Origin of the sequence: Arthrobacter crystallopoietes, from assembly GCF_017603825.1 — a bacterium.
Lineage (GTDB): Bacteria > Actinomycetota > Actinomycetes > Actinomycetales > Micrococcaceae > Crystallibacter > Crystallibacter crystallopoietes_B.
The window spans coordinates 2450244-2507914 of record NZ_CP072014.1 but is presented as its reverse complement, the minus strand read 5'-3'; the positions used below and the strand labels follow the sequence as shown (position 1 = coordinate 2507914).

The 57671-nt window shown below is 63.4% G+C and carries 50 protein-coding genes and 2 pseudogenes (2 of these 52 cut by a window edge); 35 read left to right on the top strand and 17 right to left on the bottom strand.

Annotated elements, in window-relative coordinates; all coding sequences use genetic code 11:
• From J5251_RS11605 to J5251_RS11545, 13 genes are all read left to right on the top strand, one after another.
• Positions 1-681, top strand: the 3' portion of a protein-coding gene (locus J5251_RS11605) for a TRAP transporter large permease (protein ID WP_208574072.1). Its footprint begins 600 nt before the window's first position; only the last 681 of its 1281 coding nucleotides appear in the window; its start codon lies off the left edge, out of view; its stop codon occupies positions 679-681.
• Positions 682-701: 20 nt separating this feature from the next.
• Positions 702-2030, top strand: a complete 1329-nt coding sequence (locus J5251_RS11600; protein ID WP_208574071.1) for an enolase C-terminal domain-like protein — start codon at positions 702-704, stop codon at positions 2028-2030.
• Positions 2027-3496, top strand: coding sequence for an aldehyde dehydrogenase (NADP(+)) (locus J5251_RS11595; RefSeq protein WP_208574070.1), 1470 nt, complete (start codon positions 2027-2029; stop codon positions 3494-3496). Before J5251_RS11600 ends, J5251_RS11595 begins: the two co-directional genes overlap by 4 nt.
• Before the next feature lies 1 nt (position 3497).
• Positions 3498-4694, top strand: a complete 1197-nt coding sequence (locus J5251_RS11590; protein WP_208574069.1) for a fumarylacetoacetate hydrolase family protein — start codon at positions 3498-3500, stop codon at positions 4692-4694.
• Positions 4691-5551, top strand: coding sequence for a fumarylacetoacetate hydrolase family protein (locus tag J5251_RS11585; RefSeq protein ID WP_208574068.1), 861 nt, complete (start codon positions 4691-4693; stop codon positions 5549-5551). Before J5251_RS11590 ends, J5251_RS11585 begins: the two co-directional genes overlap by 4 nt.
• 26 nt (positions 5552-5577) lie before the next feature.
• Complete coding sequence (locus tag J5251_RS11580) at positions 5578-6333, top strand: SDR family NAD(P)-dependent oxidoreductase (protein WP_139006203.1); 756 nt, start codon at positions 5578-5580, stop codon at positions 6331-6333.
• A 355-nt stretch (positions 6334-6688) separates the two neighbouring features.
• Positions 6689-8341 (top strand): sensor histidine kinase, encoded by a 1653-nt coding sequence (locus J5251_RS11575; RefSeq protein ID WP_208574067.1) that lies wholly within the window; start codon positions 6689-6691, stop codon positions 8339-8341.
• Positions 8342-8548: 207 nt separating this feature from the next.
• Entirely contained in the window at positions 8549-9190 is a 642-nt protein-coding gene (locus J5251_RS11570) for a hypothetical protein (protein ID WP_208574066.1), read from the top strand.
• Positions 9191-9430: 240 nt separating this feature from the next.
• Positions 9431-10489, top strand: coding sequence for an extracellular solute-binding protein (locus tag J5251_RS11565; protein WP_208574065.1), 1059 nt, complete (start codon positions 9431-9433; stop codon positions 10487-10489).
• A gap of 75 nt (positions 10490-10564) precedes the next feature.
• Positions 10565-11641, top strand: coding sequence for an ABC transporter ATP-binding protein (locus J5251_RS11560; RefSeq protein ID WP_208574064.1), 1077 nt, complete (start codon positions 10565-10567; stop codon positions 11639-11641).
• Positions 11638-13446, top strand: coding sequence for an ABC transporter permease (locus J5251_RS11555; RefSeq protein ID WP_208574063.1), 1809 nt, complete (start codon positions 11638-11640; stop codon positions 13444-13446). Before J5251_RS11560 ends, J5251_RS11555 begins: the two co-directional genes overlap by 4 nt.
• Entirely contained in the window at positions 13443-14357 is a 915-nt protein-coding gene (locus J5251_RS11550; protein ID WP_208574062.1) for a glycerophosphodiester phosphodiesterase family protein, read from the top strand. The genes J5251_RS11555 and J5251_RS11550 overlap by 4 nt, the downstream gene beginning before the upstream one ends.
• Positions 14302-15393 (top strand): LacI family DNA-binding transcriptional regulator, encoded by a 1092-nt coding sequence (locus J5251_RS11545; protein ID WP_208574061.1) that lies wholly within the window; start codon positions 14302-14304, stop codon positions 15391-15393. The genes J5251_RS11550 and J5251_RS11545 overlap by 56 nt, the downstream gene beginning before the upstream one ends.
• Positions 15394-15400: 7 nt before the next feature.
• Here the strand turns inward: J5251_RS11545 and J5251_RS11540 are convergent.
• Together J5251_RS11540 and J5251_RS11535 are read right to left on the bottom strand one after the other, a co-directional pair.
• A pseudogene (locus J5251_RS11540) lies at positions 15401-15841 on the bottom strand (DUF5677 domain-containing protein); the annotation flags it as partial.
• Between the two features lie 640 nt (positions 15842-16481).
• Positions 16482-17414 carry an Lrp/AsnC family transcriptional regulator gene (locus J5251_RS11535; RefSeq protein ID WP_208574059.1) on the bottom strand — a complete coding sequence of 311 codons (933 nt, stop codon included), beginning with the start codon at positions 17412-17414 and terminating at the stop codon, positions 16482-16484.
• Between the two features lie 235 nt (positions 17415-17649).
• Here J5251_RS11535 and J5251_RS11530 point away from each other — a divergent pair, with 235 nt between their 5' ends.
• From J5251_RS11530 to J5251_RS11500, 7 genes are read left to right on the top strand one after another with little or no spacing between them, the layout of a single operon-like run.
• A complete protein-coding gene (locus J5251_RS11530) occupies positions 17650-18498 on the top strand; it encodes a transporter substrate-binding domain-containing protein (protein WP_208574058.1) in 849 nt (282 codons plus the stop codon).
• A gap of 60 nt (positions 18499-18558) precedes the next feature.
• Positions 18559-19290 carry an amino acid ABC transporter permease gene (locus tag J5251_RS11525; protein WP_139006216.1) on the top strand — a complete coding sequence of 244 codons (732 nt, stop codon included), beginning with the start codon at positions 18559-18561 and terminating at the stop codon, positions 19288-19290.
• The gene (locus tag J5251_RS11520) at positions 19290-20093 is read left to right on the top strand and encodes an amino acid ABC transporter ATP-binding protein (RefSeq protein ID WP_279633591.1); all 804 of its coding nucleotides are present in this window, start codon (positions 19290-19292) and stop codon (positions 20091-20093) included. Before J5251_RS11525 ends, J5251_RS11520 begins: the two co-directional genes overlap by 1 nt.
• Positions 20083-21096, top strand: coding sequence for a C-terminal binding protein (locus tag J5251_RS11515; RefSeq protein ID WP_208574057.1), 1014 nt, complete (start codon positions 20083-20085; stop codon positions 21094-21096). The genes J5251_RS11520 and J5251_RS11515 overlap by 11 nt, the downstream gene beginning before the upstream one ends.
• Before the next feature lie 32 nt (positions 21097-21128).
• Positions 21129-22859 (top strand): amidohydrolase, encoded by a 1731-nt coding sequence (locus tag J5251_RS11510; RefSeq protein ID WP_208574056.1) that lies wholly within the window; start codon positions 21129-21131, stop codon positions 22857-22859.
• A 13-nt stretch (positions 22860-22872) separates the two neighbouring features.
• Entirely contained in the window at positions 22873-24516 is a 1644-nt protein-coding gene (locus tag J5251_RS11505) for a thiamine pyrophosphate-binding protein (RefSeq protein ID WP_244250638.1), read from the top strand.
• 23 nt (positions 24517-24539) lie between these two features.
• Entirely contained in the window at positions 24540-26153 is a 1614-nt protein-coding gene (locus J5251_RS11500; RefSeq protein ID WP_208574055.1) for an amidohydrolase, read from the top strand.
• Positions 26154-26235: 82 nt separating this feature from the next.
• Here the strand turns inward: J5251_RS11500 and J5251_RS11495 are convergent, their stop codons facing one another.
• The 3 genes from J5251_RS11495 to J5251_RS11485 are packed head-to-tail and all read right to left on the bottom strand — an operon-like array spanning position 26236 to position 29356.
• A complete protein-coding gene (locus J5251_RS11495) occupies positions 26236-27399 on the bottom strand; it encodes an amidohydrolase (RefSeq protein ID WP_208574054.1) in 1164 nt (387 codons plus the stop codon).
• Positions 27396-28631: a PLP-dependent aminotransferase family protein gene (locus tag J5251_RS11490; protein WP_208574053.1), complete on the bottom strand. Its 1236-nt coding sequence runs from the start codon at positions 28629-28631 to the stop codon at positions 27396-27398. The genes J5251_RS11495 and J5251_RS11490 overlap by 4 nt, the downstream gene beginning before the upstream one ends.
• A gap of 59 nt (positions 28632-28690) precedes the next feature.
• Positions 28691-29356, bottom strand: a complete 666-nt coding sequence (locus J5251_RS11485) for a TetR/AcrR family transcriptional regulator (protein WP_139006222.1) — start codon at positions 29354-29356, stop codon at positions 28691-28693.
• A 165-nt stretch (positions 29357-29521) separates the two neighbouring features.
• On the opposite strand from J5251_RS11485, the gene J5251_RS11480 reads away from it, so the two are divergent.
• The 3 genes from J5251_RS11480 to J5251_RS11470 are packed head-to-tail and all read left to right on the top strand — an operon-like array spanning position 29522 to position 32194.
• Complete coding sequence (locus tag J5251_RS11480; RefSeq protein WP_208574052.1) at positions 29522-30478, top strand: ABC transporter substrate-binding protein; 957 nt, start codon at positions 29522-29524, stop codon at positions 30476-30478.
• Positions 30479-30518: 40 nt separating this feature from the next.
• Positions 30519-31436 carry an amino acid ABC transporter permease gene (locus tag J5251_RS11475; RefSeq protein ID WP_139006224.1) on the top strand — a complete coding sequence of 306 codons (918 nt, stop codon included), beginning with the start codon at positions 30519-30521 and terminating at the stop codon, positions 31434-31436.
• A complete protein-coding gene (locus J5251_RS11470; RefSeq protein WP_208574051.1) occupies positions 31436-32194 on the top strand; it encodes an amino acid ABC transporter ATP-binding protein in 759 nt (252 codons plus the stop codon). The genes J5251_RS11475 and J5251_RS11470 overlap by 1 nt, the downstream gene beginning before the upstream one ends.
• Positions 32195-32292: 98 nt before the next feature.
• On the opposite strand, the gene J5251_RS11465 is transcribed toward J5251_RS11470, so the two are convergent.
• The 5 genes from J5251_RS11465 to J5251_RS11445 all read right to left on the bottom strand — a co-directional run bounded on the left by J5251_RS11465 (position 32293) and on the right by J5251_RS11445 (position 37085).
• Positions 32293-33405 carry a mandelate racemase/muconate lactonizing enzyme family protein gene (locus tag J5251_RS11465; protein ID WP_208574050.1) on the bottom strand — a complete coding sequence of 371 codons (1113 nt, stop codon included), beginning with the start codon at positions 33403-33405 and terminating at the stop codon, positions 32293-32295.
• A 66-nt stretch (positions 33406-33471) separates the two neighbouring features.
• Positions 33472-34251 carry an amino acid ABC transporter ATP-binding protein gene (locus J5251_RS11460; RefSeq protein ID WP_244250950.1) on the bottom strand — a complete coding sequence of 260 codons (780 nt, stop codon included), beginning with the start codon at positions 34249-34251 and terminating at the stop codon, positions 33472-33474.
• 22 nt (positions 34252-34273) lie between these two features.
• Positions 34274-35245: an amino acid ABC transporter permease gene (locus tag J5251_RS11455; RefSeq protein ID WP_244250637.1), complete on the bottom strand. Its 972-nt coding sequence runs from the start codon at positions 35243-35245 to the stop codon at positions 34274-34276.
• A gap of 5 nt (positions 35246-35250) precedes the next feature.
• Positions 35251-36192, bottom strand: coding sequence for an ABC transporter substrate-binding protein (locus J5251_RS11450; protein WP_208574047.1), 942 nt, complete (start codon positions 36190-36192; stop codon positions 35251-35253).
• Between the two features lie 26 nt (positions 36193-36218).
• Complete coding sequence (locus J5251_RS11445; RefSeq protein ID WP_208574046.1) at positions 36219-37085, bottom strand: hypothetical protein; 867 nt, start codon at positions 37083-37085, stop codon at positions 36219-36221.
• Between the two features lie 29 nt (positions 37086-37114).
• On the opposite strand from J5251_RS11445, the gene J5251_RS11440 reads away from it, so the two are divergent.
• Together J5251_RS11440 and J5251_RS11435 are read left to right on the top strand one after the other, a co-directional pair.
• Positions 37115-38788, top strand: coding sequence for a PucR family transcriptional regulator (locus J5251_RS11440; protein WP_208574045.1), 1674 nt, complete (start codon positions 37115-37117; stop codon positions 38786-38788).
• A gap of 47 nt (positions 38789-38835) precedes the next feature.
• Positions 38836-39042, top strand: coding sequence for a hypothetical protein (locus J5251_RS11435; protein WP_208574044.1), 207 nt, complete (start codon positions 38836-38838; stop codon positions 39040-39042).
• A gap of 434 nt (positions 39043-39476) precedes the next feature.
• Here the strand turns inward: J5251_RS11435 and J5251_RS11430 are convergent, their stop codons facing one another.
• Both J5251_RS11430 and J5251_RS11425 read right to left on the bottom strand, forming a co-directional pair.
• Positions 39477-40514, bottom strand: coding sequence for an alpha/beta fold hydrolase (locus J5251_RS11430; protein WP_208574043.1), 1038 nt, complete (start codon positions 40512-40514; stop codon positions 39477-39479).
• Between the two features lie 269 nt (positions 40515-40783).
• Complete coding sequence (locus J5251_RS11425) at positions 40784-42070, bottom strand: glycosyltransferase (protein ID WP_208574042.1); 1287 nt, start codon at positions 42068-42070, stop codon at positions 40784-40786.
• 782 nt (positions 42071-42852) lie between these two features.
• On the opposite strand from J5251_RS11425, the gene J5251_RS11420 reads away from it, so the two are divergent.
• Positions 42853-43356, top strand: coding sequence for a hypothetical protein (locus J5251_RS11420; protein WP_208574041.1), 504 nt, complete (start codon positions 42853-42855; stop codon positions 43354-43356).
• 191 nt (positions 43357-43547) lie between these two features.
• Here the strand turns inward: J5251_RS11420 and J5251_RS20670 are convergent.
• Positions 43548-43881: pseudogene (locus J5251_RS20670) on the bottom strand (hypothetical protein); the annotation flags it as partial.
• Positions 43882-43998: 117 nt separating this feature from the next.
• Here J5251_RS20670 and J5251_RS20665 point away from each other — a divergent pair.
• Together J5251_RS20665 and J5251_RS11410 are read left to right on the top strand one after the other, a co-directional pair.
• Positions 43999-44136, top strand: a complete 138-nt coding sequence (locus J5251_RS20665; RefSeq protein ID WP_208574040.1) for a PGPGW domain-containing protein — start codon at positions 43999-44001, stop codon at positions 44134-44136.
• A 59-nt stretch (positions 44137-44195) separates the two neighbouring features.
• Complete coding sequence (locus J5251_RS11410) at positions 44196-44345, top strand: hypothetical protein (protein WP_208574039.1); 150 nt, start codon at positions 44196-44198, stop codon at positions 44343-44345.
• Between the two features lie 134 nt (positions 44346-44479).
• On the opposite strand, the gene J5251_RS11405 is transcribed toward J5251_RS11410, so the two are convergent.
• Positions 44480-44677 carry a hypothetical protein gene (locus J5251_RS11405; RefSeq protein WP_139006232.1) on the bottom strand — a complete coding sequence of 66 codons (198 nt, stop codon included), beginning with the start codon at positions 44675-44677 and terminating at the stop codon, positions 44480-44482.
• A 293-nt stretch (positions 44678-44970) separates the two neighbouring features.
• A complete protein-coding gene (gene mfd / locus J5251_RS11400) occupies positions 44971-48543 on the bottom strand; it encodes a transcription-repair coupling factor (RefSeq protein WP_208574038.1) in 3573 nt (1190 codons plus the stop codon).
• A 493-nt stretch (positions 48544-49036) separates the two neighbouring features.
• On the opposite strand from mfd, the gene J5251_RS11395 reads away from it, so the two are divergent.
• Both J5251_RS11395 and J5251_RS11390 read left to right on the top strand, forming a co-directional pair.
• Entirely contained in the window at positions 49037-49447 is a 411-nt protein-coding gene (locus J5251_RS11395) for a hypothetical protein (RefSeq protein WP_139006234.1), read from the top strand.
• A gap of 32 nt (positions 49448-49479) precedes the next feature.
• Complete coding sequence (locus tag J5251_RS11390) at positions 49480-49926, top strand: DUF5956 family protein (protein WP_208574037.1); 447 nt, start codon at positions 49480-49482, stop codon at positions 49924-49926.
• A gap of 689 nt (positions 49927-50615) precedes the next feature.
• Here J5251_RS11390 and J5251_RS11385 read toward each other — a convergent pair.
• Complete coding sequence (locus J5251_RS11385) at positions 50616-50837, bottom strand: hypothetical protein (RefSeq protein WP_208574036.1); 222 nt, start codon at positions 50835-50837, stop codon at positions 50616-50618.
• Between the two features lie 427 nt (positions 50838-51264).
• On the opposite strand from J5251_RS11385, the gene J5251_RS11380 reads away from it, so the two are divergent.
• The 5 genes from J5251_RS11380 (at position 51265) to J5251_RS11360 (ending at position 57158) form a co-directional block, all read left to right on the top strand.
• Complete coding sequence (locus J5251_RS11380) at positions 51265-52275, top strand: NAD(P)-dependent alcohol dehydrogenase (protein ID WP_208574035.1); 1011 nt, start codon at positions 51265-51267, stop codon at positions 52273-52275.
• A gap of 62 nt (positions 52276-52337) precedes the next feature.
• The gene (locus tag J5251_RS11375; protein ID WP_205676835.1) at positions 52338-53426 is read left to right on the top strand and encodes an ABC transporter substrate-binding protein; all 1089 of its coding nucleotides are present in this window, start codon (positions 52338-52340) and stop codon (positions 53424-53426) included.
• Between the two features lie 17 nt (positions 53427-53443).
• Complete coding sequence (locus tag J5251_RS11370) at positions 53444-54400, top strand: ATP-binding cassette domain-containing protein (RefSeq protein ID WP_432264398.1); 957 nt, start codon at positions 53444-53446, stop codon at positions 54398-54400.
• The gene (locus J5251_RS11365; protein WP_208574034.1) at positions 54397-55653 is read left to right on the top strand and encodes a sugar ABC transporter permease; all 1257 of its coding nucleotides are present in this window, start codon (positions 54397-54399) and stop codon (positions 55651-55653) included. Before J5251_RS11370 ends, J5251_RS11365 begins: the two co-directional genes overlap by 4 nt.
• 20 nt (positions 55654-55673) lie before the next feature.
• A complete protein-coding gene (locus tag J5251_RS11360; RefSeq protein ID WP_208576143.1) occupies positions 55674-57158 on the top strand; it encodes an FGGY-family carbohydrate kinase in 1485 nt (494 codons plus the stop codon).
• Between the two features lie 56 nt (positions 57159-57214).
• Here the strand turns inward: J5251_RS11360 and J5251_RS11355 are convergent, their stop codons facing one another.
• Positions 57215-57671, bottom strand: partial view of a DUF808 domain-containing protein gene (locus J5251_RS11355; RefSeq protein ID WP_208574033.1) — the end only. The gene runs 572 nt beyond the window's last position; only the last 457 of its 1029 coding nucleotides appear in the window; its start codon lies off the right edge, out of view; its stop codon occupies positions 57215-57217.

The window sequence follows — 57671 nt, the reverse complement described above, 5'->3', positions numbered from 1 at the left end:
CTGCCCAAGGCTTCCTGGGGCGAACGCGGGCGTTCCCTGCTGGCAGCCCTTCCGGCCTTCGGCGCCGGCGTGGTCATCCTCGGCGGCATCCTCAGCGGAATCTTCACGCCTACGGAGGCCTCCGGAATCGGCGTCCTCTACATCTTCATCCTTGCCCTCATCTACGGATCGCTGACGTGGCGCAAGACTTATCGGATCCTCCTGGGCTCCGTCGAAACGTCGGGTTCGGTCCTCCTGATCGTCGCAGCGGCGGCGCTGTTCGGCTGGGTACTCGCCCGTGAACAGGCTCCCCAGCTCGCAGCGGACTTCATCCTGAACTTCACCAACCATCCGATTGTCTTCCTCATCCTCGTCAACCTACTGCTGCTGGTTATCGGCTGTGTCTTGGAGCCAACGGCCGCCATCCTGATCCTGGTACCGGTGCTTGGACCGGTCGCCGAGACCTTCGGCCTTAGCCCCATCCATTTCGGCGTCGTCGTGATCTTCAACCTGCTGATCGGTCTGCTGACGCCGCCCGTCGGACTGGTGCTGTTTGTCCTGTCGAGCGTCACAAATATCCCGGTCCCCAAGGTCATCAAGGGCGTGCTGCCGTTCTTCGTGCCCATGCTGATCACCCTCTTTGTCATCACCTTTGTTCCCGCGCTGAGCCTCTGGCTTCCGTCACTGCTCGGTTTCGTCTAAACGCCTGAAAGGCTCCATCAATGTCAAGAATCACCTCCGTCCGCACCGAAGACATCCGGTTCCCCACCTCGCTGGACCTCGACGGCTCGGACGCCGTCAACGTCGATCCGGACTACTCCGCCGCCTACGTCAGCATCAACACCGACGACGAATCCGGCCACGGCTTCGTGTTCACCTGCGGACGCGGCAACGAGATCGTCACCGCCGCCATTGAGTCCTACGGCCAATTGCTGGTCGGCCGGGACCTGGACGAACTCGTAGGCGATCTGGGCGAGGCGTCGCGCCGGCTCATCCACGACTCCCAGCTCCGCTGGCTCGGCCCGGAGAAGGGCGTGTCCCACATGGCCGCCGGCGCCCTGGTCAACGCGCTCTGGGACATCCACGCCAAGCGCGAGCAGAAGCCGCTGTGGCTGCTCCTGAGCGAAATGCCCGCAGAGGAGATCGTCAACGCCGTCGACTTCACGCACATCCGCAATGCCCTGACCCCGAGCGACGCACTCGAGATCCTGCGACGGGGAGAAGCCGGCAAGGCAGAGCGGATCGCCGAGCTGCAGCGTTCCGGCTACCCCGCCTACACCACGACGCCGGGCTGGCTCGGTTACAGCGACGAGAAGCTGGTGCGCCTGAGCAAGGAAGCCGTCGCGGACGGCTTCGGCATGATCAAGCTCAAGGTCGGCGGGGACCTGAACGAGGACCGCCGCCGCATGAAGTTAGCCCGTGAGGCCGTGGGCGAGAACGTGAAGATCTCCATCGACGCCAACCAGCGCTGGGAAGTCCAGGAGGCTATCGACTGGGTCAACGAGCTCGCCGAGTTCAACCCGTGGTGGATTGAAGAGCCCACCAGCACGGACGAGATCCTGGGCCACGCCGCGATCCGCAAGGGCGTCTCCCCCGTCAAGGTCGCCACCGGCGAGGCCGTTGCCAGCCGCATCATCTTCAAGCAGCTGCTCCAGGCCGGCGCCATCGACGTCATGCAGATCGATTCGACCCGAGTGGCCGGCGTCAACGAGAACATCGCCAACCTGCTGCTGGCCGCCCGCTTTGAGACTCCCGTATGCCCCCATGCCGGGGGCGTGGGCCTTTGCGAACTGGTACAGCACTTCTCCTTCTTCGATTACGCGGCCATCAGCGGCACCATGGAGAACCGAATGATCGAATTCGTCGACCATCTGCACGAACACTTCATCGAGCCGGTGCGTGTGGAAGGCGGCCGCTACCTGGCTCCGCAGAAGCCGGGCACCGGCGCTGAGATGCTGCAGGACTCCCGGGACAAGTGGACCTTCCCCGCGGGCCAGGGCTGGCAGCAGGTCGGCGACCGGGCAGCCGTAACCGGGAGCAGCAACCGATGACAACCACCTCAGCAGATCAGGCCGCCGCACAGATCGAGGCGGCCCACGCCGCCTACCAGCAGTCCCGGGATGAAACCCCGCAGACCCGCGCCGCCTGGCTCGAAGCCCTTGCGGCCGGGCTGGAGCAGCACGCCGACGAGCTCGTGGAGATCGCCGGCCGCGAGACACACCTGGCCGAGGGCCGGCTCCGGTTCGAGCTCAAGCGCTCCGTCTTCCAGTTGCGCCTCTTCGGTGACGAGGTCCGCCGCGGCGAAAACCTGGACGCCACCATCGACCACGCGGATCCCGAGTGGGGCATGGGCCCCCGCCCTGACATCCGAAAGGTCAATGTACCCCTCGGCGTCGTCGGCGTCTTCGGGGCGTCCAACTTCCCGTTTGCCTTCAGCGTGATGGGCGGCGACAGCGCCTCGGCACTGGCGGCCGGCTGCGCCGTCGTGCATAAAATCCACGGCGGGCACACGGAACTGGGCCTGCGCACGGGGGAAATCGCCACCGCGGCGCTGGCCGCAGCGGGCGCACCCGCCGGCCTCTTCTCCACCGTCACCGGCCGGGAGGCCGCCGAGGCCCTCGTGGACCACCCATTGGTGATGGCCATCGGCTTCACCGGCTCCACCGCCGGCGGCCGCGCGCTGTTCAACCGCGCGGCAAGCAGGCCCGTGCCCATCCCCTTCTACGGCGAACTAGGCAGCATCAACCCCGTCTTCGTGACCGAAGACGCGTGGAACCTGCGCCGGGATGAGATCCTCGCGGCTTACGCCGGCTCGTTCACCATGGGCATGGGACAGTTCTGCACTAAACCCGGTCTGTTGTTCGCGCCCGCGGAACATGAGGAGGACATCGCGCAGATCCTCGGCCGCGAACTGGCGGGCAAGCCCACCGCTCCCCTGCTCAGCCCGCGGCTCCGGGAAGGCTTCGACGAGGCCCTGGCCGGCGTCCGGGACACCGAGGGCGTGGAAGTGCTCATCGCCGGAAACGACGACGACGCCCCGGCACCCACGGTGCTTGCCACCACGGCGGATGCGGTCCGCCAGCGGCCGGAGCTCCTCGAGCAGGAGATGTTCGGACCGGCCACCCTGGTGATCACTTACAAGCCCGGGACGGATCTGGCCGAGTTGGCCTCGCTGGTTCAAGGCCAGCTCACCGCCACGGTTCAGGCGCAGCCGGAGGAAGACCTCAACGACCTGCTGACGGTCCTGCGGGAGAAGAGCGGCCGCGTCCTCTGGAACGCTTGGCCCACTGGCGTGACCGTGACCTACGCGCAGCAGCACGGAGGCCCCTATCCGGCAACCACCGCACCGAACACCACTTCGGTGGGAACGGCGGCGATCCGCCGGTTCATGCGTCCGGTAGCCTACGACTCCTTCCCGTCCGCTCAATTGCCCCCTGCACTGCGGGACGAGAACCCATGGGGCATCGGCCGCCGCGTGGACGGCCGCTGGGAGCACCCCGCCGAAGGAGGCAACTGACATGGAGACTTTCCCTCTGCAGGACATCCTGCCCTCGGATGCGGGCAGCGCCCAGCTGGTCGGCCGGGTCTGGGACCCGGAAACCGGCGGCCCCCGCGTCGTCGCGGTCAAGGGCCACGACGTCTACGACATCACGGACAGCGCCCGCACCGTCGCGGATCTGATGGAACATGAGGACCCCGCCGAACTCGTGGCCACCGCCCTCGACCGCCCGCGCTGGACCCTGGCCGAACTGGTCGATGCCTCGTGGGCCAAGGCGACGGGCCGGCCGCACCTTCTCGCGCCGGTGGACCTGCAGGTCATCAAGGCCTGCGGCGTTACATTCGTGGAAAGCATGGTCGAGCGGGTCATCGAGGAACGCTGCAGCGGCGACTTCAACAAGGCCGCCGAGGTCCGGGAGCTGGTGGGCAAAGCCCTGGGCGGCAGCATCTCCTCGCTGCGCCCCGGTTCGGACGCCGCGAAGCAGGCCAAGGAGGTGCTGATCCGGGAGGGGATGTGGTCCCAGTACCTGGAGGTGGGCATCGGCCCGGACCCCGAGGTCTTCACCAAGGCGCCCGTCCTCTCGGCAGTCGGCTTCGGCACGGACATCGGACTGCCCACGTTCTCGTCCTGGAACAACCCGGAACCCGAACTGGTACTCGTGGTCGATTCGTCCGGACGGGTCCGCGGCGCCACGCTGGGCAACGACGTAAACCTCCGCGATGTCGAGGGACGCAGTGCTCTCCTGCTCGGCAAGGCAAAGGACAACAACGCCTCCGCCGCGCTGGGCCCGTTCATCCGCCTCTTCGACCAGGGCTTCACCCTCGACACCCTGCGTCAGGAGGAGATCACGCTTCAGGTGCGGGGCCGGGACGGCTACACGCTCGAGGGCCGCAACAACGTCGCCAAGATCAGCCGCCCCTTCGAGGAACTCGTCGATGCCACACACGGCAGCCACCACCAGTACCCGGACGGCTTTGTCCTCTTCACCGGCACACTGTTCGCACCCACCCAGGACCGGGACACCACCGGGCAGGGGTTCACGCACAAGCCTGGCGACACCGTCACCATCCGCAGCGTGCACCTCGGCTCGCTGGTCAACCGCACCGGCGTCACCGAGGAGCTTCCTCCGTGGACCTTCGGCATCCGCGCCCTGATCGAATACCTGCAGAGCCCGGCGGCCGTCGGCGCTCCCCAAGAAGCTGGAAGGAACGCATGAAACTCATACGCTATGGCGCACCCGGTAGTGAAAAGCCCGCCGTGTTACACCTGAACGGAGACGGCACGGAGCACGCCTATGACCTCTCGACCCTGACCGAGGACATCACCGGCAACTTCCTGGCCGCCGGTGGACTGGACACCGTGAGGAAGGCCCTCGACGCGGGGGAACTGCCGCCCATCGAGCTGGACGGCGAGCGCCTCGGCGCCCCGGTCGCCCGCCCGTCGGCCATTATCTGCGTCGGCATGAACTACGCCGAACATGCGGCGGAGTCCGGGTCGGCCCCGCCCACCGTGCCGATCATCTTCTTCAAGACCCCCAACACGGTCGCGGGCCCGGATGACGAGGCATACATTCCCCGCAACAGCACCAAGACCGATTGGGAGGTTGAGCTCGGCGTGGTAATTGGCAAGCGTGCAAGCTACCTGGACTCCCCCGAGCAGGCAGCTGAACACATCGCCGGCTATCTGACGGCCAACGACTTGTCCGAGCGCACCTTCCAGATCGAGGACTCCGGCGGGCAGTGGTCCAAGGGCAAATGCGCCCCCGGTTTCTCGCCCCTCGGCCCCTGGCTGGTTCCCGCCGCGGACGTCGACGCCAACAACCTGCGCCTGCGCAGCTGGGTAAACGGGGAACCCCGCCAGGATTCCACCACTGCCGACATGATTTTCCCGGTGGACTTTCTGGTACACCACCTCAGCCAGTACCTGACCATGGAGCCGGGCGACATCATCCTGACGGGTACGCCCCAGGGTGTGGCGCTGTCCGGAAAGTACCCGTATCTCAAGGCCGGTGACGTAGTGGAGATCGAGATCGAAGGACTGGGCCGCCAACGCCAGGCCTTCGCCCAGGCTTAGGCAGCGAACAACAAGCAAGGAGCGGTATGAGCAAGGATATGGAAGGACTGGCGGCCATTGTTACCGGCGGCGCTTCGGGCATCGGCGCGGCTACCGCAGACCGGCTTGCGGACCTCGGCGCACGGGTTGCTGTGCTGGATCTGGTCCCTGAGGCGGCCAGCGGGCGGCACTTCGCCGTGTCTTGCGACGTCTCCGACGACGCCTCCGTAAAGTCCGCAGTCCAGGCCGTTGTTGACCGCTACGGGCGGCTGGACGTGGTGGTCAACAATGCCGGGATCGGTGCGCAGGGAACCATCGAGGACAACGACGACGACGAATGGCACCGCGTCTTCGACATCAACGTTGTCGGTATGGTGCGCGTCAGCCGGGCTGCGCTGCCCCACCTGCGGAAGTCGCCCGCCGCGGCCATCGTCAACACCTGTTCCATCGCGGCCACAGCAGGGCTGCCCGCCCGCGTGCTCTATGGCGCGTCGAAGGGAGCAGTGCTGTCGATGACCATGGCGATGGCGGCGGATCATCTGCGCGAAGGCATCCGGGTCAACTGCGTCAATCCGGGTACAGCCGACACACCGTGGGTGGGGCGGTTGCTGGAGAAGGCCGAAGATCCGGAGGCCGAGCGGTCCGCCCTTGAGGCTCGGCAGCCGCACGGCAGGCTGGTCCAGCCCAATGAAGTGGCGGCCGCGGTGGCCTATCTGGCCTCCCCCGCAGCCGGGTCCACCACGGGAACGGCCCTGGCTGTGGATGGCGGCATGCAGGCATTGAGGCTGCGGCCTGCCGGGTAAAGTCGGCGAAGAGCTGGACCTCGGGCAGGAACTATTTGTGCCACGGCGACCAAAGCACGACGGCGGGTGGTTGCTTGCCGCAGCCACCCGCGATGACCTCACGGGCAGAAGCTGAAGCGTGCCGCGTCATAACTGTGCCAACGGGGATCGCGGCCATGGGAACAACGGGAGCAGGCACGTTCCGTCTGTACCGGCTTTGATTCTCCCCGGGGCATCTCGCCCAGCTTAGCTTTCCATCGCCAAGGTCCAGGCTCGAAGAAGTAATAAACGCCGTGGAAGAGCAGCGCCTATCCCCGCAGGGCTCCGTGGTGTAAGCCTTAACCCCAGAGTGGTGGCTAAAGCGAGGAGCTGGTTAGTGGAGCGCATTCTCAGATACCTGACCCTGACACCCGTCCAACAGGTACGGTCTGAGAGCCGGCGGGCGGTCCTGATGGGCCAGGCGCCCTTCACCGCGACCGTGTTCCTGTTGACGGTCATCCACCCGGAACCGCTGGCCGTTCTTCCTTTCCAGCTGGGAGTGGCCTTGGCTGCGGTTCTGCTCGCGGGCGGAGTAATCGTGCCGTGGGAAAGGTTCAGTCGCCCCCTGTATCTTGCGATTCCCCTCCTGGACTTCGTCGCCGTCGGGCTCCTCCAGATGGGCGGAAGCTTCGAAGTGTTCCATCTGGGGTTGCTCACCGTGTTTCCCGTCGTTTGGCTGGTTTCCTCCGCCGGCTTTCCCAGATGGTGCATGCTTGCCAGCATTCTGGGCACGCTCGCCATCGCTTGGGAACCCGTCCTCTTACAGCGTGAAGACATAGGTCTTGGAAATGCCGCGCATGAGCTCTCCCGTGTTCTGCCGCTCCCCTTGGTGATGTTGGCGCTGGCCGCCACGGTTCGTCTCATGGTGGACAACATGGCCGCCAAGGATGAGAAGCTCAGATCGCTGCTGGCGGAGACGGACAAGCGGGAGCGGCTTCTGAGGACCATCATGGATACAGTCGGCACCGGCGTCCTGGCTGTGGACGCCCAGGGCCAGGAAATCCTTTCCAACAGGCAACAACGCTACTTTCAGCAATTGGCTCGAACCACCGGAAAAGCCTCACGCAATGAGGAGCGGCACCTTCTCTTCGAGTTCGGCAGCAACGTCCCGTTGCCTGTCGACCAATGGCCCTCCCGACGGGCCGCCCGGGGGGAGTCGATGTCAGACCAGCTTTGCACGGTCGGTGACAAGCCGGGACAACGCGTCCTCTCCACGTCGATCCGGTACGTACGCAACGCCGCCGGAACTGTTGACGGAGCGGTAATCGCTTCCTCCGACGTCACTGAACTAATCAACGCCATTGACGCTCGGGACGACTTCATGGCCAATGTCTCACACGAGTTGAAGACACCCCTGACCGTCATACTCGGAAACACCGAACTGCTTTTGGACGACGCGCCGCCCGCACACCGTACGCGCCTGGAAGCAGTGGAGCGCAACGCGGTGCACCTTCTTCACCTGGTACAGGATCTGCTTGATTCGGCGAAGCGGACCGCGATTTGCCCGGTCCCCACCAACGTCTCGGAACTCATCGCCCACAGCGCCACAGACGCCGGCCACCGGGCCGATCCCAAAGGCATCACCATCCGCACGGAAGTACAGCCGGATCTCCTGCTGGTCTGCGACCCCCTTCGTGTCCGCCAGGTCCTGGACAACCTGATCTCCAACGCAATTAAATACTCGCCTGAGGACAGCACGGTCGTAATCCGCGCCAGGCAGGAAGACGGTTACTTGGTTTGCCGCATTGTTGACCAAGGCCGCGGTATGAATGCCCACGAGATGGGCGAAGCCTTTACCCGGTTTTACCGCAGCCCGTCCGTCCGGAAAACAGCGATTCCCGGAATGGGGTTGGGACTGCCCATAGCCAAAGCCATCGTTGAACAGCACGGCGGCAACATCGGTTTCGAAAGCACACCGGCCCAAGGCACGGTGGTCTCCTTCACGCTTCCGCTACATCGGGAGTTACCTGCCGACAGCAGGGTTGAATGACCGGTGGGCCGTTAGGAGCCGCCGTTGTACTTGATCCCTCATGGCCGTGGCCCAATTTATCGCCGAGGAGTCACGGCGCCATCAAGAATTCCTGCGCGAATCACGACTGCATAACTGTCCTTGTGGGCCCGATTCGCGCGCGCCTAATCTGTAATTTAGGGACGTGCAGCAGGGCTGTAAGGCCCTTGACCCGCAGGAGGGATTGCCATGAAAGCACAAGCCGCTGGGGCAGGCCAATACGAAAGCCACCGGGACCATCCGGCACGGCAAACCAGGCTTGGCGGGGTGAAAATCGGCTCCGCTTTCTTCGGTTGGATGACAGCCACCGGCATTTTCGTCCTGCTGGCCGGACTCGCTGCTGGAATCGGCGCCCTCTTCGGCATTGCCAGCAGCGCCGATCCGAGCCTCCTTGCCGAGCAAGCGGGTCAAGACCTGCAGAGCGTCAGCATCGTCGGTGCAGTGATTCTCGCGGTCATCATCTTCCTCGCCTATTTTTCGGGCGGCTACGTCGCCGGCCGCATGGCGCGTTACGACGGAGCCAGGCAGGGCGTCGCCGTCTGGCTTTGGGCCGTCGTCGTGGCAGGGATCATCGCCGCGCTCGGAACCGTGACCGGCACGGTGTCCGGAGCGCAACTGGATGTCCCGGCCCTGCTTGCCAGCTTCCCCGGGGTTCCGCTCAACGAAGGGACGATGACAACCGGCGGAATAGTGGTGCTGATCGGCATAGGACTGCTCTCGCTGGTGTCCGCCGTACTAGGCGGCAAGGCCGGCATGCACTATCACCGCAAGGTCGACCAGACCGAGGCAAGCGGCTATGCAGATTGGAACGCCGACGGCAGCGGCGCCTGACCTCAGTCCAGACGAACGACGGCGAGTGGCTGCGTGATACAACCACTCGCCGTCGTTCCGTATACCCGTGTTGGTGAACGCGTGGTTGAACGTTTGATGAACTGCTGATTCCAACTGTTGCCTCCATGGTTAAGTTCCAGCCACGTTGCCGTCATGAGGGCCTAAGAGACTAAAGCAGCCGTGAGAGCGCTCTCACGGCCACCAGATCCCGGACACTCACCATTGACAAGGAACTTTGCCATGCGGAAGCTCGCTCCCATTACCGGATTCGCCATCGTCGGCGCACTGCTGCTCAGCGGATGCGGCTCGGCAGCCAATGAGGCCGATGCCGCCGCTGATGACACACTGATCGTCTACACGAACTCCAACTCGGACGGCCGCGGGGAATGGCTGACCGCGGAAGCGGATAAGGCAGGCTTCGATATCGAGATCGTCGGCGCGGGCGGCGGGGATGCCACGAACAAGATCATTGCGGAGAAGGGCAACCCGGTGGCGGACGTCGTCTTCGGCCTGAACAACATGTACTTCGAGCAGCTCAAGGCTGCGGACACCATAGCCCCCTACACGCCGGCTTGGTCGGGCGAGGTGGACGCGGCGCTGGCCGACCCGGCAGCGGAAAAATCCTACTGGCCGCTCGTGCAGCAGGGCATTGTCCTGGCGTACAACGCCGACGCTCTCTCCGCCGGAGAGGCTCCCCAGGAATGGACGGACCTCTGGACCGAGGATGAGTTCAAGAAGCGCTACGAGTCCGTCACCGGCTTGGGCGGAGCGACCACGCAGCTGGTCTTTGCCGGCATCCTGAACGATTACAAGGATCCCAACGGCGACCTGGGCATCTCGGACGAGGGCTGGGCCCAGGTCGAAGCCTACTTCGACAACGGCAGCCCCAGCGTTGCCGACAAGGATCTTTACGCCCGGATGGCCGACGGCGAGGTGGATATGGGCCAGATGTGGAGTTCGGGCCTGACCGCCCGCGAAGCCGAATACGGCGTCGACACCGAAATCATGACCCCCGAGGCCGGCGTGCCCTTCGCCGTCGAGCAGATCGGCATCATCAAGGGAACCGAGAACAAGGACCAGGCCGCGGAATTCATCGACTGGTTCGGCAGCGCAGAAGTCCAGGGCTCGTGGGCCAAGGAGTTCAACGCGATGCCTGTCAACACCGCCGCCATCGAGCAGGCCGATCCCGAGGTCGTGAAGTTCCATGAGGAGCTCAAGCGCCAGGACATCGACTGGACCTTTGCCCAGGAAAACATGGGCGCCTGGGTCGAGAAGATCGAACTCGAGTACATGAACTAACCGCCGTAGTGCCCGGGACCCGGACCGGTCCCGGGCACACTCGCGTACTTCCCGTCCCTCAACGCAGGAAACACCATGATCCAACTCAGCAATCTCCGCGTCACCTTCGATGAATTTGTCGCCATCCCCAACCTCAATCTCGCCATCGAGCAGGGCGAGTTCTTCACCCTGCTCGGACCCTCCGGCTGCGGGAAAACGACGGCGTTGCGTTCCCTCGCAGGTTTCGTCCAGCCATCCGGCGGCAGCATCCATATCGGCGGCAAGGACGTCACGCACCTGCCCAGCGACAAACGCCGTGTCGGCATGGTGTTCCAGAACTACGCGCTCTTCCCCTCCATGACCGTCTGGGAGAACATCGCCTTTGGCCTCCGGGTCCGCAAAGAAAACAAGAGCATCCGCGAGAAACTGGTACGGGAGATCGCCGTCCGCGTGGACCTCGCCCCGGCACAGCTGGAAAAGAATGTCTCCGAACTGTCCGGCGGCCAGCAGCAGCGCGTGGCGATCGCGCGGGCGCTGGTGCTCAAACCGGAAATCCTGCTGCTAGACGAACCACTATCCAACCTCGATGCCCAGCTGCGCCACCAGCTCCGCGACCAGCTCAAGGAGCTCCAGCACGACTTCGGCATCACCACGGTCTACGTCACGCATGACCAGGAAGAGGCCCTTTCCATGAGTGACCGCATCGCGGTCTTCAACAAGGGGCAGGTGGAACAGGTGGGCACTCCGGCCGAGATCTACGACACCTCGGCCACCGAGTTCGTCTGCAACTTCATCGGTGGGAGCTCCGTCCTGACCTCCGATTTCGTCGCCGCGACCGGTACTGCTGCCAACACCATGAGCACGGGCGCGGGCACCTCGTCCTACCTCCGCGTGGAAAAGGCCGCCTTCGATCCCGCCGGCGCGGCGCCAGGTGCCGTGGCGGCGGACGCCGTCGTGGTTTCCCGCAGTTACTTCGGCCTGTACAGCCGCTACACGGTCCTTTGCCACGGCGCTGAGATCAACGTGCTGCACAAGGAAAACGGCGGCAGCGGGCCACAGCCGGGCCAGCGTGTCACGCTCTACATAGACCCGGAGCACATCCTCCATTACGACACCGGGACCGGCCTGCGGGTGCTCCCGGGTCAGCGCCAGCCCGAGGCGGCTGCGCGATGAGTTCTTCCAGCGTCCGCGGCATGCTGCGGTCCCCGTTTGTCCTGGTGTCGGGCGCGATCCTGACGTGGATGATCGTTGCCTTCCTCGTCTGGCCCAACCTGAACCTGCTCCTCGAGACGTTCTGGCCCGACGGCGCGTTCTCCGGCCGTGCCGTGGAAAAGCTTCTGTCCTCCGAGCGGGCCATGCAGTCCCTGGGCAACAGCTTCCTGCTCGCCGTCGTGCTGTCGGTGACTGTGAACGTCGTCGGGATTTTCATCGTGCTGGCCACGCAGTACTTTGACCTCCGGGGCTCGCGCGTCCTGTGGCTCGGGTACGCCACCACCTTCATCTACGGGGGCATTGTCCTCGCCGCCGGGTACAAGTTTATTTACGGCGAGGACGGCATCATGACCGGTTTCCTGCTGGCGTGGTTCCCCGGCTTCAACGCGCAGTGGTTCACCGGTTTCTTCGCCGTTGTCTTCGTCATGACCCTGGCTACCACCACCAATCACATGCTCTTCGTCTCCGCGGCGCTGAACAAGGTGGACCAGCAGACCATCGAAGCGGCCCGGAACATGGGGGCCTCGGAGTGGACCATCCTGCGCAGGATCGTGCTGCCCATGCTCAAGCCGATGCTCTTCGCCGTGACCATCCTGTCCTTCCTGACCGGCCTCGGCGCCCTCAGCGCACCGCAGGTCCTTGGCGGGAGGGAGTTCCAGACCATCGCGCCGATGATCCTGAATTTCTCCACCAGTCCCGCCTCGCGGGACCTGGCCGCCCTGCTCTCCCTGGTGCTCGGCCTGGCTACGATCGTCCTGCTTGCGGTCCTCACCAAGGTGGAAAAGACCGGGACGTACTTTTCCGTCTCCAAGGTCTCGTCCACCCTGCAGAAGCGGAAGATCGCCCATCCGGGTGCCAACTTCGCGGTGCACGCCGTCGCGTACGTCCTCTTCGTGCTGTACAGCCTTCCGGTGGTGCTGATCATCCTGTACTCGTTCATGGACAGCTCGGCCATCCAGGCCGGCCGCTTCTCCCCCGCCGAACTGACACTGGAGAACTACGTCCGCGTGCTGACTTCCGACGCCGGACTGCGGCCGTTCCTGGTCAGCATCGTCTACAGTGCCCTGGCGTCTTGCATCGCCGTGGGCGGCCTGCTGTTCGTGGCGCGGATCCTGCAGAAATACCGAAACTGGCTTACCGCCGCCTTCGAGTACCTGCTGCATATTCCGTGGATCCTGCCGGCCGCCATGATCGCCCTGGGCCTGATCATGAGCTACGACCATCCCAATCCCCTGGTCGGCGGCACCGTCCTGACCGGAACCACCGTCATCCTGCTGATCGCCTTCGTCATCGGCAAGATCCCCTTCACCCTGCGGATGCTCAAGGCGGCCTTCGCCTCCGTCAACGACTCCATGGAAGAGGCGGCACGGAACATGGGCGCCTCCACGCTCTACACCTTCCGGCGCATCCTGTTTCCCCTCGTCCTCCCCACGGCCGCAGCCATCACCGCGCTGAACTTCAACAGTCTGCTCGATGACTACGACACCGCCGTGTTCCTGGCGCACCCGCTGTTCCAGCCGCTCGGGCTGGTGATCAAGGCCAATACCGACGGCGCCGCCAGCGTCGACGCCGTGGCCAACACGTTCGTCTATACGGTGCTACTGATGATCATCACCGGCACCACGATGTATCTGGTCTATGGCCGCTCGGTACGCAAGTCCCGGAAACGCGTTGCCACCTTTGTCGCGAGGGAACCGGAACCTGCGGCGTCGTCACCGGTGGCGGTTCCGGCCCCTGCGTGTGCAGCCGGGAAGGAGCAGGCATGAACTTCGGCCAGGAACAGTACTCCGGCGTCAACAGCCGGCTGAACGAACGCTTCGGCAACTACGGCACACTCATCGCGGTCCACCGCGGAACGGCCAGCGGCAGCATCGTGGAGAACACCGCCGCTGCGGTGACCGCGGCCGTGGCGTCGGGCGGCGACATCATCGAGATCGACGTCGTCGGATCCACCGACGGGGAGTTCTTCGCCTTCCACGACGGCAACGAACTCCGCCTGTGCGGCGTGGACAAGGACATGCGCGCCATGGACGGCGCGGAAATCAGCGAGCTGCGTTACCGCTGGATCGACAGGCCCGGCCGGACGGCTTCGGTGGAGCCGCTGGTGGAACTGCTCTCTTTCTTCAGGGAAAGCACGTTGTTCAATCTGGACAGATCGTGGCAGTGGTGGCCAACGTTGCTGCCCATCCTGGCCGAGTTGGATATGCCGGACCAGCTCCTGCTGAAGTGCGCCGCGGGCAACCACCAGGCCGTCAGCGACCTGCGCGCTTCCCCCGTCAAGTTCCCGTTCATGCCCATCTGCCGCACGTTGGAAGAAGCCCAGTTCCATCTTCGCGACGAGGAGCTTAACACCGTAGGCGTGGAGCTCATCGCCCCGGGCCCCGGCAGCGCCTTCCTCGACCCGGAAATCCACCGGGTTCTGAATACTGCCGGAGTGTTCACCTTCGTCAACGCAGAAGTCCTCTCTACAGGTACCGCGTTGTTCGCGAATTACGACGACGAGGAAGCTGTCCTGGGTTCGCCCGCCACCGGGTGGGAACCGCTCTTTGAACTCGGCGCCAACGTCATCCAGACAGACTGGCCCTGGCTGCTTCGTGATTACCGCTGGCTCAGGGAACAGCATGGGCGTTCAGGCGACCAGGCCGCCGTCGCTCTCGGCGAATACGTGGGACGGTAAGGACATGGAATCCATCGTCGAACCCGAGAATAAACCGCGGGAACTAACAATGGTCGATGTAGCCAAGGCCGCAGGCGTCTCCAGGGCGACGGTTTCCCGTGTACTCCAGGACCGCGGCCGGTTCTCGCCTCAGACACGCGCGCTCGTCCTCGACGCCGTTGATCGTCTCGGCTACGTCCCCAACGTCATGGCCAGCGACCTCGCGTCGCGCAAGAACAACACGGTCGGCCTGCTCCTCAGGGATGCAGCAAACCCGGCCTACGGCCTGCTTTTCACCGAGCTGCAAAACGCCGCCCATCAGGCGGGCATCACGCTCATCAGCATGACGATTACAGACGATCCCACGAGCGTGCGTCAGCTCGACAGCCTGAACCGGCTGATTGGCATGCGTGTGGCCGGACTGATTGTGGCGACGGGAAGTGTCGCTGCCAACCAGCTCGCTCCCTTTAGCCAGCGTCTGCCGATACTGCGGGCAGGCAGGCCAGAGCCCGCCGCCGCGATCCATGCTGTCTCCTACGCCGAGGAAAACAATGGGCGGAAGCTGGCCGAACACGTTGCAGGCTACGGCCATCGCAAAGTGGCAGTTCTCATCACCCCGGAGGATCAGTCCTATCCGGAATACATCCGGGGCGCCACAATGGCCAAAGTCCTTGAGGAATCTGGCGCAACAGTCACTCGACTGCCGGTCAGCGGCCCCAAAGACGGTGCCGCCGACGCAGCGGCCTTAGTGACGGCGGGGAAGGCAACAGCTGTCATGTGCCCTACCGACCGGCGCCAGCTAGCCGTGATGCGGGCCATGAAGGCCGCAGGGCTTTCCGTCCCGGCTGATGTGTCGGTCTCGGGTTGCGACGGCGTCCTCCCGGGCAGTGACCTGCTGGACCTGACAACCCTGCGGATTCCTGTGGAGCGCCTCGCCCAGCGCAGCATTCAGAACATGGCGCAGCTGATCGCCGGTGAGCAGCCCGGGCTTATCCACGAACAGCTCGACGGCGCCCTCGTCCCCGGCGGAACCGTTGGCACAGCACCCCTCGTGTAGTCCCAATCTACTTATCCGGTCTTAGCAGCGGTGTAACCTGACGCTCGGAAATTGCGGCCCTGAGGCAACCAAAAGCGCCGAACATTATGGATAAACGCTTCATCGCCGTAGAGCCTGACAGCAGCATTGCAAAGTTCGGCCAGCATTCGGAGGGCGGCGCAGCCCAGCTGTAGCCGTTACCGTTGTCTATCTTGGGCCCGAATCGCTTTTTCGCGGCATTCCTCCTGTCCTCCAACAGGTCGAGGTCCATCTGCTCTTCCGCGTTGAGCTGATCGTATGGGGATCCGAACTTCGTCCACTGCCGGTGGACTTCGAACAGATGACTGCAGCTGTACCGCTCCGCAATTTCCTCGTCCGATCTGCTCAGCGCCCGGGCGGTAATGGTCAACTCGTACAGAGCACGGACGCGAGCGACGGCGCCGGCGGGGTAGCCTGACGTCACCAGAAGGAAAACTTCCTCTACAACCTAGGTGGAATGTGCCTGCAGCTGGGTAAGAACCGACACCTTCTTATGGCTCTTGACCGGGCTCATCCATCGAGTGCGGCAAAGGTCATGAACGTGGCGTGCGAGTTCCCAAAAAAGCCGAGCGCAACATCTAGGGACGGAATGAACGCCTCTGCGATTCCTGCGGAGACACCTAGCTGAGGCTACGACTGATAACTCCCATCTCGGCGAGCCAGTCGGAAAGCCGTTCATCTGATTACCGGCATAGGTTTGGGCTGCTGCACTCCCGTCGCGGGGCGTATCGAAGAACCCAAGACCCCTGTGTGCCCGGGCCAGGCTGGCCCTGATACTGCGCTGCAAAGATTCGAGGATAGCGTCCAACTCCTGCGGCTGTCCGGAGAGTACGAAAACGTCATCCATCTCATCAGCCAATTCCTTCCCCCTTCTGGAAACAGGCGGGCCGGCGGGCTGCGTGGCCGTCGGTTAAGGACGAGCCTATCGGCAGGAACAAGAAGTGCTTCAGCTCACACATTCGTCCTTCCCACCCCGGCTGTGAGGAGGACGACCAGATTGAACAAAGCTGGAGTTAGGAATAGCACCGTGACGGAAATGCGGGTATTGAAGCGTGTGCGCTTCGTTGCTCTTATCCGATTGACTCGAGCTTCGCGTCTGGGATTCCAGCGACCAAGGTATCAAGCGGTTTCTCATAGCGTTCGCGAACGATGTCGGCGTGAAGCCAAGTATCGACAGTGGTGACAGAAGCGAGTTGACGGAGACCGGCAGCTACACGGTTGAACTCCCCCAGGGACGCCACTCCCACCGTTGCAATCAGGTTGTAGTGCCCGAAACATTTCACGATGAACTCTGCACCCGGTACATCCTCGAGATACCGGACCGCTTCCTCAATACCGGAGGTGCTGAGGCCAAACCCAAACGCCATGGCCTGGGACGTGTCCGCCCGGCGCCGGATAGCGCCTATCTGCATCACATTGGCGTTGATCAGCTTGAGCACCCTTGTTCGGCAGGCACTTAACGACAGCCCTACTTCCGCCGCCATCTCGGCAAAGGATGCACGGCCATCACGTTGGAGGAGGTTCATCAGCCGCAAGTCGTACTCATCCAGTTCAAGATCCATCAACTTTGGTTCCGCCCCCAGGAAGAAGCTTCGGATAACCCGCTCATAGACGGTGACGTTGACGGAAGCGACTTGAGGCAGGGTACGAATCAACTCAGTCTGCTCATACATGGAAGCAAGCGTTGGCATACGCAGTTCAGCGGCCAAGTGATACGGGCCAGTCGTCTGGGAGATGAAAACCGGACTCTCCATGGCTTCCATTGCTTCGAGCACTGGAACAGGGTCCCCACTCAGTTGAACGGCAATGTGCGCGAGACAGTTGAGCCCCAGCACACGCGGGTGTACGGCTGCAACGATCCGTATCTCCCCTGACTCCAGCAGCGCATTTACATGAGCCGCAACTGTTGCGCGGTTGGTGTCCAAGGTCTTGGCCAGTTCGCTGAAGGAGGCACGCCCGTCTTGCTGCAGGTGCCGCACTAATCGCTCTTCAAGATCGCCCATCCACTGTTTATATCAACTAAATTTTAGCTTCAGCAACAAATTTATCGTCTGAGCACGGATTCTTCCGCCTAACGTTGAAAAAATGACCAAGACACTCATCATTTAAGTCGTAGAAGCGATATTCAACAAAAAAATTGGTTGACGGATGGTGGCAAGTGACACAGAATCATCTTCATACCGTTCAGCGGGCACCTGTCAGCAATAGTTGCCCACTACCTGTACTCAGGAGATTTCCATGCGCAAGTCGATCTATTCCACAGTTGCAGCGTCAGCAGCGTTGCTGGCATTGGCAGGCTGCGGATCTTCCGCCGGCGGCGAAGGAGCCGCTGCTTCGTCGGAGAATGCACCGTCCGGACTCGTCAATGATGGTCAGGCAACGTTGTGCATCGATCCCGAATACCCGCCCCTTGAGTACTACTCGGATGGCTCGGGCGGTGACATCATCGGTTTTGACGCTGATGCCGGCCGCGCACTGGCTGAGCACTGGGGCGTCGAGGTGAAGTTCGAAGTCACGGCATTCGACGGACTGATGCCGGGACTGCAGACTCGGCGTTGCGACATGATTCTTGGCGGTCTTTACATGAGCGAAGACCGGCTTCAGGTCGCTGATGCTGCACCGATCATGAATGCAGGTCCGGCGGTCCTCGCAGCACCGGCCAAGGCGAGCGAATTGGCATCTCCCGCAGATCTCTGCGGACTGACCGTGGCCGCACAGGCCGCCTCCAGCAACGCGGCCAGGATCAAGGACCTCGCTGACGAGTGCGAGGCTGAAGGCAAAGAGGCGCCGCGCTTGACGGAATACCCGAAGACGGCCGAAACGGTCCTGGCAGTCCTCAACGGCAAGGCCGATGCTCTTGTCGAAACGAACGTGGCGGCTTCTTATATGGAGACGCAGAACGAAGGGAAGCTGCAGGTTGCTCCCGGAGTATTCGAGACCGATACCCAGTTCGGCGTCTTCAGCCGCAAGGGAGATGAGCTTACTCCTGCGATCGCCGAGGGACTTAAGGCACTGCACGAGAACGGAAAGCTGGCGGAAATCGCAGAGAAGTACAACCTCGATCCCGCAATCCTCGACGTCTACTGATCCCACTGATGGGAGTGCCGGCACGTTCGTCGGCGTTCCCATCCATGAGGAAGTGAAATCATGCTTTTCGATCCCGATATCTTTTTCCAACAACTGGTCAGCACCGAATACATGTGGGGTGCGCTGATCTCAGTGGCCGTTGCCGTACTGTCGCTCATCCTAGCCACAGTCATCGGCTTCTTCCTTGCACTGGGCAGGACCTCCCGCAGGAAGAGTTTCCAAGCACCTGCCAGCATCTATGTCTGGTTTTTCCGCGCCATTCCCGCGCTCCTGGTTCTTCTGATCATGTGGAACGCCTTGCCGCAGATCATTCCCGCCCTGCGCCAGGACTGGTTCACCCCGTTTATCGCGGCCTTCGTCGGACTCGGACTGGTGGAAGCTGCGTTCATGGCGGAAATTGTGCGGTCTGCTCTATTGAGCGTGGATGAGGGCCAGGCTTTGGCCGGCCGCGCGCTCGGTATGTCGCCGACGAAGGTCATGCTCAAGATCACTCTCCCCCAGGCCATCCGGATTGCGCTGCCTCCTACCGGAAACGAGTTCATTGGGCTGGTGAAGTACTCGTCCCTGGCCTCGGTCATCTCCCTGCGGGAGTTACTGACCACGGCCCAGGTCGGCGTAAACATCACCTTCCGCTACGCCGAGTACTATGCCGCGGCGATCATCTACTACCTGATCATCGTGACGCTGCTGACGCTGGCCCAGAATGCCTTGGAAAAGAAGTTCGCCTGGACCTCGAAGGTGAAAGTAAAGAAGAGCCGCGTTCTGGCTCCTGCCGCGAAAGCAGGCCTGTGATGACCCAAAGTGCCGAGATTGTTCAGGAGGCCGCTGTCGTGGACCAGCCCATCCTGCAGGTCAAGAACCTGCACAAGTCGTATCAGGGGCAGGAAGTGCTCAAGGGTGTCGAGTTCGACATCCGCAAAGGCCAAGTCAAGGCGGTCCTGGGGCCGTCGGGGTCGGGTAAATCTACGATGCTCAGGCTCATGGCGCTATTGGAGCCAGCCGACGACGGATCCATCCAGCTCCGAGGCGAAACCATCGGCACGAAGCTCCAGCATGGGCGTACCGTCCACCTGCCCGAGCGCCTCTTGGCAAGGCAACGCCAGGAAATCGGCATGGTGTTCCAGAAGTTCAATCTCTTTCCCCATTTGTCGGCCGTGCGGAACGTGATGCTGGGGATGACCTCAGTCAAGGGAATCTCGCACCACGCAGCGCGGGAACAGGCCATGGAGATGCTCAACCGCGTCGGCCTGGACCACCGCGCGGAGCACTACCCCTCGGAGCTCTCCGGCGGACAGCAACAGCGCGTCGCCATTGCCCGGGCCCTGGTCCTGAATCCTTCGGTCATGCTCTTCGACGAACCCACCTCCGCACTGGATCCGGAGCTGGTCGGCGAGGTCCTCGATGTGATGGAAAAGCTCGCGGCCGACGGTATGACCATGATCGTGGTCACGCACGAGACACGTTTCGCCAGTCGTGTGGCCAGCGAGGTGAGTCTGTTCGACGGTGGTGTGATCGTAGAGCAGGCCGCCCCAGACCAATTCTTCAACCACCCGCAGCACGAACGCACAAGGAAGTTCCTGAGCCATGTCCATTGAGAGCCACAAGCAGTACCGTCCACTGGCTGTCTACACGGACATGGACGACACCGACTTCGCTGCCGGTGTGAGCCTCCTCGAGGCGGCGGGATTCGATGTACGCTACGCCAGCAGCCAGGATCCTGCAGTTATCGCCCGTGAAGCAGCGAAAGCCACCGCTCTCCTCGTCGGCTACGCACAGATCGACGCAGATCTCCTGGACAAGCTGCCAGATCTGCGCATCATTGCGCTGATGTCCGTTGGCTACAACAATGTGGACCTCGACGAAGCCCGCCGCCGCGGCATCTGGCTGACGAACATTCCGGCCGCGGCCACCGAGGAAGTGGCCACCCACGCGCTGGCGCTGGCCTTGGCCGCCGTCCGCGATCTCCCCTTTTTCGCCCAGGCTGTAAACAATGGCGAGTGGAACATCCGTAACGACCGGGCACCCCTGCGGTTGAGCAGCCGCCGGCTCGGGCTGGTAGGACTTGGCCGGATCGGCCGCCGCTTCGGCCAGCTTGCCTCCCCCACCTTCGGCGAGGTCATCGGCTACGATCCGATGCTCCCCGATACACCCGAAACGGAGGCGGAGCTCAAGATGGCAGGAATCAGGCGCACCGGACTGGATGAGGTTCTGGAGACCTCGCATGTGCTCTCGCTCCATGTACCGCTGACCCCAGAGACGGACAAACTGATGAACGCGGGAACCATCGCACGGATGCCCGCTGGCAGCTTCCTGGTCAATGTCAGCCGCGGCCAGTTGATCGACGTCGAGGCCGTGGTGGAGGCGCTCGATGCCGGTCACCTCGCCGGGGTTGCGGTGGACGTGCTGGAGCAGGAACCTCCGGCTGCCGACCATCCGCTGGTGACCCATCCACGCGCTCTGGTGACTCCGCATGTGGCCTACTTCTCCGACCACACCGACTCTGAATACGTCCGGCAGCAGGCCCAGAACGTGGCCAGCTGGTACGCCACCGGCACGCCGGACACCCCCATCTTTCCGCTGGAGCCGGCCCGGACCTAGTCCGCCGGCAAGCACCCTACAGGAGCAAGATCTTGCGCAAACTCAAGCATTTCGAACAGCAGTCCTACGGTCATGTTCCCGTGCTCGTGACGGCCAGAACCATCCACACGCTCGCGGATGGTGAACAGGCACCCGAGGCGATGCTCGTCCTCGGCGGAAACATCGTCGCCACCGGTACCCTCGAGCACTGCCGGGCAATCGCGGCCAACGTCTCCACCGTGGAACCGCAGCTGCAGGACTTCGGCGCTGCCGCCGTCGTTCCCGGTTTCATCGATCCGCACGCCCACCCTCTCATGCTGGGACAGATGATGAGCTGGGTGGACTGCGGTCCGGGAAAAGCCGCGAGCATTCCGGAGATCATCGCGCTGCTGCAAGCTGCCGCCCGCAACACTCCGGCCGGGCAACCGGTGCGTGGGTACGGTTACGAACACCGCAACCTCGCCGAGGGCCGCCACCCCACCCGCCACGAACTGGACCGGGTGGCCACGGACCGCGAGGTCTACCTGATGAACGCCTCCGGCCACGGCGGCGTGGTCAACTCCTACACTTTCGAACTGCACGGAATCACCAGCGCGACGCCGGATCCGAAGGGCGGGGTGTTTTTCCGGGACAACGACGGCGAGCTGACCGGCGAGCTCTCGGACGCTGCCTGCAACATCCTGACCGGCCTTGAAGGCGTGAAAGTAGGTCATCACGGCCCAAACTTCCACCTTGCCGATGAGCCCGCGGAGCACCTTCGCCAGCTGCGCGCTGCGCAGGAGAACTTCCTGGCCGGCGGCGTGACGGCCATCGGCGACTGCCAGGTATCCAAGCGCGAGTTTGACATGTACCTGCGGCTGGCCGAGGAAAACCAGCTCAAGACCCGCATCAGCATGTACTTGCTCTCCCACCTGCTCGACGACGCGCTGGACATGGGGCTGCAGGGGCAGTTCGGCAACGCCCATCTGAGCTTCGCCGGCATCAAGTTCTATGCCGATGGCACCCTCGGCGGCTGGACCGCGTACTTCCCCGACGGCTATGTGGGCGATCCCTGCCGCACCGGCCAGCTTTACCATGATCCGGCTGACTACGCCGATCTGATCCGCAAGGCCCACCTTGCCGGGCTCCAGACGGCCACCCATGCTCAGTCGCCCACTGCGCTGGAGATGGTCATCTCCGCGATCGAGCAGGCCCAGGCAGAACGCCCGGACGCGGACGCCCGGCACCGGATCGAGCATTGCGGACTGCCCACCCCGGACCAGATCCGGCGGATGGCTGCGGCGGGCATCTACCCGGTGAACCAGCCGCAGCACTACTACAACTGGGGCGAAGGGGTCACGGCCGCCATCGGCACACCAGGCGAGCGCTTCAATCCTCTGGGTGAGTTCATCGCCGAAGGGGTTACCGTGACGTTGAGCTCTGACGCCCCGGTGGCGGAACCGCGTCCCCTCGAGGCCATTCAGGCAGCAGTCACCCGCATGACCCGGCTGGGCCACCGGCTCGGCGCCGACAACCTCCGCATCTCGGCCTACGACGCACTCGTCGGCCATACCCTCAACGGCGCCAAAGCGCTGGGCCGCGAGGATGAGCTCGGTTCGCTGGAGGCCGGCAAGCGCGCGGACTTCGCCGTGCTCTCTGCTGATCCGCTGGCCGTGGCTCCGGAAGAGATCGGCGGCATCGCCGTGCTGCAGACTTGGATCAACGGCGTCTGCCAGTACGCCACCCCATCGGGCGAAGCACCAGGATCAACAGGCGCCCAATTGACCGCTACGGCATCGGCTTAGGAGGCCCCCAATCATGGAAACACTGGATCAGGAAACGCCTGTGGCACCGGTGCAGATCCCTGCGGACAATGCGGGCCTTGCCATCATGAGTGTCCTGCGCAACTACGGGATCGACACGATTTTCGGCATCCCCGGCACCCACAACCTGGAGTTCTACCGCCATTTGGCGCCGCTGGGCATCCGGCCGGTCACCACACGGCATGAGCAAGGCGCCGGCTACGGCGCGGATGGCTGGGCCCAGCAGACAGGACTTCCCGGCGTCGTTATCACCACCTCCGGTCCCGGGCTGCTGAACGCCCTCTCCGCCGCGGGGACTGCTTACTGCGAGTCCCGCCCGCTGATTGTCCTCTCCCCCGGCGTGCCCGAGGGATCGGAGTTCTCCGACAACGGTTCGCTGCATGAGACCAAGGACGCCTCCGCCGCCGCCGGCGCCGTTATGGAGTGGAGCCGGCGAGTGCACAGCGCCCAGGAAGCGGTGCAGGCAGTCCACGACGCGTTCGAACTGTTCCGCTACGGCCGTCCCCGCCCGGTCCACATCGAGGTTCCGCTCAACGTCCTCGAAAGCCGGCACAGCTGCCCGCCGGAATTGCTGGAGGCGTTGCCGCTGCTTGAGCCCGTTCAGGCAGACGACGGCGCCGTGGCAGCTGCCGCTGCTGGCTTGCGTTCCGCGGTGCGTCCCGTGATTCTGGCCGGCGGCGGTTCGCTCCACGCGGGCGACAACCTGCGCAGGCTGGCCGAGCGGCTGCAGGCGCCTGTGATCACCACGCTCAACGGCAAGGCCGCCATTGCGGAAGACCACCCGCTCTCCCTGGGCTCCAACATAAGATTGCCCCGTGCCCAGCAGCTGGCCGATGACGCGGACGTGCTTCTGGTCATCGGCTCCAAGGTGGGCGAGGCGGAAATGTGGGGCGGCTCCGTCACTCCGCGCGGCGGCGTAATCCGCATCGACATCCTTGGCACCCAACTGGATAAGAACATTCCGGCGGACATCGGGCTGGTAGGCGACGCCGCCGCCGTCGTGCCCCAGCTGCTGGCAGAACTCGACGGGCATCGGGCCCCGGTGGCCGACTTCGCCGCCCTGCGGACCGAACTCGAGGAGCAGGCCCGCGCCCTCTCGCCCGAGCTCGCCGCGGTCAGCGAGACCATCGCCGCCAACGTGGCGGCAGACGCAATCATCGGCGGGGACTCCTCCCAGATCACCTACTTCGGGACGTCGTCGTTCATCCCGCAGCAGCAGCCGCACAGCCTGCTCTACACCCCCGCGTATGCCACCCTCGGCTACGGCCTGCCGGCGTCGATCGGCGCCAAGATCGCCGCGCCGGACCGCCAAGTGGTGTGTGTGGCGGGCGACGGGGCCCTGATGTTCGCCATCCAGGAACTCATCACCGCTGTGGAACAGGGACTGGACCTGACCGTGGTCTGCGTGGACAACGGCGGCTACGCGGAAATCCGGCAAAATGAACGCGACCGTGGCATGGAGCCCGTGGGCGTCAACCTGTCCCAGCCCAACTGGCCTGCCCTGGCTGATGCCTTCGGCGGACGCGGCCAGCGCGCTGCGACCCTCGCTGAGCTCGGCGACGCCCTGCGCTCCGCCTCGGCCGACGGCGGCCTGCAGCTCATCCATGTCCCGCTCGCCGAAATCGCCGCGAGTCTCTAACTACTGCACCTGAAGGAACACTCATGACGGAAGTACTCTCCGGTCAGGCCGCTGGTCCGGCCGGTCTGACAGACGAAGCCAAAGCCACCGCCCGGGTCTGGATCGACGCCAATATGGGTCGGCTGAGCCAATGGCACCGGCACATCTGGGAGCTGGCCGAGCCCGCGTGGCGTGAGTTCCAGTCCGCTGCCTGGTACGTGGACCGTCTCCGTGCGGAAGGCTTCGCGGTAGAAGCCGGCAGCGGCGGCATGCCCACAGCCTTCGCCGCGGAATGGACCAACGGCCCGGGCCCGGTCCTGCTGACCTACGCCGAGTACGACGCCGTGCCCGGCAATTGCCAGGCCGCCGGCCACCAGCAGGAACCGCGCGACGGCCTCAGCGAATTCGCCCCGGGCCATACAGACCCGCATTCGGCGCTGGGCATCTCCACCCTGGCCGGGCTGCTGGCCACCAAGCACGCCATGGAGGTGTATGGGATTTCGGGCACGCTGAAGTACACCGGGGAACCGGCCGAAAAGGTCCAGGGCTCCAAAGTGGTGCACGGCCTGCGCGGCTACTACGACGGCGTGGATGCCATTGTCAGCTTCCACCCCTTCTACATGCTGCCGCTATGCAACACCGCCCGCTGGGATACCCAGTGCGGCAGTTACTACAGCAAGGTCTACACCTTCGTGTGCGACCAGCCCGAAACCTGGCAGCTCTCCGCCAACCCCAACTCCCCCATTCCCGCCTCGCACTCCGCGGCCCGCGCGCCGGGAGCCAACGTCGCCCTGATGAGCATGTACTCGTCGTCGCGAATCATGCAGGATGCCATGCTGCCCAGCTTCGGCGGCTGGTCTCTCTCCGACGCCATCTTTACCCAGGGTCAAGCCACCGCCGACAACCTGCCGGCGCGGATAGCACAGATCCAGTACTCCTGGCGCTGTCCCACCATCGAAATGGCCGAACACGTCCTTACCGTGCTGGACCGTAACGCCGAGCATGCCGCCGCAATGGCCCACTGCCGGTTGGAAACCACGTGGGTGGCGCGGAACCGGCCGGGACGGACCAACCACGTGCTGGCCCAAACGCTCTACGGCAACCTCGAAGCTGTCGGCGCCCCAAGCTATGGACCGGACGCCGTCGCGGCCGCGCAGAACATCCAGCAGAACCTCGGCCTCGAGCCATTGGACAAGCCGTTCCTTGACGAGTGCGAACAGCTGATCACGCCGCAGGACGCGGAGGCGGCGCTGCGCGAGCACATGGCGCCATGGCAGAAAAACTGGACCAGTGACGACTACGTAGAGATGACGCACTACGCTCCCACGGTCCGGTTCTATGTCTCCCGTCCCGCACTCAAACCCGCCCCGGGCCAGGGCGCCTACCCCGGCTGGGTTATGAACGCCCTCGGCGGCATACCGGAAACCATTGATCCCACCATCGAGACCGCCGGCAAGACGATTACCGGCACCTTTATTGACCTGCTTACCCGACCCGATGTCCTGGCCGACGCCCGGACCGAATTTGATCGCCGGGTGGCAGAAGATCCCATGCCGGCTCTGCTGGAACCGGACTTTATGCCACCTACCGAGCTGGCCTGGCCGGACTACTCCACGGACACCAGCGGCTCACGCGTCTGGCATCCGAAGTCCATCTAGATAACGACGACGGGTGGTTGCGTTTTATACGCAACCACCCGTCGTCGTGTTGCGGATAATCCGAAGAAAAGCTAAGCGTTTGTCATCCGCCTCCCGCCAGCAGCCGGTGCCGTTGCGCCTGATCGGTGGCGAGATCAATACAGGTCCACGCCATGCCAAGGGCACCGTCCCGAACCGCCTGGTCGCCGGCACGGGAGATGGCGAAGTCTGCGAATTCGGCGCTGTGGATCGGCGGGCAGTCATCGCCGAGTCCGATCATGGGATGGATCGACGGAAAGTACTGCGACACGTTACCCATGTCCGTCGATCCGGCCAACAGCGCTTCCTCGCGAGGACTCCTGCCCAGCGCCCTGGCATTGGCGTTATACAAGTCGGCCATAGGACCGTCGGTCTTGAGGTTTGCGAAGCTGTGGCCCGTCTGGTCGATTTCCAGCTGGCAGCCGCTGGCAACCGCACCTGCTTCAAGGCAGCGGTGGAGGACATTGGTTACCTGGTCAAGGGACTCCATCGAGTCCGCGCGTACCATCCATTCGCCGGTGGCCTTGTCGGGGATGACGTTGGGTGCGGAGCCCGCGTTGAGCACGTAGCCGTGGATTTGCTGGTTCGGTTTCAGCTGTTGGCGGGCAAGACCGATGGCGGCCAAGGCGACCGTCAGGGCGTCGAGTGCATTGATACCCTCATGGGGTGCCGCGGATGCGTGGGCGCTCCGGCCACGGAAGGTGGCCCTGTAGCCGGAGCATGCGTATGGCCTCATCGCGGACTCGTCATGCGCGTTTGGGTGGACCATCATCGCGGCATGGGTTCCGTCGAAGTCACCCTGCTGGAGCATGATGATCTTGCCTCCCGCAGTTTCTTCAGCAGGCGTTCCCAGCAAGCGGACGGTCACGCCAAGCTCGTCGGCCAGCGGAGCCAAGGCCGTGAACGCACCGAGGGCTGCGGCGGCGATGATGTTGTGCCCGCACGCGTGCCCGATCCCGGGGAGCGCGTCATACTCCGCGCAGATGGTTAGGACGAGTCCGCCATGTCCGGCCTCGGCCCGCACGGCGGTGGGAAGTTCACCCAGTCCGTGCTCTATGCGTGCTTGGTCGAGTGCTTCCAGCTCGGCCACCAGCCAAGCAGAGGCTTTGACCTCCTCTAATCCAATCTCCGGACTGCCATGGAGTCGATGGCTGAAGTCGACAATCCGGTCCAGTCCCGCCTCTAGCGCCGCCTCGGCCCGCTGCTTCAGGGTATCCACCGTGCTCATGCCGTGGCTCCCTGGATGCTCTCCGCGATGGCCAGTCCGAGGCGCCGGACGCCTTCCCGCAGCCGTTCAGGCCTCTCGAAGGAGAACGCGATGCGCAGCTGGTTGCCACCGTCCCCGTCGGAATAGAAAGCGCTGCCGGGCACAAATACAACCTTGTGGCCGATCGCCCGGTGCATCACGTCTTCACCGGATATGCCCTCGGGAAGGGTCACCCAGGTGAAGAAGCCTCCGGTGGGTTCAGTCCAGGTGGTGCCGGCTGGCGTGAAGTCCGCAAGCGCTGTCATCGTGGCCTCACAGCGGTCCCGGTAGAGGTCCGCGGCTGTGGCCAAGGTTTGGCGCCAGTCGGTTTGGCGCAGGTACTCCTGCACAAGCATCTGGCTCAGAACAGAGGGGCAAATGGTGGTCGCTTCGGAGGCCAGTTGCAGTTGCCGGCGCACGCCATCGGGCACTACCGCCCAGCCCACACGAACCCCTGGGGAGAAAATCTTGGAAAAGGAACCGAGGTAGAACACGTTCTCCGGGTCCAGCTGGTGGAGGCTCGGCAGGTAGAGGCCATCGAAGCTGAGCATGCCATAAGGATTGTCTTCGATGATGGCCAGCCCCGCCGCCCTGCAGATACGGACGACGTCCGCCCGCCGCCCTGCAGAGAGGGTGACGCCGGAGGGATTATGGAAGTTGGGGATGGTGTAGAGCAGCTTGACCCGTTTGCCCTCGGCAGCCAGCTCGCCTATTTTCCGCTCAAGTTCCCCGGGTATCAGGCCGTCGTCGTCCATGGGGACATGAACCACGTCGGCCTGGAGACCGTCGAAGACGCTGATGGCGCCAACGTACGTAGGGCCCTCGGCAAGGATGACGTCCCCCGGATCGCAAAAGAGCTTGACCAGCAGTTCAAGCGCCATCTGGGACCCCGCAGTTACCTGCACGTTGGCGGGAAGTGCCGGGTTTCCTTCGGCCGCCATGACCGAGCAGATGAGCTCCTGCAACTCCCTGGTCCCGCCGCCCCCGCCATACTGCAGCGCGTCCAAGCCCTGGGTGCGGACCAGCTCGGCCGCCGTATCCGCGAGCGCGTCGAGATGCAGGACGCTCAGGTCCGGATTGCCGCCGGCCAGGGAAATCATCCCCGGCTGCATGGAGATGTCGAAGACCTCGCGCACGGGCGACGGTTTGTAGCCGGAGGCACGAGCTGCGAACAGGTCCGCTGCCCTGAAGGACGGAAAGGAGGTGATGGTCATGAACTTCCTCGTTCTGTTGGCGTTGCGCAAAAGTGGAATCGGCTGGGAATAGCGGCTGGTCAGTGTTCTGCTGCGCAGGCGAGCGTGGACTCCCATGCGGATGTATCAACGCCCAGTTCGGCGGCGGCAAAGCGATAGAGCAAGCGCCGCATGTCCTCGGGGCTACTCCCGTAGGTTCCGTTCACGGTCTGGATGGCGAGACCGTCGACGACGGCGAGCAGAAGCCGGGCCGCGTCCTCGGGGTCATGGACGGGATTGATGCTGCCCTCGGCAACCGCTTCCTCCAGGACGTCCAGGAAGAACTTGCGCCACAACTCGAGAATGGTGTTGACCTCTTGCCGCATGGCCGGGTCCTTATGCGATGCGGCGTACAGCTCGAGCCAGAAGCCCCACGCGTCCGCGAAGGACCTGTCCCCTTCCACGGAGAACGTCAGCAGGTCACGGATCTTAGCCAACGCGTTCGCGCCGCGGGAGGCGATCTCGCGCCATTCCTCTTCGGCTTCGTGGATCCGGTGGTCGATGGTCGCCAGGATCAGTCGGTCCCTCGTACGAAAGTAATGCTGGATCATGCCGATGCTGAAACCGCTCGCCTCCGAGACCGCGGCAAAGGAGCAGCCGTCAACCCCTGAATTCGAGATGATGGCAGCTGTGTGGTTGACGATGGCCAGCCGGCGCTCTGCGATCGCTTCGTCCGTCACGGCATGTTTAATTCTTGATCCGCCCACCGCTTACTCCTTCTGATTGCACTTCCGCTGTGGCCGGCAGGAGGTCCCGTGCAGGCATGTCTTCAAAATAATCCTTGACAGTGATACGTGCCACTCCAATAATAAGTTGAACATATTGAAGTTATCAACACTTCTCTTAAACTCTTCGCCAATGGAAGGCGCACCATGAACACGATGTTCCGGAACTCTTGCCTCACGGTCACCGCACTCGCGTTGATGGCAGGTGTTACAGCCTGCACAAACTCCGAGAGCGCTGCCTCGTCCGGCGGTGAAGGCGCCAGCCAAGCTGCAGGGCCGGTGCTGGGCGCAGGCGGCCAGGAGGCGGCGCAGGCCGTGGAAGAAGACCCCGCCGTCAGCGCACTCGTCCCGCAGGACCTCAAGGACAAAGGGACCATGGAGCTGGTGACGGATCCGACCTACGCACCCATTGACTTCACCGACGACAAGGGCAACATCGTCGGACTGGAACCGGACATGGCTCTGGCCGCTGCCAAGAAGATGGGCCTGGACATCACGATCAATAAGGGAGATTTCAACGGCATCCTCGCCGGCATCGAGGCAGAGCGGTACGACGCCTCCTGGGCGGCATTCTCCATCACCCCGGAACGTCAAGAACGGGTCACCATGGTCAGCTACATGCAAGGGGGCACCTCGGTCATGGTTACGAAGGACAATCCCGACGGCATCGCTTCGGTCCTGGATCTATGCGGCAAGACGGTCGCCGCCCAGACCGGCACCACCCAGGCCCTGAGCGTCTTGCCGAGCTTCCAGGAAGAGTGCAAGAAGGCCGGGAAGGAAGAGGTTACAGAGCTGGTGCTCCCCCAGCAGGACAATGTGAACCAGGCAGTGGCAACCGGCCGAGCGTCAGCAATGGCAGCCGACGGCGCACTGATCGCCTACTATTCGCAACTGCAGCCCGATGTCTTCGCCGCCGTCGAGGACATCCTCGTCGAACCATCGCTGGCCGGCGTCGTCGTGAACCAGAAGGACAAGGAGCTTGCGGACGCTTTCAAGGCCGCCATCGACTCGTTGATCGCCGACGGCACCTACACGGAGATCATGGAGGCCTGGAGCCTGGGCAACACCGCAGTGGAAGAGTCCCAGATCAACCCCGCCAAGTGAGCCGGACAAATCAGGAAGGCCAGGCCCAGACATCATGACCATGGAACGAACGAGCAAGCCCGCCCCGGCATCCGGGTTGCCTGGCACAGACATCGACTACCTCGCGCTAACCGGTAAACCGGTGCTGAGGCGGAAGCGGCCCGGGCAGGTGGTGGCAATCATCGCCGTCGCATTCTGCATCCTCATCGCGGGCATCACGCTGGTTACCAACCCGGGCTTCGGCTGGGATGTGGTAGCCCGGTACTTCTTCGACACCAGGATCCTCGGCGGTCTGCTGACCACGCTGCAGCTGACTTTCATCGCCATGGCCATCGGGTTTGTTGTCGGGCTGCTGGTCGCGGTCATGCGGATGAGCGATAACTGGCTCCTAGCCGGTGTCGCGGGAGCGTATGTGTGGTTCTTCCGCGGGACCCCGTTGTTGGTGCAGCTGCTCTTTTGGGGCTTCGCCGCGGCACTCTTCCCGAAGATCGGGATCGGCATCCCCTTCATCGGACCGAACTTCGTCGAGTGGAACACCAATGACGTCATTTCCCTCATGACTGCGGCCATCCTCGGCCTCGGTCTGAACGAGGGAGCTTACATGGCCGAGATCGTCCGCGCCGGCCTGCTCAGCGTCCCGCATGGCCAGACTGAAGCCAGCCGGGCCATGGGCTTCAGCAAGATGTCCACGCTGTGGCACGTAGTGATTCCGCAGGCCATGAAGGTGATCATTCCGCCGGTGGGCAACAACGTGATCTCCATGCTGAAAACCACCTCGCTGGTCATCGTCATCGGGGTGGGTGACCTGCTATACAACACCCAGCAGATCTACGCCCAGAACCTGCGCCAGATTCCGCTGCTGATCGTCGCCAGCATCTGGTACATCATCCTCACCACCATCCTGACGTACTTCCAGGGCAAGCTGGAAAAGCGCTATTCGAAAGGCAACTTCCTCATTGCCGGAAAGGCGGCCCGCTGATGGCAACCGTCGAATTCCTCAACGTCCACAAAAGTTTCGGAGACGTGGAAGTACTCAAAGGCATCAACCTCACCGTCCAGCCGCAGCAGGTGGTCTGCTTGATCGGCCCGTCCGGTTCCGGCAAATCCACTCTGCTGCGCTGCGTGAACCACCTGGAGATGACCACGGCCGGCGCCATCCTGGTGGACGGACGGATGATCGGCTATGACGTTAAGGGCGATCAGTTGATGGAAGCCCGGCAAAGCGAAATCAACAAGCGCCGGTCGAAAATCGGCATGGTCTTCCAGAACTTCAACCTGTTCGGCCACATGACTGCGCTGGAGAATGTCATGCACGGCCCGCTGAAGCTGCTCAAGACCCCACGGGCCGAGGCGGAGGCGAAGGCACGCGATTTGCTGGGCAAGGTGGGCTTGGCCGACAAAGTCAGAAACTATCCGTCCCAGCTCTCCGGCGGCCAGCAGCAGCGCGTTGCCATCGCCCGGGCCCTGTCCATGGACCCTGACGTGATGCTCTTCGACGAGCCGACGTCCGCGCTAGACCCGGAACTGGTGGGCGAGGTGCTGGAGGTCATGAAGAAGCTGGCGCGTTCGGGCATGACGATGATCGTGGTTACCCATGAGATGGGATTCGCCCGCGAAGTAGCAGACGTGGTCGCGTTCATGGATAACGGCGTCATCGTGGAGCAGGGGGCACCGAACGAAGTCCTGCTCCACCCGCAGCACGAGCGGACCCGGAGTTTCCTGGCCCGCGTCTCCTGAGACCCGGGGCAAGCATTTTCGAGAACAACGACGGCGGGTGGTTTCCCATGCAACCACCCGCCGGCCCGCCCGTTCTGCCTGTTTATGACGAGGGCTCGTCACGCGACCACATCACACTCGCTCACGGTGAGTTCGGCAAGGATGTCAGTATCCACCTCGACGCCGAGGCCGGGGCGTTCGGTGATCTGGACGTCGGGAAGAACGTACTGCAGGTCCCCCGGTTCCTTCGCGAATTTCATCGGACCTGATAGTTCAGTGGAAACGATGTTGGGGTGGCTAAGTGCCAGATGGAACCCTGCAGCCGAAGCGATGCTGGTCTCCAGCATGGAACCGATCTGCACTTTGAGTCCCCCGAGTTCAGCCTGCGTCGCCAAACGGTGGCAGGGCGTGATGCCCCCGCTCTTCATGAGTTTCAGGTTGACCATGTCCACCGAGCGGTCGCGGACGAACCGTGCCAGATCGTCGACATCCACCACGGATTCGTCGGCCATGAGCCGTGCGCTCGTGTCCTGGCGGAGCAATCGGAATCCATCGATGTCGTCAGCAAGGATTGGCTGCTCTATCCAATCGATACCGAACGGCTCAAGGGCCCGGATCATGACGCGCGCCGTAGCGGGATCGCCCCACCCCTGGTTCGCGTCCACCCGGATTGCCAGATCGGCCCCAATTGCCGACCGCACGGCCCGCACGCGTTCGATATCCTGCCCGTCGCCGCTGCCGAGCTTCATCTTGAGGTGCCGGTAGCCCTCGCTCCGTGCCTGAACCGCCTGTTCGGCGAGCACTTCAGGCTCCAGGATGCTCATCACCCTGGCGATCGACGGCTGCTCTGCCCTGCGGCCGCCCAAGAGTGCGTAGATCGGGCGCCCAGCCGCCTTGCCGGCCAGATCCCAACAGGCAATGTCGACCGCAGCCTTCGCCGCACCGCATCCCCTGAGAACTTGGTCGAGCCGCTGATGGATGGCCGTGATGTCCCGCGGATCCATCCCGAGGATGGCCGGAACCAACTCGGTCTTGAGGGCTTCGACCGTTCCGGTCGGCGTTTCTCCGGTGATATGTCCATCCGGAACGCTCTCGCCGTAGCCCACCAAACCGTCGTCGGTCTCAAGGGTCAGGATGATGCTCGGCATTGAGCCGTAGGTGGCATAAGAAACCACAAAGGGTTCCAACAGCGGAACATCGATGAGCGCGATGGTGGCGCGGGAGATTTTCATTTGGAACTCGCAATTCAAGAGAGGGATAGGGATGGGATTGTCACGGACGTTCGAGGCACGGCCCGGCTACATGACGCTGTCGAGGAACGCGATGGTCCGCGGATGCTGCGGGTTATCCAACACCGCTGCCGGCGCACCCGATTCCACCACCACGCCGCCATCCATAAAGACGACATTGTCCGCGGCGCTGCGGGCGAAACCGATCTCATGGGTAACCACAATCATGGTCATCCCGTCGGCGGCGAGTGTCCGCATCACGTCGAGGACATCGCCGACAAGCTCTGGGTCCAGTGCGCTCGTTGGCTCGTCGAACAGCAACAGCTGGGGGTCCATGGCAAGCGCCCGGGCAATCGCGACCCGCTGCTGCTGGCCGCCAGAAAGCTGCGCCGGATACGCCTTTGCCAGGTGCGCCAGACCCACCCGGTCCAGCAACTCCATTCCGCGCTTGAGCGCCTGCTGCTTCGGCACCTTCTTCACTCCCACGGGAGCGGCCCAGATGTTCTCAAGGGCGCTCATGTGCGGGAACAGGTTGAAGCGCTGGAACACCATGCCGATGCTGCGGCGTTGCCGGGCGACTTCACGCGGATTCATTTCGAAAACCCGCTCCTGGCGCTGGGCGTAGCCGATCAGTTCGCCGGCCACGGAGATGCGTCCGCCGTCGATCCTTTCCAGATGGTTGATGCAGCGCAGGAACGTGGACTTGCCCGAGCCGGAGGGGCCCAGGAGGCACATGACCTCGCCGGCGTTGACGGTCAGCGAGATGCCTTTCAGCACCTCCACGCTGCCGTACTGCTTGCGGACGTTGCTTGCGACCAGCAGCGGTGTCGTCGCCGCGGAGCCGGGCATGGACCGTTGGGTTGCGAGGGCGTCAGTCATTGACCGGTCCTTTCGATTCTGGCTGCTTGCCTTTGCGGAACGAGGACACAATCCGGCCCAACGGCGTGGGGCCCGCTTGGCGCGCATTCCCACGGCCATAGTGCCGTTCCAGGTAGTACTGCGGCACGGACAGCACCGAGGTCAGGAACAAGTACCAGCAACTAACGACGACGAGCAGTTCCACCTGGCGGAGGTTTTGCGAGGAGATCTGGGTGGCCACGGTGTAGAGCTCAAGAACCGCGATGACGGACAGCAGGGACGTGTTCTTCAGCATCGAGATGGTTTCGTTGCCCATCGGCGGAATGATCACGCGCATCGCCTGAGGCAGCACCACCCGGAAGAGGGTGAATGCCGGAGACATTCCGAGCGAGGCCGCGGCCTCATGCTGGCCCGCATCCACCGAAACCAGCCCGCCCCGGATGATCTCCGCCGAATACGCCGCCTGGTTCAGAGTCATGGCCAGCAGCCCGGCGGTGAATGCCGGTACCAGCGTGTTGGTGTCTACCGAGAACACCGTGAAGTCCGTGAACGGGACGCCCAGGGATATCTGCGAATACAGCAGCCCCAGGTATCCCCAAAAGACGATCTGGATCAGCAGCGGGGTACCGCGGAATACCCAGACGTAGAACCAGGCGAAGGCATTCATCACCGGGTTCTTCGACAGGCGCATCACCGCCAGCAGCACGCCGAGGACCGTGGAGACGAGCATGGAAACAACGGTCACCACCAGGGTGAGGCCGATTCCGCTGAGGATCCGCGGGTGGAAAACGTAGCTGCCGATGGTGGCGTGGTCGATATTGGGGTTGGTCCACAGGGACGAGAAGAGGGCGACAAACCCCAGGGCCAGTGCCCCCGCAACGATCCACCGCCACGGATGCCGCAACGGAACAGCGACGACGTCGTCAGCTGTGCTGGCGGTGGTGTTCCCCGTTTCTCCAACATGCGGGGTGGGGAGGGTGCTCACCGGCTTCATGGTTTGGTTCCGCCCAAGTTGAGCCCGGTTTCCTTTACCGTGTAATCGGACAGGTCGTACTTCGCCAGGATCTCGTCATAGGTGCCGTCGGCGATGACCGCCTCGAGGGCTGCGAGGATGGCCTGGCTCAGTTCCTTGTCCTCCTTGAGGATGCCGATCCCGGTGTAGACGGGGTTGTAGCCGGCCGGATTCGCGGGGTCCTTCACGATGTCGAAGATCTTGCCGTCCCCAGCGGTCTTCGCGGCATAGGCTGCCACCGCTGAATCGACGACGTCGGCGGAGGCCTTGCCGGAGCGGACGGCTGTCTGCACATCGGTTTCCAGGGGGAGCTCGGCAACGTTCACAGGCTCGGAGCCCTTGTCCTTGCACTGCTGGTCGTAGCTGCGGAGGATCTCCCCCTGCACTGTCGCCTTCTGCACGGCCACGTTCTTGCCACATAGATCGAGAACGGTGGTGATGCTCTCCGGATTGCCCTCCGGGACCAGGATGGAGAATCCGGCGTGGAGGTAATCCACGAAGTCCAGGGTCTCCTGCCGCTCAACCGTGTCGTTCATGCCGGACATGATGATGTCGTTCTTGCCGGACTGCAGGGACGGAATGATGCTGTCGAACGCCTGCGTCTGCAGTTCCAGCCGCACGCCGAGCTTGGCGCCCATCGCCTGGGCAAGGTCGTAGTCCAGGCCCGTGAGTTGCTGGTTTTCATCGAACATCTCCAGCGGCGGATAGGGAATGTCCGATGCCACCTTTATCACTCCGGCCGATTTGTATTCCTCCGGCAGGGCCGCTGCGGCGGCGGGGTCGATGTTGGCCGTGGAGATTGGCTGCGGCTCCGCGGCCGGCGCGGCTCCTCCTGCACACCCGGTGAGTCCGACGAGGAGGCTCAGGCTTGCGACGCCGAGGACGTGGCGCACGGAAACTGCTCGATTTTTGTGGCGCATTGTTTACTCCTGGTGTTGGGTGTAGGTCAGGCCTGGCTGGTTTTGGACAGCCGGTACCAGCCGGTCCGGGTGACTCCGGTGGCGCGGTAGCCGGAGGCGAAGGCGGATTCGAAGATCCCGCGGATCGTCAACCGCCATTGGCTGGCTTCACCGGGATTCGCGGCACGCAAGGCGACGATGTCCTGCGGTGCACGGCACCAGAGGTTGCCCGGGGTTTCGCGGAGCAGTGGTCCGGAGTCGGGCCCGTATTCGAGGATGCTGACCAGGTCCGCTTCGGGCAGCTGCGGTTCTTCGACTGAGCCTTCGCTGCAGTTGATGCTTCGGGTGGAGGTCAGCGGCCAGACGGCGACGAGCCGGTCGCTTTCATCGTTGGCGTTGATGTCGTCCTGCATTTCGCCGTAGAAATCGCGGGCATATTCCGTGGCGTGGGCACCAAGTTTCGTGAGGTTGAAGCGGGCATTCCGGCTGACCAGAGGGTCGAAGGTCCACGTCATCGTGTCGATGCCGCGGGCCAGGGACCAGGCGCGCTGGTGTTGTTTGAGGGCGAAACCGACGCCCTTATCAGCCGTGCCGGGCAGGACGCCGGCGATCAGCGAATAGGTTGTTCTCCCTCCCGGGGAGACGATGCCAACAGCAGCGCCGCACAGCACGCCATCCGTCCTGTAGGCGGCGGAAACATTGCAGCCGGCGTGGGAGATGCTTCGCAGGAGATCGAAGGGAACGGGCGCACCGTGGGGAGACATTCCCCAGATGGAGATGAGCAACTCTTCAACGTCCCGGAGTCTTTCCCGATCGTGTTCATCGACGACCCGGACGCCGGCTCTAGCGGCGGCAGTGGCCGCCGCTTCCTCGGCGTGCGGTGCTGCCGGGCTAGCTTCAACTGTAAGTGACATGGCTCAACTATGGTCTGAAGTAAGGCGTCATGACTTCAGTGCCCGGCACCAACCTTGAGGGTTTGTCTTGTGGCCCAGCACATACCCCAGGTAATGTGCACGTGGTGGCCACCCTCGCGAAAACCCCGGACAGCATCGACTTGTCCGACCTCCTGCAAGTATTGGAGCGTTCCGGGCTGCTAGTCCGTTCGTACGGCAACGCCCCCAAGTTGTCCCTAACCAGCCCGGCTCTCTACGATTCGCTCGCACCCCTCGAAGGATTCCGTGGAGAAATCCTGCTTGGGATCGGCCTCCATCCCGCAGATCCAAGAACTAACGACGTCGTCCGGAGCGCCGCGAGCGCTGGTTTCGGCGCCGTCGTCTTGAAGCAGCTCTCCCAGAACATCGACGAACTCGTCGATACTGCCGTCGAAGCCGGCATCGCGCTGCTGGTGGTGGACGACGCCGTCGGCTGGCGGCAGCTCTACGCCCTCCTGGAATCGGCGCTGAGTACCGCGGCAGAAACCAGCAGGTCGCCCTCGCCGTTGGGGGCAGGTGACCTGTTTGCCTTGGCCAATGCCATCGCAGCCATGGTCGGCGGCGCCACCACCATCGAAAATCTCCAGGAACAGGTACTGGCCTACTCGGCCCTCCCCGACCAGCCCATCGACGAGGACCGACGGAACGGAATCCTGGGGCGACAAGTTCCCTACCTGCCGGAAAACGCCGAGCAGTACGCCTCCGTGTTCCAATCTCGCGGCGCAGTGCATATCAAGGGGATCGGCACCGCATTGGACCGTTTGGCTATCGCCGTCCGGGCAGGGAATCAACCGCTGGGTTCCATCTGGGTTGTCGACGCTGACGGAGACCTGGATTCCGACGCGGAGCAGGCACTGGAGCGCGCCGCCGATATCGCCGCCCTGCACATGTTGCGTGCCCGCAGCGCCAACGATCTCGCCCGGCAGCAACGGGCAGAACTCCTCCGCCGGCTCCTCGAAGGCGGCGACGACGTCCAACTCATTGCGGAACAGCTCGGGCTGAAGCCGTCTGGCCCCTTCGTCGTCGCCGCTTTCCAACCGGAACTCAGGCAAACCGACGAAATCTCCCTGCTCCGCATCGTAGACCTTGTCACCACACAATGTGAGTCCTACCGGCAAGGCGCCCACTGCGTACTCATCGGCACCACCATCTACGCCCTTTTCACCGACGCCGCTGCCTCAGCCCTCAACTCCATCGAGACTCTGGCACGCCGGCTGATTGAGCGGTCCGCCGCCACCCTGCCGGTCCGGCTTCGGGCGTCGACCGGCTCTGCGACGGCGACCGTCGCTGGCATCAGCCGTTCACGGCATGACGCAGACCTCGTCCTGTTGATGCTCGCTTCAGGCCGTAGCGTCGGTGCCTACGCCAGCGCCCAGGAAGTACGCAGCCGCCTGACCCTACTTGAGCTCGCGGCACAGTTCCGGAAAACCCCGCGTCTCATGTCCCCGGCCGCAACGAGGATGCTGGAGTTCGATGCCAAATCCGGCACCGAGTACGCCACGACGCTGCGTACCTACCTCGATTTCTCCCGTGACTCCGCCAAAACTGCCGCCGCGCTTTCGCTGCACCAGAACACCCTGCGCTATCGTCTACGGCGCCTCAGCGAACTTTTTGGCATCGACCTGGACCAGCCCGAAGACACCCTGGTTCTATGGCTCAGCCTGCACCTGCACGAGTTGCTCTGAGGCGTGCCGAAGCAATCCGTTTGACCACCTTGCTTCGAATACAAGGCATGACCGCAACACCAGCCATCCGTGTTGGCATCGCCGATTCCATGGAATTGGCCTTGGCACGTCGTTCTGCCGCGGAGACGCTCACAGACCTTGCGCGGGCCTGGCGCGATCCCATACCGGAGGCCGTGGTGGCCGCGGCAAGGAGACACTTAGCTGTGGCCGAAAACTGGGCTAAGCTCCGCTATGAAGCGCCTGAAGCAGAGTAGCTTCAAACTGTCTTCGCCCGGCAGCCTGTTATACCTAATCCTTAAATCGTCACTTCCTGCCAAGTGCATAACAGCCCGCTGCGCGGATTGGACATCCAAACCACCAATGGATCCACCGCAGGACGGCCTGAAGCGGACGACAGGGTGAGCTCCACCTACAGCCAGCAGATCAATCCTGCCTCCATCAGCCCGGGCAGACCGGGGCTCCGCTAACCGTCTCTCCCCCCTCCGGCCGCGGGACGGCAACCTTCTGGGTCTGGGCAACAACGGCTACACGGTCGACTTCATCCGGCAGAACAGGACGGTGAATGTCGGATCGATCAACCTGCGGTGGAACTACGACAAGTCCCGCCGAACGGCCCCGTTCAACGCCACTATGAGCGTCGACACGGTCAAAGTCGGCGGCAACCTGCCTACGATTGTCATTGTGACCTTCACGCAGGATCGCCAGCGGCGGCAACGGCCTTCGAAACGTCACCAACCCGGCCATGGTCTGGAACTGCAGCACGGCGGTCAACAACCTGCCCTCCACCATCGCTGTCAATGGAACTGGAGCTTTGTGCCTCTGCTTCTAAAGTGAAAGGTTGCCCGTAACGTTCGGCCATTAATCGAGTTACCTCTGCTTCCTTGTCGGCAGCGCCAAGGCCATGAACGGCTGGTGTAGAAGCGTCGTTGCCGACCTGACGCCAGAAGGCATCCACTCGGGCGTTCCACTTTTCACAGGCTTCTTGAAAGGGTTGGTGCCCTTCTTCCGACATGACTTCAAACCGCGCACCGCGGATCCTGCCGGCGACTTCGCGTCCGAGCTTCGGTCTAGTGACTCTGTCGGCACCGCCCGCCAGTACCAGCGTGGGCGCAGTGATCATATGAAGTCGATCCGCGGCGTCACGATTGGCGATGGCTTCGAGGAAAGTCAACATCTCAGCTGCCCCATGCTTGTGGGGAAAATTGAGTACGTCGCCAATGATCCGTTCCACGGTGCCGTCATTGTGCGCCCTCGCCGTATAGAGATATAAGTAAAGCGCTTCTAGAAATTCCCGCTCGCCCGGGGCCGTCTCAACCATCCAGCGTACACACCGGTCAAAAGTCCGCAGACAAATGTCAGGTACAAGCCACGTACTCTGCAGAATGAGACTGCGGACCAACTCCGGGTGCCGGATGGCCAGCTCCTGGGCGATGATGCTGCCCTCGGAAAAACCTGCAACGTGAGCAATTGGAATGCCCAGCGTACGGAGCAATCTTGCGGTGTCATCGGCCAGCATTTCCACGGTTAGCTTGCCGCCCAGCATCGCTGTCCTGCCTCCGCCGGGGCTATCGAATGCGGTTAGTCGGTAGCGGTCGGTCAACCGGTCCAGCTGGAACCGCCAGGACTCAACGGTGTCCCCTAAACCACCGATCAAGAGCACGTCCGGCCCTGTGCCGACCTGCTCGGTCCAGATCTTGTGGCTTCCAACCTGCACATGCTCGCCCATCATTTCCATCCTCTAGCCTAGGACAGGCGTTCCATTTTGAACGCTGACATTACCTACCCACAGGCACGCAGAGACGTACCCAGATTCGTGTTGCCGTTGATACGAATATGGCATCAGAATTACGACAGAGGATGACTGGTATTGGGCACCAGCTACCCTTTCCTGACGTGCTGTAGCAGCTCGCCACACAGATTCCCGGTCGCCCATTGGCCGGAACTTTCTCGTCCCGGTACTTGTCGACGTGTCCCACTTCGAACGGCGGACAGAAGTTAGGTCTGACCCGTGACCCTCCTTGAGGAATGCTTGGACGCGCGCATCAAACGCTTGGGACTGCTTTGAATACCCTGATAGTAGCCTTCGTTTGCGATACCCTCCGGATTAACAGCCGGTGTATCAGGGGCGCCAACTGCTCTTGCCGGTAGGCCGGGAGAGCTTGCAGAGACTCTGGCCCCAGCGACAGTCTGCAGCGGTTCAGCCGTTCTGTCTGAAGTCGGTGTATCCGCCCGGCCCTTCTCGTAATCGTGCAGGCCTTTGCTTAGGCCAAGCGGAAACAGCACGAGTTCCACGATCAGTGCCTTCCATGCGTAGGTGAAGTTCACTGCTTTGACCACATAGAGCGCCGGTATGCACATAAGTACATGCCAGAACGAGATTTTTCGACGTATGGAAGCGTAGATTAATGGCGGCATTAGAAGCGCGAACTCCGCACCGAAGAACCAAGCACCGGCGACAATTGGCGTCCACTGGAACACGAAGAGCCATATCAACGGCATAACATACCACAATGGAACAGTCAATATCTCCCAGACTGCGAGAAAAACCCACAACGCGAGCATGCGCTTTTTCTGCAAAAGTTCCCTACTGTGAATTCGGACGTTCTGGAAAAAGCCTGCCATCCATCGCCACACCTGCTTGCGCAAATACTTCATCGTGTCAGGGTCTGCAGCGTAAGCCACAGCATCGCCTACATACACCGCCCGTTTCCCGGCGATCTGTTGGCTCCAGGTGTAGTCCATATCCTCCACTATCGTCCGCTCGGGGAAGCCTCCGAAGTCGACTAAATCCTTGCGTCGGAATGCTGAATCGCATCCCGAGCAAACAACAGGAGAGTTCGCGGCGTTTTGGATAGGCCGATGCCAGTGAAAGCCAAACATGTACTCGATTGTGCGGCCGCGCTCGGTCATTGTGCGGGAGTTTTTGGTCAAGACGCAGCCTGCAGCGATGACCACTTCCGGATCAGCAAACGGTTCCTTGATGAGCGATACATAGTCAGGTGCAAGCACAGTATCTGCATCAACGGGCAGGACCAGGTCGGTCTTGCAGAAGGGGAGAGCGAAGTTTTGTGCGCGAGCCTTACTGCCAAGGTTTTGCGGCGGTGTCACCACAGTCACGCCATATGCCAAAGAGATCTCACGCGTTCGATCAGTGGATGCATCATTAGCCACGATAATTTCGTCAAAAGGTTCGGACTGATTCAACAATGCTTCTAATGTTTCGCCGATACCTTCCTCTTCGTTGTAGGCAGGAACGATCGCAGTAATTGTTGGGCCGCTCATGATATTCCGCGCCCTAGCCGGTGTTGCACGTTGGCTGCATGTTTAGCTCGGTGTGATTGGATACCCTTGATCGCTAGGGCGATAAGGCCTACCAAAGCGTAAATGGGCGTGCTGATATTGAGAGCTGGGATGTTCATTGTCTTTCCTTAGCCTGTCCGAATTTGCCCCTGAACGGCTGAGCCCCGGCACTCCCACAATGCGATTGTCATTGCAGGAGGAAGTCCAGCGATCACTGACAATCGGAAGCGGATTGGATGTTTCCGTTGCTGGAATCCGGGCCAATTGTCAGTGATAGTGCTGCAGTTCCAAAAAGGTATGGCAAATCGGAAGCGAAACATAGTGCTTTGAAAAAGGCGTCGTTGTGAGATCCGGTTTATGACGTAAGCCTGGCGCGACACGCCGCGAAGGACACGCGGAGTTAAACGAAGTAAAATACTTTCTTCAAATACCTTCTGCGGCGCAATATCGGCTGACGTATCGATTCATCCATTGCGCCGGGCTCATTGTTACGGGGATCTTATCGAAATGGTCAAAGCGCTACGCCTCTAAGCGCGTAATGGTCCGAAGCGCAATCCAAGAGACGCCAACCAAAGACGTTGGTAGATCCCAAATGTTGCCGGCCAGCCGCTTCTATTGGTTGCTTTAGTCCCCTATCAGCGCACTGACCTGCAGCACAAGGTTTTCGAAAGGTCGAGAAACTTACAGTGTCCGCGGTCGCCGATTCAAAGGTTTTCCTAGGCGGCTTCCGATAGGGGCAAGAACCAAACTGCAAGGAGCTCAAAATGAAACACTGGCTTATCCCCACTGCCGTGGTTGCAGGTCTCATCGCAACTGCGAGCCCAGTGTCTGCTGCCAATGGCGTAGCACCCATCAATGTCGGGGGAAGTGGCGACCTCGACGGCTTCTGCGACTTCGAGGTCGATTTCACGCTCACTGGAAAGTCCAAGGTGATTGAGACAGGCAACGAAAGAAGGATCATCACCTCCCCCGGTCAGAAGATCACCCTTACTGCAAACGGCAAGACCTTTACTTCTGTCATCACCGGGGTTCGCTTCGAACGCGACGTCGTTGTTAACGGTGAAACCATCATTGAAACGGAAGTGCGGGGACGCAACATCCTGACCAATCCTCTGCCCACACCAGAGAGCCCTGGGTCCGCGAGGCCCGGATTGTTCCTTGTGGTGGGCAACTTCAACTTTGCCGTCGATGAAGACGGCAACGAGGTGCGCGTATTTAATGCCGATGGCCCAGGCAAGGTTACGGACGTGTGCGCCGCCCTCTCATAAGGAGCTGTCACAGCACCTGTTCATTCGGTTCGCCATGGCGTGTGGCGGTCCTCCCGTACTGGTGACCGCCACATCCACGGCGCTTGGTCACCGGTTTAGGATCCGTGGCGCCGAAGTCCCGGCCGCCCGGGCCGATAATGATCCGGCAGGCGCTGACGCCGTACTAGTAAAGCGTGCCGTCGAGGTCTCCATCAAGGATCCGAACCGTCTTCGAAGCGCTGCCCTTTGACAACCGCGTCGATGACGCCTTGGGCCCATTCGAGGACTGCCTGGTCGGAGAGGTCGCGGCCGCCGATGCGGGAGGTTCGGGCTCGGGGATGAGGATGAAGTCGAGGTTCGGTTTGACCTGATAACCGGGGTACATGCGGTTCAGGCACATGGTCTTGGACTCGGCAGGGAGGGAGGCGAACTTGATGAAGCTGCCCTGCGGGTCACTTCAGTCAGGCCGGCCTCGCGGGCACCAACCCTGAAGCGCGCCACCGCGATGAGGTTCTGCGCGGGCAGCGGCGGTTCGCCGGAGCGGTTCGTTCTACGGACTCACCGAACGGGGCTGGCGTGCGACGACGAACTTATGCCGAGGAGGAGCGGCGCCGTTCCGCCTTGACTGTGGCAACAGGCACGGAAGTGCTGGGCTAGATCCTCATGGCGTTGGGAATCGCCGGTCTCGTGCTGCCGGGGCCGGGACTGTTCACCATCGCGGGCGGCCTGGCTGTGTTGTCACGGCACTATCCTTGGGCTACGCATCTGCTCGAACGGGTCAGATTCCGGGGCCTGAAGTAAGCGGGAAAGAAGGGTGCAAACATGGCCCGCGCATCGCTGCCAGCACTTTCAGCGGACTCATGGCGGTTGTTGCAGTGATTAACTGGATCGTCCAGCGGACCAGCCCGGGGCTGGTCGACATCCGGCGAGCAGTGGTTATCGCCAGTAGGATGGGCGTCGGACTGACCATGGTGGCCTCCGGGCTGATGGTGTTGCTCCTGCTTCTTTAATGCTTCGCAGGTTCCGTCGACCTCGACCGCACTCATATCTCGGCTAAGGCACCCTGGACCATGGGCCCGCTCACCGACCGGCTGACGCCGACCAGTAGAGGCGCACCGTCGAGACCATCCGTCGCGACGCCGCGTCAGCCAGCGAGGAGGTTTGACGACGCATTGTTGGCCAAACCAACGGTGAAGACCTGGGGCCCGCTCCGGATGACCCGTACCTGGTCCTTGGAGACGTTTGCCTTCAGCGCAACCTGGGCCACAGCAGCGTCCAAGGCCTCGATTGTGGTTGAACGGTCCCAAAGCTTGAGGGTCATGGAGTGCGATTCAAAGTTCATGCGACGTTGCTTTCTTTGATTGGTTTACCGCCTCCTCGCTGAGGCAGCGGCACCCACTCTATCCGGTTTGAGTCACTCCCCTACCTAAATTTCGTGTTCATGACCTTGACTGTGTCCGCGGCCGCTCCCTGAATTGTAGTGACGACGGGTGACCGGCACTTCCACCGACCATCCGCCGTACCCGTGGGACGAGACGATGATGATCATCGAGTTCAGCTGGACCGGCCAAACAGTTGAAGAAAGTCGTGCGGCCGCTGTCATGCGCGGTTTCACTCCTCCCCCACGCCGAAGCGCTACCCCTTGAACACGGCGTCGATGACTCCTTGGGCCCATTCGAGGACGGCCTGGTCGGCGAGGTCGCGGCCGCCGATGCGGGAGGTTTTCGGCTTGGGGATGAGGATGAAGTCGAGGTTGGGTTTGACCTGCGAGCCGGGGTACATGCGGTTCAGGCGCATGGTCTTGGACTCGGGCAGGGAGGCCGGGGCGAACTTGATGAAGTTGCCCTGCAGCGCCACGTCGGTCAGGCCGACCTCGCGGGCACCCACACGGAACCGTGCCACGGCAACGAGGTTCTGCACGGGCAGGGGCGGTTCGCCGTAGCGGTCGGTCAATTCCTCGACCACCTCGTCGATCCCCTCAAGCGTCGTGGCTGACGCAAGCTTTCGGTAAGCCTCGAGGCGCAGCCGCTCCCCCGGGACGTAGTCGTGCGGGAGGTGGGCATTGACGGGCAGTTCGATCTTCATCTCGGCGGCCTTCTCTTCGGCTTCACCGCGGTAGTCCGCCACGGCCTCGCCGACCAGCCTGATGTACAGGTCGAACCCGACGCCCTGGATGTGCCCGGACTGTTCGCCGCCGAGCAGGTTGCCGGCGCCGCGGATCTCGAGGTCCTTCAGAGCCAACTGCATGCCGGCGCCCAGCTCGTTATGCGAGGCCACGGCCTTGAGCCGTTCCAGTGCCACCTCGCCCAGCGGCTTCTCCGCCGGGTAGAGGAAGTAGGCGTAGGCCCGCTCGCGGCCACGGCCAACGCGGCCGCGCAGCTGGTGCAGCTGGGACAGGCCGTAGTTGTCCGCCCGGTCCACGATCAAGGTGTTGGCGTTGGAGATGTCCAGGCCGGTTTCGATGATGGTGGTGCAGACCAGCACGTCGAAGCGCTTCTCCCAGAAGTCCACGATGATCTGCTCGAGCTTGGATTCGCTCATCCGTCCGTGCGCCACTTCCACCCGGGCCTCGGGGACCAGCTCGCGGATGTGCGCGGCCGTCGCGTCGATCGAGGAGACGCGGTTGTGCACGAAGAACACCTGGCCCTCGCGCATTAGCTCGCGCCGGATCGCCGCGGAGGCCTGCTTGTCCGTGTACGGGCCCACGTACGTCAGGACCGGGTGCCGCTCTTCCGGCGGCGTGGCCAAGGTAGAAGTCTCGCGGATCCCGGTCAGCGACATCTCCAAGGTACGCGGAATCGGCGTCGCACTCATGGCTAGGACGTCCACATTGGTGCGCATCTTTTTCAGCGCCTCCTTGTGCTCCACGCCGAAGCGCTGCTCCTCGTCCACGATGACCAGGCCGAGATCCTTGAAGTCCACTTCTTTGGAGAGCAGCCGGTGCGTGCCGATGACCACGTCCACGGCGCCGTTCTTCACGCCCTCGATGGTCTCCTTGGATTCCTTGGCGGTCTGGAAGCGGGAGAGCGCCTTGACCCGGATGGGGAAGCCGCTGAACCGCTCGGAGAAGGTCTCGTAGTGCTGCTGCGAGAGCAGGGTGGTGGGCACCAGCAGCGCCACCTGCTTGCCGTCCTGGACCGCCTTGAATGCGGCGCGCACGGCGATCTCGGTCTTGCCGTAGCCCACGTCGCCGGAGACCAGGCGGTCCATGGGAATCTCGCGCTCCATGTCCTTCTTGACCTCGTTGATGGTGGTCAGCTGGTCCGGCGTCTCGATGTATGGGAACGCCTCCTCCAGCTCGCGCTGCCACGGGGTGTCCGGGGCGAAGGCGTGCCCGCGCGAGGCCATCCGCGCCGAGTACAGCCGGATGAGCTCGCCGGCGATCTCCTTGACCGCCTTGCGCGCTTTATTCTTGGTGTTCGCCCAGTCCGAGCCGCCCATCTTGGACAGCGCGGGGGCGTCTCCACCGACGTACCGGGTGACCTGGTCCAGCTGGTCCGTGGGCACAAACAGCCGGTCTCCCGGCGCCCCGCGCTTGGACGGCGCGTACTCCAGCACCAGGTATTCGCGCATCGTCTTGGTCGGTCCGGCCCCTGAGGAGCGCTGCAGCAGCTCCACGAACTTGCCCACGCCGTGCTGCTCGTGCACCACAAAGTCACCCGCGGTCAGCTGCAGAGGATCGACGGCGTTGCGGCGCTTCGAGGGCATCTTGCGCATGTCGCGGGTGCCGGCGGCGGAAGTCCGGCCCAGCAGGTCCGCCTCGGTGAGCAGGCCGAGTTTCAACCCATCGAAGACGAATCCCTTGCCCGCACTCGCCGTCGTAATTTCGATGATGCCCGGAGTCGGGCCGTCCTCGAGGGAGTCGACGCGGGTGGCGGGGATGTCATTGTCGTGGAAGAGTTCGGCGAGGCGCTGCGCGGGGCCGGGACCTTCGGTTGCGACGACGACGCGCCACTGGTCGCGGACGCGGCCGCCGATGAACTCCATCATTTCCGCCACGTCGCCCTGGTAGCCGCGGGGTTCGCGCGCGCTGACGGTCAGCGAGTCCACGTCCAGCACGGTTTCATCGTCCGGGTTGAAGGAGGTGATGGACCACCAGGAGACCTTGCGGTCCAGCGCGGTGGTGCGGGTGTCCGCCAAGGAGCGGAAGCTCGCCTCGTCCAGGTCCCCCTGCAGCGCCAGGTCCAACGGCGCGTCGCCGCCGTCGGACGCGGTGGCCCACGCCGCGGCGAGGAACTCCGCGTTGGTCGCTTCCAGGTCGTGGGCGCGGGCGCGCACCTTTTCCGGCTCAATCACGACGGCGAGGGAACCTTCCGGCAGCTCGCCGAGGAACGGGACCATGGCGTCCACCAGCACCGGGGCCAGCGACTCCATGCCCTCAACCGCAATGCCGCCGGCAATCTTCTCCAGCATGTCTGCCGCGGCCGGCATCTGGGACTTCAGCTTCGCCGCCCGGCTCATCACATCCGGGGTGATCAGCAGCTCGCGGCACGGCGGGGCGTACAGCGCGCTAGGGTGCTTGACGTTCTCGCCCGAGAGGCTGCGCTGGTCCGCCACCGCGAACCAGCGCATCTGGTCCACCTCGTCGCCGAAGAAATCGATGCGCACCGGATGGTCCTCGGTGGGCGGGAAGACATCGAGGATGCCGCCTCGCACCGCGAACTCGCCGCGGTGCGTGACCATGTCCACGCGCGCGTAGGCAGCATCGGCCAGCTGCCGGACCACGGATTCGAAGGACACTTCGTCCCCCACCTTGAGAGACACGGGCTTCAGCTCGCCCAGGCCCTTGACCAGCGGCTGCAGCACCGCGCGAACCGGTGCGATGACCACACGGAGCGGGCTGGCGGCGTCGTCGTACTTGAGCCGGCGCAGCACGGACAGGCGCCGGCCCACCGTGTCCGAGCGCGGGGAAAGCCGCTCGTGCGGGAGCGTCTCCCAGCTGGGGAACTCCTCGATGGACTCAGCCGGCAGGTAGCAGCGCAGCGCCGTGGCCAGATCCTCGGTCTCGCGCCCGGTGGCGGTGACCGCGAGAACGACGCCGGATTCCTGCCCCTCGACCATCTCCGCCAGCAGCGCGGCACGCAGGCCGGGAGGCGCGCCGATCTGCAGATCCTCGCTGCGCTCCCCCGCCGGCCGGGACGCGTAGAGCCGTACCCGCTCGAAGGACTTGTCTTCAGCGAGGGCAGTCCGCAGTCCGTTCAGGCTCATGGTCTTTCATCCTTACTCTTCCCCGGCAGGGCACAACACAAGTACCCGAAGTTCAGCAGAACTCCGGGGTCACGGGTAAGAGTTTACCGCCAACGACTGACGTTCAGAGCCGAGAGCCTGGACAGGGAATCAACAGCCTGAGTTTTGCCGGAATGCGGGCAGGCTCTTTCCCAGCGCTGCCCGCATCCCGTTTCAGCGCATTTCTGCGGAGACAGCTGCGAATGGTCCAGGCAAGGGGCGTCAGGACTGTGCCTCTGTAGGAATGCGCTGTCAGACAGTATTTGGCCAAGACCTCAAGGACAGCGCCTGCGCCACCTCAGGATTTACTCAAAATTCGGAGGTCAGCCCGCGCCGGTGACCTGATCCGGCTCAGCAGTTCGAATTTCTTGGCGTCGGGCTCTCCACCTCCGGCGGGACTACCGTTATGCTCGGTCGTGGGGCCGCTTCCGCCGGCGCCCGGCCGTAGCTACGAATGCTAAGGGGATTCCGGATTATGCGCGAAAAAGATGTATGGAACCGGGCGCTGGACTACGACTATGAGGGTCCGCGGGCCGAAGGTGACCGGGCACTATATGACTTGCTGATGCTGGACAACGTCGCCCAGAACGGTGGCCTGCTGCATGGGATCCAGGTTCTCGATGAGGATGAGCTCGCCAACGCCGTAGCGGGCTACCGCTGGTTCGGGCTCGATGCCCTCGCCGACGGCATCGTGTCGATCGCCGCTGAGGCAGCAGACATCGACGTCGATGACCCTGATAGCCTGGACGCGCAAAGCGAGCTGGAGGAGCGCGCGGACGACCTTTTCTTCGGCGAGCAAGGCAGCGACCTCCTGGGCCGGGCGTTCAACAAGAAGCTGGCCGATCAGCCGGACGCCTTCGCTGACCCGGCTCCTGTCAGCCGGTAGCTCCAGCCAGCTGAAGGGCTCCGGTTTCCGCGATGAGTCCAACAAACTGGGACGAGGTTCCCGACGGCGCCCGCAGCGGCGAATGGGCGGAGGTACCCGAAACCGGCTGGGGCATGCTCGCCGCCTGGGCAGCCGGCACCGAAAACGTCTGTAAGCTGCCTGCCGATGACACCGGGCGGGAAGTACGGGTCACGATTGAAACCGGCGGCGTCACCGAAACCCGGATGGCACCGTTCACGGTGCAAGACAGGCGGACCATTGACGAGAGTGTGGAGGACTATCTCCGGGACGCCGGCGTACCAGCACCGCCTCCCGGCTTCGTGTGGCTGATGCGGCTGCCGCCCGGCATCTCCTCGGAAGAGGCCCTGTCACACGAGATCAACCGAGGCATCACGGCGGCCGCCCCTGGAGCCGTGAGCCCGGCCGACATCGCATCGATCATGGTGCGGATCGTCGATGTGCTCTATGGGAGGGACTGAAGCCGGGGCATCCCCAGTATTGAGGACTAGGGTCCCCTAACACTGGTCAATCGGCTATGACAGGTACACACTGATTCCAGTGACAGCGTCCTCCGTTGGGGGCGGCCAGTCATCAGGCCGGGTGGCAACACCGGGAAACAGCGGCACTATGGAATGGCTTGAAGTGAGTTGGCTTGGGGAGGCCTGACTTCAGGCCATTTCGCCTTTTCGGGCCAAGCCCAGACAAGCTCTTCGGGAACGCTCCGAAGCCCGTCTGCCCACGGACAAAGCGCCCGTCGGCGGGGAGAACCGGTGGGTTCTCCTGCCTGAAAATTAGCCATTGTGTAGCGGTTTTTTGGCGCTTATCCTGATGCTAAGGGCAGGAGCTCGACATGGAAATTACCCTTTACGTCATCGTCCTCGTACTCGCCTTCACCCCTTTTGTGGTGGTGATGCTCGGCCCCAATTTGAGGGAAGACAAACCCGTTGCGAGGCGCCATCGGTCCGCTTCCAGCATGGCGGCTTCCCACCGGGCCAGGGCGAAAATGCTCCCGGAAGGGGTAGGGCTGCCACTCCCCCTGCCGCCGTCGGGTGCCGGCGGCAGAGCCAGCGCGCCAACGCGGGTGCGGCCATCCCGGCGGACTATACGGCCCAAGTTCCACCGACGTCCAAGAGGTCACGCCCCCGGAACATGATGAACGGGCTTCGGATCAGTACTGGCCGTCGTAGCTGTCCCGGAGACCTTGTGCTGTGAACTTCCAGCCCTCAACAAGTTCTGTCAGATCGTTCTCCGGAGTCGATTTGCCGAACTCATATGCCAGTTCAATTTCGGACTGCATGTAGACGGCCATGTCGTCGGCATAGGAGATCAGCGCCCGGATCTTCTCCGGCTCCAGTTTGGGCGGTTCCGGAGGGGGCGGCATCTCAATCATGCAACATCCTGTCAGCTGCCTTCCCGTAATAGCAGGTGTCGAGCCGGAGCCTGCGGGTTGGGAAACGTAGGCTCCGGCTCGACCGGCCGTCCCTTCGGGGGAAATCGTCGCTGTTGGGACGGATATACCTAGTGTCCAATCCATTCACCAGACCGGTAAGCCCCGGACGAGTCATCTGCACCCCTAGTTTTCGGGACCGCTGTGTCCGGCTGTTGCCTCCGGTACCGTCTCTTCATCGTTGAGCACGACCCTCACCGTGTGCAGGAGAGCAGAGGCTCGTCGGCGCCGCTATTCCCAGCGAAACTCCCACCTGCGATTTCATAGCCGTAGCGCCTCTGCCGGGGTTAGCATATGCCTGTGCATGTGCATTGAATCACACAAGCATGCGGAACCGTTTCACCCAGTGACTGCTTCAAAGGAGTCGTAGATGGGCAATGCCGCCGCCGTGATGACGGGCTTGAACAGCATCGAGATTCAGGAACGCCCGACGCCGGAGCCTGCTCCCGGTCAGGCCGTAATCCGAGTGGAAGCCGTCGGGGTCTGCGGCTCCGACGTCGCCTATTACCGTTACGGAAAGATCGGCCCGTTTGTCGTCGATGGCCCGTTCATCCTGGGCCACGAGGTTTCCGGCGAGGTGGTGGCCGTCGGCGAAGGAGTCGACAATGTTCGTGTTGGCGACCGGGTGGCCGTCGAGCCGGGCACGCCGGACCGCAGCTGCGAAGAATGCCGGGCGGGACGCTACCACCTCTGCCCCAACCTGGAGTTCCTGGCCACCCCGCCTTACGACGGCGCACTGCTGCAGTACCTGGCCATGGACGCCCGCTGCTACTTCCCGATCCCCGATTCGATGAGCTACGAGGACGGCGCGCTGATCGAGCCGCTGTCCGTGGGGCTGTGGGGCTGCCAGCGGTCGAATCTTCAGGCGGGCGACGACGTGCTGATTACCGGCGCCGGGCCGGTTGGGCTGCTGGCCGCCGAAGCTGCGCGGGCCCTCGGCGCGGGCAGCGTCACGTTGACGGACATTTCCGATTACCGGCTCGGCGTCGCCGCCGACCATGGGTTCACGGTGGAGAAAAGCGACGCGTCGTCCTCGCGGACCTTCGACGTTCTGCTGGAATGCTCGGGCGCCAATGGCGTCCTTGCCTCCGCGCTTGGCCGCTTGCATGAGGCCGGCCGGGCAGCTGTCATCGGCATCGCCAAGACCGAAGAGGTGCCGCTGCCTCTGTCCATCCTCAATTGGAAAGAAATCACCATCTCCATGGTGAACCGGTACAAGAACACCTGGCCGCTGGGCATTGCCTTGGTTTCGTCCGGCCGTATCAACTTGGAGGGGCTGGTAACGCACAGCTTTTCGCTGTCGCAAACCGCAGCCGCACTGGACAACACGTCCACTGAACCCGAATCGCTCAAGGCGATGATCTACCCCCAGCGGCTCTGACCGCGGGACCCGAAAACGCAACCAGCCGCGACGGGGCACACCACCAGTACAGAGGAGCACCGATGAAGAAGCACACACGGGGAATCCTGGGCGTCACCACTGCCCTGTTTCTGGCAGCCGGCATGACTGCCTGCGGTGGCGGTGGCGGCGGCGAAGGCGGCGGAGGGGGGAATGGCGGCGAGGCCGGGGGCAAAATCGCCTTCCTGATGCCGGACCGGGCCTCCACACGCTATGAGCAGCAGGACAGCCCGCTGTTCAAGGCGAAGGTAGAAGAACTCTGCGGCGGTTGCGAGGTGCTCTACCAAAACGCGGACGGAGACGCGAACAAGCAACAGCAGCAGGCCAACGCCATGATCACCCAGGGCGTCAAGGTCCTGGTCCTCGACCCGGTTGACAGCACCGCTGCCGCCTCGCTGGTCAACACCGCGAAGGGCCAGGGCATCAAAGTCATCACGTACGACCGGCCTGTCCCGGATACGCCCGCCGACTTCTACGTTTCGTTCGACAATAAGAAGATCGGTTCCCTCATCGCCGAGGACCTGGTCAAGAAGCTGGACGCCGATGGCAAGGAGACCGGCGGGGTACTGATGGTTAACGGCTCGCCGACAGACCGGGCCGCACAGCTGATCAAGGAAGGCGCGAAGGAAGCCATCGATGCCAGTGAGCATCCGGTGCTGGCCTCTTATGACACACCCGAGTGGCAGCCGTCCAAGGCCCAGGACTGGGTGGCCGGCCAGATCACCCAGTTCGGCGAGGAGATCACCGGCGTCGTGGCCGCCAATGATGGCACCGCCGGTGGCGCCATCGCGGCGCTCAAGGCCGCGGGCGTCTCGCCGTTCCCGCCGGTCACCGGCAACGACGCGGAGGTAGCGGCGATCCAGCGGATCATTAGCGGCGACCAGTACAACACCATCTCCAAGCCGATCAAGATCGTCGCGGAGAAGTCGGCCGAGGTCGCGGTCCAGTTGCTGAACGGCGAAACGCCTGAACCTGACGCCACACTCTTCGACACCCCGTCGGCGTTGTTCGTGCCAACGGTGGTCACCAAGGAGAACGTCAAGGAAGTGATTTTCGACGGCGGCATCTACGAGGCGTCGGAAGTCTGCACTGGCGAATATAAGAAGGGCTGCGACGAGCTCGGCATTGAGTAGCCCAGGAAGGGGAAGCAGTGTCCACTGTGTCAGCGGAACGGCCGGAGGCAACCGCTCCGGTGCTGTCCATGCGGGGCGTCAGCAAGCACTTCGGTGCTGTCGCAGCCTTGACCGACATCGATCTGGACGTCCATGCCGGCGAAGTCGTCGCCCTGGTCGGTGACAACGGCGCCGGGAAGTCGACTCTGGTCAAGATTCTCGCGGGCGTGCATCCGCAGGACACCGGAACCGTGAACTTTGACGGCAAGGACGTCACCATCCACACGCCGGTGGATTCCATTCAGCTGGGCATTGCCACCGTGTTCCAGGACCTCGCCCTCTGCGACAACCTCACCGTTGTCGACAACCTCTTCCTTGGCCGGGAGCTGGGACCGTGGCGGCTGAACGAAGTGGAGATGGAAGTCCAGTCCTGGAAGCTGCTGCGCCAGCTGTCGGCCAAGATCCCTTCGGTCCGTATCGCCGTCGCTTCGCTGTCCGGCGGCCAGCGGCAGACCGTCGCCATCGCCCGGTCACTGCTCGGCAGCCCCAAGCTCATCATCCTCGACGAGCCCACGGCTGCCCTCGGCGTTGCGCAGACAGCCGAGGTCCTGAATCTGGTGGAGCGGCTGCGCGAAAACGGCCTCGCGGTAATCATGATCAGCCACAACATGCAGGACGTTAAAGCGGTCTCCGACCGTGTTGCGGTGCTGCGGCTGGGGAAGAACAACGGCACGTTCCGGATGAAGGACGTGTCCACCGACGAACTGATCGCTGCCATCACCGGCGCCACCGACAACGTCGTGACCCAGCGCGCCGCTCAAACCGGCGCCGCAGCCGCCGCAAGCGCGGAAGGGACGGCAGGAACGGAAGGAACGGTGGGCGGGGCTGACCGGCTGGACGGACCAGGCGGAGGTTCGCTGCCGCCCGGCCAAGCCCCCGGCAGCGCCGGGCAACAGGGGTCCAGGTCAGCACCGGAAGAAGGAGCCGCACCATGACAACGAATCCAACCAGCCCGGTCGTCCCGGTAGCCACCGACCTGCAGGATGAACGGCTGATCCGGACGGAGGGCTTCAAGGGCGCCGTCAAGGTCGGGATCAACCGGGTCCGGGGCGGCGACTTGGGCGTGCTGCCCATTGTCGTCGGACTGCTGGTTATCTGGAGCATTTTTCAGATGCTCAACCCCTTCTTCCTCTCCAGTGCCAACCTGGTCAACCTGCTGCTGGAAAGCGCCGCCGTCGGAGTCATCGCACTGGGCATCGTCTGCGTCCTGCTGGTCGGCGAGATCGACCTGTCCGTCGGCTCCGTCAGCGGCCTCTCGGCGGCGATCGTCGGCGTCACCTTCATCAAGCAGGACTGGCCGATAGGGCTGGCGATCCTCACGGCGATGGCCGCCGGCGCTGCCATCGGCCTGGTCTATTCGCTGGTGTACACCAGGTTCGGGGTGCCGTCCTTCGTGATCACGCTGGCTGGCCTCCTCGGTTTCCTCGGCCTGCAGCTGTTTGTGCTCGGCGTCGAGGGCACCATCAACCTGCCGTTCGATTCCTTCCTGGTCTGGTTCGGCCAGCAGGCGTTTGTGCCGGGATGGCTGTCGTACGTGCTGGCGGTGCTCGGCGTGGCAGGCTTCTTCCTCAGCCAGCTCACGCTTTCCCGCCAGCGGGTCAAGGCAGGCTTGTCCGGGCGGCCGATGCGGCTGGTGGTGATTCAGACGGTCCTGCTGGCCGTGATCCTGCTTTTCGCGGTGTGGTATCTGAACCAGGCCCGCGGTGTCGGCTGGATGTTCGTCTTCTTCGCCGCCCTGGTGCTGGTGATGCACTACGCCTTCACCCGGACCCGGTGGGGCCGCTCCGTGTACGCCGTCGGCGGGAACCGGGAAGCGGCGCGGCGGGCCGGCATCAGCGTCAACCGCATCTACGTGTCCATCTTCGTCCTGTGTTCGACGTTCGCGGCCGTCGGCGGCATGCTGGCTGCCGGCCGGCTGGCGGCTTCGGCGCAGAGCAGCGGCACCGGCGACGTGAACCTGAACGCCATCGCCGCCGCGGTGATCGGCGGAACCAGCCTGTTCGGCGGCCGCGGCTCCGCGTTCTCCGCCCTCCTGGGCATCCTGGTGATCCAGTCCATCTCCAGCGGCCTCACGCTGCTCAACCTTGAATCCTCGTTCCGTTACATGATCACCGGGCTGGTGCTGCTCCTTGCCGTGATCCTCGACGCCGTGTCACGTAAGTCCCGCACCTCGCACGGCCGCGCCTAGTGGCCGGCCGTTTGAGTGACATGTTTCTGGGCATCGACATCGGCACAGGCAGCAGCAAGGCGGTACTGGCGGACGCCGGGGGCCAGGTTGTGGACAGCGCAACGGTCACGCATGACGTCGACTACCCGCGGCCCGGGTGGGCCGAGTTCGACGCCGAGCGCGGGGCGTGGGCGGAGGTGGTCCGTCTGTGCCGGGAGCTTCTTTCCAGGAACGACGCCGGGGCTGTCGCCGGCATGTGCGTCAGCGCGATGGGTCCCAGCCTGGTCGTGACGGACGAATACCTGACCCCGCTGCGCCCGGCGATCCTGTATGGAATTGACGCAAGGGCCGTCGTCGAAATCCGCGAGCTTACGGAGGAGTTCGGTGCCGAGGCGATCTTCCGCGATGCCGGGAAGGTTCTGTCGTCGCAGGCTGTGGGACCGAAGCTCCGATGGCTGCGCAACCGGGAACCGGAGGTCTTCACCCGTGCCCGGAACTGGCATAGCCTGAACTCCTTCATCCTGGCTAAGCTCACCGGAGAGCTGGTTTTGGACCACCACACTGCAAGCCAGTGCGATCCGCTGTACGACCTCCGTGCGAACCGGTGGCATCCGGAGCGGTACGACGCCGTCGCCGGCCACCTGCCGCAACCCCGGCTGGCCTGGCCAGCCGAAGTAGGCGGCCGCGTGCACCGCCAGGCGGCCGAGGCGACCGGGTTGCCGGAAGGACTTCCGGTCTGTGCAGGCACGGTTGATGCCTGGGCCGAGGCGTTCAGCGCGGGCGTCCGGCAACCCGGCGACCTCATGCTGATGTACGGCTCCACGATGTTCTTCGTCCAGGTCCTCGGGCAGTTCCGCGCCGAACCCAAACTCTGGACCACGGCCGGCGTGGACCCGGGGTCTTTGACGCTGGCCGCGGGGATGTCAACGTCCGGAAGCCTGACCACCTGGCTGCAGCGGCTTTTCGGCGACGTCCCCTTCGAGCAGCTCGTCACGGAGGCCGCCGCGGTGCAGCCCGGGTCCGACGGGCTTCTGCTGCTGCCCTACTTTGCCGGTGAACGTACGCCTGTTTTCGATCCCGACGCCCGCGGCCTGATCACCGGACTGTCGCTGCGCCACACTCGCGGCCATCTGTTCCGTGCCGCGTACGAGGGCATCGGCTTCGGCATCCGGCAGATCCTGGAGTACCTCGAGAGCGCCGGCGAACCGATCCGGCGCGTCGCAGCCGTCGGCGGGGGCACCAAGGCCAGACTCTGGACGGAGATCGTCAGCAACATCACCGGACGCGAACAGCTGGTCCCGGAACAGACCATCGGTGCCAGCTACGGGGACGCGCTGCTTGCCGCCATCGGAACCGGGGCCGTGCCTGCCGGGACCGACTGGGCCAGGACGGCGGCGAGGGTGAAGCCCGATCCGGCAACTGCCCCGCTCTACGAAAAGCTGTACGCCACCTACGGGCTCCTGTACCCGTCGAACCGGGAGCACATGCACGTGCTCGCCGCCCTGCAGGAACCGGCGGACGGGTAGGCGGTCAGAACTGCCAACAGCGCTGGTCCCAGTCCGGCCGGGCTGTGTTCCGCGTGTTACTTGCCGCCGTCTCCTGCGGCGTCGCGTTCGTGTGGCCGGTAGCCGGCGACAGCGGCGCGGATGTCTCCCTCTTCGTGCCCGCCCTTCTTCTTGCCGAACGGCAGCAACTTCATCAACGGGTGCACGATGGCCATCACGATGAGGCCCCACGCGAGTCCGAGGACGGCCGAGCAGAGGGTGTTCACGAGCCAAGCCAGGAAGCCGCCAACCACCGCGATCCCGGCGAACGGGTGCTCGAGGACGTGGACCAAGTCGTACGGGGCGTGCCAGCCGAGGTCGTACGCACCCTGGAGCATGATGTGCCCGCCGACCCAGAGCATGGCGATCGTCCCGATGAAGGTGATCGCGGCCAACACGGTCGGCATGCCCTTGACGAGCAGGTTGCCAATGCGTTTCGAGCCAGCGGAATCCTTGGTGGTCAGGTGCAGGCCGATGTCGTCCATTTTGACGATA

What these genes read in the sequence shown, in the direction of transcription:
- J5251_RS11385 (WP_208574036.1), bottom strand. Translation starts at nt 50,837, where the DNA reads ATGATTGAGATGCCGCCCCCTCCGGAACCGCCCAAACTGGAGCCGGAG.
- J5251_RS11570 (WP_208574066.1), top strand. Translation starts at nt 8,549, where the DNA reads ATGAAAGCACAAGCCGCTGGGGCAGGCCAATACGAAAGCCACCGGGAC.
- J5251_RS11555 (WP_208574063.1), top strand. Translation starts at nt 11,638, where the DNA reads ATGAGTTCTTCCAGCGTCCGCGGCATGCTGCGGTCCCCGTTTGTCCTG.
- J5251_RS11470 (WP_208574051.1), top strand. Translation starts at nt 31,436, where the DNA reads ATGGCAACCGTCGAATTCCTCAACGTCCACAAAAGTTTCGGAGACGTG.
- J5251_RS11390 (WP_208574037.1), top strand. Translation starts at nt 49,480, where the DNA reads ATGAGTCCAACAAACTGGGACGAGGTTCCCGACGGCGCCCGCAGCGGC.
- J5251_RS11600 (WP_208574071.1), top strand. Translation starts at nt 702, where the DNA reads ATGTCAAGAATCACCTCCGTCCGCACCGAAGACATCCGGTTCCCCACC.
- J5251_RS11475 (WP_139006224.1), top strand. Translation starts at nt 30,519, where the DNA reads ATGGAACGAACGAGCAAGCCCGCCCCGGCATCCGGGTTGCCTGGCACA.
- J5251_RS11505 (WP_244250638.1), top strand. Translation starts at nt 22,873, where the DNA reads ATGGAAACACTGGATCAGGAAACGCCTGTGGCACCGGTGCAGATCCCT.
- J5251_RS20665 (WP_208574040.1), top strand. Translation starts at nt 43,999, where the DNA reads ATGGCGTTGGGAATCGCCGGTCTCGTGCTGCCGGGGCCGGGACTGTTC.
- J5251_RS11595 (WP_208574070.1), top strand. Translation starts at nt 2,027, where the DNA reads ATGACAACCACCTCAGCAGATCAGGCCGCCGCACAGATCGAGGCGGCC.
- J5251_RS11425 (WP_208574042.1), bottom strand. Translation starts at nt 42,070, where the DNA reads ATGAGCGGCCCAACAATTACTGCGATCGTTCCTGCCTACAACGAAGAG.
- J5251_RS11535 (WP_208574059.1), bottom strand. Translation starts at nt 17,414, where the DNA reads ATGGGCGATCTTGAAGAGCGATTAGTGCGGCACCTGCAGCAAGACGGG.
- J5251_RS11590 (WP_208574069.1), top strand. Translation starts at nt 3,498, where the DNA reads ATGGAGACTTTCCCTCTGCAGGACATCCTGCCCTCGGATGCGGGCAGC.
- J5251_RS11530 (WP_208574058.1), top strand. Translation starts at nt 17,650, where the DNA reads ATGCGCAAGTCGATCTATTCCACAGTTGCAGCGTCAGCAGCGTTGCTG.
- J5251_RS11565 (WP_208574065.1), top strand. Translation starts at nt 9,431, where the DNA reads ATGCGGAAGCTCGCTCCCATTACCGGATTCGCCATCGTCGGCGCACTG.
- J5251_RS11410 (WP_208574039.1), top strand. Translation starts at nt 44,196, where the DNA reads ATGGCGGTTGTTGCAGTGATTAACTGGATCGTCCAGCGGACCAGCCCG.
- J5251_RS11525 (WP_139006216.1), top strand. Translation starts at nt 18,559, where the DNA reads ATGCTTTTCGATCCCGATATCTTTTTCCAACAACTGGTCAGCACCGAA.
- J5251_RS11465 (WP_208574050.1), bottom strand. Translation starts at nt 33,405, where the DNA reads ATGAAAATCTCCCGCGCCACCATCGCGCTCATCGATGTTCCGCTGTTG.
- J5251_RS11430 (WP_208574043.1), bottom strand. Translation starts at nt 40,514, where the DNA reads ATGGGCGAGCATGTGCAGGTTGGAAGCCACAAGATCTGGACCGAGCAG.
- J5251_RS11460 (WP_244250950.1), bottom strand. Translation starts at nt 34,251, where the DNA reads ATGCCCGGCTCCGCGGCGACGACACCGCTGCTGGTCGCAAGCAACGTC.
- J5251_RS11395 (WP_139006234.1), top strand. Translation starts at nt 49,037, where the DNA reads ATGCGCGAAAAAGATGTATGGAACCGGGCGCTGGACTACGACTATGAG.
- J5251_RS11500 (WP_208574055.1), top strand. Translation starts at nt 24,540, where the DNA reads ATGACGGAAGTACTCTCCGGTCAGGCCGCTGGTCCGGCCGGTCTGACA.
- J5251_RS11360 (WP_208576143.1), top strand. Translation starts at nt 55,674, where the DNA reads ATGTTTCTGGGCATCGACATCGGCACAGGCAGCAGCAAGGCGGTACTG.
- J5251_RS11380 (WP_208574035.1), top strand. Translation starts at nt 51,265, where the DNA reads ATGGGCAATGCCGCCGCCGTGATGACGGGCTTGAACAGCATCGAGATT.
- J5251_RS11550 (WP_208574062.1), top strand. Translation starts at nt 13,443, where the DNA reads ATGAACTTCGGCCAGGAACAGTACTCCGGCGTCAACAGCCGGCTGAAC.
- J5251_RS11580 (WP_139006203.1), top strand. Translation starts at nt 5,578, where the DNA reads ATGAGCAAGGATATGGAAGGACTGGCGGCCATTGTTACCGGCGGCGCT.
- J5251_RS11585 (WP_208574068.1), top strand. Translation starts at nt 4,691, where the DNA reads ATGAAACTCATACGCTATGGCGCACCCGGTAGTGAAAAGCCCGCCGTG.
- J5251_RS11450 (WP_208574047.1), bottom strand. Translation starts at nt 36,192, where the DNA reads ATGCGCCACAAAAATCGAGCAGTTTCCGTGCGCCACGTCCTCGGCGTC.
- J5251_RS11480 (WP_208574052.1), top strand. Translation starts at nt 29,522, where the DNA reads ATGAACACGATGTTCCGGAACTCTTGCCTCACGGTCACCGCACTCGCG.
- J5251_RS11420 (WP_208574041.1), top strand. Translation starts at nt 42,853, where the DNA reads ATGAAACACTGGCTTATCCCCACTGCCGTGGTTGCAGGTCTCATCGCA.
- J5251_RS11405 (WP_139006232.1), bottom strand. Translation starts at nt 44,677, where the DNA reads ATGAACTTTGAATCGCACTCCATGACCCTCAAGCTTTGGGACCGTTCA.
- mfd (WP_208574038.1), bottom strand. Translation starts at nt 48,543, where the DNA reads ATGAGCCTGAACGGACTGCGGACTGCCCTCGCTGAAGACAAGTCCTTC.
- J5251_RS11545 (WP_208574061.1), top strand. Translation starts at nt 14,302, where the DNA reads ATGGGCGTTCAGGCGACCAGGCCGCCGTCGCTCTCGGCGAATACGTGG.
- J5251_RS11445 (WP_208574046.1), bottom strand. Translation starts at nt 37,085, where the DNA reads ATGTCACTTACAGTTGAAGCTAGCCCGGCAGCACCGCACGCCGAGGAA.
- J5251_RS11515 (WP_208574057.1), top strand. Translation starts at nt 20,083, where the DNA reads ATGTCCATTGAGAGCCACAAGCAGTACCGTCCACTGGCTGTCTACACG.
- J5251_RS11560 (WP_208574064.1), top strand. Translation starts at nt 10,565, where the DNA reads ATGATCCAACTCAGCAATCTCCGCGTCACCTTCGATGAATTTGTCGCC.
- J5251_RS11490 (WP_208574053.1), bottom strand. Translation starts at nt 28,631, where the DNA reads ATGACCATCACCTCCTTTCCGTCCTTCAGGGCAGCGGACCTGTTCGCA.
- J5251_RS11495 (WP_208574054.1), bottom strand. Translation starts at nt 27,399, where the DNA reads ATGAGCACGGTGGATACCCTGAAGCAGCGGGCCGAGGCGGCGCTAGAG.
- J5251_RS11435 (WP_208574044.1), top strand. Translation starts at nt 38,836, where the DNA reads ATGACCGCAACACCAGCCATCCGTGTTGGCATCGCCGATTCCATGGAA.
- J5251_RS11375 (WP_205676835.1), top strand. Translation starts at nt 52,338, where the DNA reads ATGAAGAAGCACACACGGGGAATCCTGGGCGTCACCACTGCCCTGTTT.
- J5251_RS11365 (WP_208574034.1), top strand. Translation starts at nt 54,397, where the DNA reads ATGACAACGAATCCAACCAGCCCGGTCGTCCCGGTAGCCACCGACCTG.
- J5251_RS11440 (WP_208574045.1), top strand. Translation starts at nt 37,115, where the DNA reads ATGACTTCAGTGCCCGGCACCAACCTTGAGGGTTTGTCTTGTGGCCCA.
- J5251_RS11520 (WP_279633591.1), top strand. Translation starts at nt 19,290, where the DNA reads ATGACCCAAAGTGCCGAGATTGTTCAGGAGGCCGCTGTCGTGGACCAG.